We start from the raw sequence: 57671 nt of genomic DNA, 5'->3' as shown, positions 1-57671 counted from the left end.
CTGCTTATGTAGTTAACCAGGCGATGCTCGACCATCTAAAGCAACAGGGAGCAGTCTATGAGCAGCTAGATCCGGCTCATCCCGTTCAACTGGGCATTGATCTCGTCGTGAGCGTGCCCGATTCCTATCCAGGACCAGATAACACCTATAGTCATCACGTCGACGACGACACATTACGTACATACGTCGATTTCTGTCAGCGCAACAACCTGCTCTTATTTCTCGATCTAAACATCGGCCAGGCTCCCGTCATGAAGGAGGTCTCGTCCTTCCTGCCCTACCTGGAGCAATATCCCTTTGTGCATATGGCAATTGACCCGGAATGGATGTTTCCTCGCCACGATGGTATTCCGGGCACAAATCTGAGCAATGTGCGGTCCAGCGACCTGAATCCAATTATCGACGCCGTCGCCGCGCTTCCCCAGAAGTATCACATCCCGCGGAAGATCCTCATCATCCACCAGTATCGCGGGGATGGCGAGAGCGCGAGTAATCCCTATGACGCCGGAGAGGCGGAGATCGCCGATAAGCGCAACCTGCACTCCAGCCCACTGGTTGACATGGTAATTCATGTCGATAGCGTTGGTGGCTTTCCCGGAGACAAAGAGGAGAAGAAGCAGCAGTATAACGAGTGGGTCGGCAACGATATGCAGCACTACCATAACTTTCGCTACGGCGGCTTTAAGATCTTCTATAAAATTGAGGCCAAGACGGGCATCATGCCTACCAAAGATGTCCTGGCGCTCAACCCACCACCCATGGTCATCACCTATGGAAACTAATCAACCTCAACAATGTGGTGTGGAGCGCACTGGCAGCCGCAGGCTGCCAGTGCGCTCCACACCACATTGTTGAGGTTGATTTATTGCAATGAGAAATCGTCTGCGTAGACGTTGCCCTGGGCATACCATCCATGTATATAGATGGTCGCGCTCGTCTGGGAGGCGCCAGTCGTAAAGGTTACGCTCAGTTGCGTGTAACTGCTACTACTGGTCCAGTTCGAGCTTCCACCCTGAACGCCGATGTAGGCATAGGAACCATTCACATAGGCCGACAGAGTGTACGTATGATTGGGTTGGACCGTAATCGTCTGGTCGCACTCACCCGTCGTTGAGCTGGTTGGCGTCACCTGCAAGGCATGAGTACCACCATGCACAGGCGAGGAGACCACCATGTCGTTACTATCGCAGCTCCAGCCAGAGAGGGTGCCACTCTCGAAACCGGGATTGGTTACCAGATTACCTGGAACTGGCGTCGGGGTTGGGGTTGGCGTGTTTGTAGGTGTTGGGGTCGGTGTATTAGTTGGCGTGGGCGTTGGCGTGTTAGTTGGGCTTGGAGTTGGCGTCTTCGTCGGTGTATTGGTCGGCGTTGGCGTTGGCGTGCTACCACCGCCAGAGTTCCCCAGGCCACTATAGACGGCATTCACAAAGCTCCCTGAGGTATCATCGCCATCCAGCGACCAGGAGAAGGCACCGCCCAGACCCTTGCTATTGATATAATTCGTCTTGGTCGCGACGGTAGTGAGATCGTCATAGCTCCAGAAGGTTGTGCCGTTGTACACCCAGTTAACCTGGGTCACCGGATTGCGGTAGCTGGTATACCCCGTCAGGTTCTTGAGCACCTTGTAGTCCTCGATACCCGCCTCATAGGTACCTGGAGCCGCCTGCATCGAGGAGCTGCTCTGGTAGAGGCCGTTGTTGACATTAGGAACATTCGTCCAGCCACGCCCATAGATAGGCATGCCCATGACAATTTTGCTGGCGGGAATACCGGCCGCAAGATAGTCCGTTACGGCATGATCAATACTGTACGAGTTCGCAGGAGGAGCCGATGGATCGGCGGGATCGGCATACAGGGGCGCGTTGAAATCGGTTGGGCCAGTCGCGTTCCATGCTCCATGCATATCATAGGTCATGAGGTCGACCCAATCCAGATACTGACCAATCTGGTTGAGCTGAATATTCTGATACTTATCCTGACCAGCAGGAGCGGCAACTGTCAGCAGGTAATGCTTTCCCGACTGAGCGCCAGCCTGGTCCAGCTGGGTGCGAAACTCCTTGAGCAGATTGGTATAGTTCTGCGTATCCTGGGGACCATGAGGATTCCCATTCCCTGGATCATTGGGATACTCCCAGTCAATGTCGATACCGTCAAAGATACCCGCCATCGTTCCCGCGCCAGCCTGGTTGCCCAGGATATACTGATCAATGCAGGAGTGTACAAACGCAGAGACGTTTTGTGGCGAGGCAGCGGCAGAGAAATTGGTGGACCAGGTCCAACCACCAATAGAGATAAAGATTTTGATGTTGGGGTAGAGCGCCTTGAGCTCCTTGAGTTGGTTAAAGTTGCCTGCCAGAGGCTGATTCCAGGTATCGGCGACCCCATTCACCGCCTGGTCAGCGGTAAATGTCTTCTGATAATCGGCGTAGGTATCGCCTGAATAACATTGATAGCTACTGTTGATGTTCGCAAAGGCATACATCAAGGCATTCAACTTTGAGGCAGTACCATTCGTCACAATATTTTTGACGTTGTAGTTACGCTGGTAGATGCCCCACTGGGTAAAATAGGCGGCATTGATCTTGTTGCTCGAGGCCAGGGTGGCGGCTTGAGCCTTCGTAGGGGAGAACTGGGCCTGAGTAGCGTGTGTGACGACAAAGGACATAACCAGGGTAAACACGATACAGACCACTGCGAGGAATCGGGTTGGTGCATGACGCTTCATTGGGTTTCCCTCCCGCATAAAAACGCTTTGCCAATATAAAAAGCACTAGCAAAAACTCACCAGGACACATTCGTACGCGCGGCGCCTGCTTATAAATCTTACGTCCGATGGTCTAGAAGACCGTATATTATGCTGCATACATCCCTGAAGCATAACGTATGGTGGACGGATTCTTACAGGATATGCGCGTACTCCCAAATGAGAAAGCCTAATAGTAACTGTATCCGCTTTTCGTTTCATTGTCAAGTCATCTAGACCACTAGACGGCCTTGCTAATTCTCCTCCCATCTTCCATAAGACAAAGTCTTATATAAGACTACTCATAGAGAAGAGCGCCAGGCTGGAAGAGCGTTGATCTTCCAGCCTGGCGCGTCTACTGCGGCTTAACTCAAGGGGATAGTGATGTCTCCATCTTTGCCACAGGTCTTGATCACCAGCGCCTGGGACGTCCGATCAATACTGCCGCAGCTATAGTTGCCAGTTGTTTTGACTGGCTGAGGCACTATTGAGTGCTGTACTACCTCTGTCACATGACAGGGCGTGCCCTGGGAGAGCGTAAGGATACGCCTTGTAATCGTATCTACTCCCGTAAAGTTCACCGTCAGGGTCGCAGCCTGGCACTGTTGATAGGCATGCCAGAAACACTCTTTCGCATCGCGAGTTTTTGCATCTACCGCAATCGGCGTCGCGGATATTCTGATCGTTCCGCAATTCAAGATCGCCTTTGTGCCGGGCGTGGTCGAGGTTGCAAGTGCGGTTGGAGCCTTCGAGGCACTAGTAGCAGAGGCAGAAGGTACTACCGTTTGCGTGACCGCATTGGTGCTAGAAGGGTTATCACTGGTAGAGCCTCCGCTGGCACTCCCACAGCCACTCATAGCCAGGATAAAGAGACCAAGCAATGAGGCGATAATGCTAACGCGCACTCCATGCCTAACTGGCAGTGTTTTCATTCTCATCTAAGAACTCTCCTGAGCATTTCACACAAGCAAGCACTCTGCATATGGGTGCTAGCGATGCTTTGTCACATGTCGATACGCCATTGTTCCATTCAAGGTGACGGATTGTGCGCGCCAAAAGTTCCCTTTCGCGCCTGCGGTGCTCAGGGGAAGGGGGTTGTGATGGCTGGCAGAGCCAGCCATCACAACCCCCTTCCCCTGAGGCGAGCTTGCGAGCCGAAGCAGATGTCAGAGGGAAAGGGAAGGCCCTGTTTGCCGCTTCTACAGGCCTTGACTTTGGGGCCTTTCTTGAGGTAAACTAGAAAAGCTCAAATGTATTGATTGCTTTACTATAACCGCAGAGGGAGCGTGTTCATGGCTTCTAGGGTATGGCTGCCAGACCTGGTAACAACTCGTAATACCGGCAGTTTTAACTTGCCCAAGGCCTCACTCTGCCCTTTTTATGCTGCCTCTACACTTGACGGAAGTACTTCTCCAGGCACATAGACGCTCTACACAGACCGTGGGCACAGGATGGTCAACGCCCGCGGTTCCTTTCCACTCACATCTTCTCTGTATGCTCCGCGGGATGCTGTCCCATCCTCTAGCTTTGCTACTGTTTTTTTCTGTCCTGTCTTGCGCTCGTTTGTTCTAGCGTTTTACCACTGGACACTCGCCGGGTATATACATCCACAATAGAAGGGACCATCATGCATTTCAAAGACTATCGCCATCTGCTGGCAACCTACCTTGCTCCACAAGGGCGATTGGTGGTGTTACTGGCGCTCTTGCTTTGCGGCGATATCGCGCTCCAGCTCGTCAATCCGCAGCTTCTACGTATTTTTATCGACACGATTACAGCGACTACCATTCAGACACCTGTGCTTGGAATCGCCTTGCTCTTTATAGTAGTCGCGCTCCTACAACAGGCGGTGAAGATTGTCGCGACCTACTATAGCGAGCGCGTGGGCTGGACAGCGACCAACGCACTACGCGTTGACCTGGCTCTCCACCTGGTAACCCTGGACATGGGTTTCCATAAAAAGCATACTCCGGGTGAACTGATCGAGCGCGTGGATGGCGATGTGACAGCCCTGGCAAATTTCTTCTCTCAGTTTGTCATCAAGGTGCTGGGTAACCTGCTGCTGCTCGTTGGCGTTCTCATAGTAATGCTCTTTCAGGATTGGCGCGCCGGGCTTGCGCTCGCACTTTTCACTATCGTAGCGCTACTGTTGATTAATAGCGTGCGCAATGTCGCGGTGACGCGCTGGAAGACTTTTCGCCAGGCCAGCGCCGAACTGTATGGCTTTCTTGAAGAGCGGCTGCATGGAACAGAGGATATTCGCTCCAGTGGAGCGCAGGGTTACGTTTTGCGCCGCCTCTACAGCTATACACGCCAGCGCTTCCGTACCGCGCGTTCAGCCAGGGTTATGTCGGTCGCTGTCTGGACCATGCCTATTCTCACCTCTCTGCTGGGAACCATGGTCGCCTTCCTGGTCATCACCTGGTTCTACCAGCGTGGTGAGATGACGCTGGGTATGGCCTTTCTGATTTTCTACTACACGCAGCTCATCTTTCAACCTATTCAAGCCATAACCGATCAGCTCGATGACTTCCAGAAGGCCAGCGCTGGCTTTGTGCGCATCCGCGAGTTACTTCAAGTGCAGAGCGAGCTTGAGGATGGCCCCGGCGTGGCTTTTCCCAAAGGTGCGCTCGACATCGAGTTTGAGCATGTCGTCTTCGGCTACGGCGAGGAAGACATGGTCGTGCGCGACCTGGACTTCCATATAGAGGCTGGAGAAGTACTGGGGCTGCTGGGGCGAACGGGCAGCGGCAAAACGACTATTACCCGCCTTCTCTTCCGCCTCTACGACCCGGTCAAGGGAACAATCCGCCTGGGCGGCCAGGAGCTGCGCGCCGCCAGGAGAGCCGACCTGCGCGATATGATCGGCATGGTCACGCAGGATGTCCAGCTCTTTCATGCCAGCGTCCGCGACAACCTGACCTTCTTCGACCAGAGTATCGATGACCAGCGCATCCTCCAGGCTCTGGAGACGCTCGGACTCCGCGACTGGTATGATGAACTGGAGGACGGCTTGGACACGATTCTGGCGACGAACGGAGGTGGCCTATCCGCTGGTGAGGCTCAGCTCCTGGCCTTTGCGCGTGTCTTCCTTAAAGATCCTGCCGTCATTATCCTGGACGAGGCCTCTTCGCGCCTGGACCCAGCTACTGAGCGGCTTCTGGAGCGCGCCATTGATACCCTGCTCCAGGGGCGAACGGCGATTATTATCGCGCATCGCCTGAGTACGGTTCAGCGAGCCGATAGCATCATGGTGCTCGACGATGGAGGCATCCGCGAGTATGGCTCCCGTCTTCAGCTCGCCTCCGATTCGGACTCCTACTTCTCACATCTGCTACACGCCGCCCATGAGGAGGTTCTACAATGAAAGCCTGGCGCTTTTTCTGGCACCTGATTCGCTTCCAGCCCTGGTATTACCTGCTCAACTGTCTCTTTATCGTGCTGGTCTTTGTCTTCGAGATGATTCCAGGTCTGATCTCACAGCGTTTCTTTGATAGCTTAACAGTCCATAGCTTGAATGAGCAACTCCTCTGGTCCATAGCCGCGCTCTTCCTGGTCTCAGGCCTGGGGCGTCTGACCTTTCTCGCAGGCTGCCAGCTAACGAACTCGCCCTTCATGTATACCAGCGCGGCCCTGCTCCAGAAAAACATTTTCGCCTGGGTTCTGCAACTGCCAGGTGCTCGGGCGCTGCCTGCGTCCTCGGGCGAGGCTATCAGTCGCCTACGCGATGATGTGGACGAGATTAGTTCCTTTTTGATGGGCTTTAACGACCTGATTGCCCTGATTCTCTTTGTGGGCATAGCCTTTGTTATCATGCTCAAGATCAGCCCTTTTATTACCTTGTTCGTTTACCTACCCCTGATCATTATCGTGGCCTGCGTGAATATCGCGGGCCAGCAGATCAAGAAGCGGCGCGGCGATAACCGTAGGGCCACTGGCGATGTGACAGGCTTCCTGGGCGAGCTCTTTGGCGCGGTACAGGCGGTACAGATCGCAAATGCCGAGCAGAAGAGCATTACACACTTTCAGCGGCTCAACCAGGTCCGCCTGACGATGACGGTACGCGACAAGCTGCTTGACCAGGTGCTTCAATCGACCTTCTCCAATACTGTGAGCATAGGTACAGGCGTGATCCTGTTGCTGGCTGGGCAGGTGATGCATAATGGGTCTTTTACCGTGGGCGACTTCGCGCTTTTTGTCTACTACCTGGGCTGGATTACAGAGTTTACAGCGCACTTTGGCCGCATGCTGACAGCATACAAACAGGCAGATATCTCTGTCGAACGTCTGCTTACGCTGATGCAAGGAGCACCTGCATCCAAACTGGTTGAGGTGAGTCCGCTGTATATGCGCGGACCACTTCCAGCCTTGCCCGCGCCGCCTCCTATCAGGGAGGATAGGCTCCAGGAATTGAAAGTTGAAGGACTTGGCTACCGCTATCCCGACGCTGAGCATGGTATTCGTGACATCAGCTTCTCGCTAACACGGGGATCGTTCACGGTCGTTACTGGCGAGATTGGCTCGGGCAAGACGACCCTCTTGCAGGTATTGTTGGGGCTATTGCCGAAAGAGGCAGGCGATATATATTGGAACGCGACACGCGTGGAGCGGCCAGGGTCCTTCTTCGTGCCTCCACACAGCGCCTATACCTCGCAGGTGCCGCACATGTTTAGCGATAGCCTGCGCGAAAACATCCTGCTTGGTATGGAGGATAGTGAGGCGAACCTGAAGCAAGCGCTTGAGCTGGCGGTATTGGAGCCTGATATCGCGGAGATGGCCGAGGGACTGGATACCGTGATCGGTCCCAGGGGCGTGCGTCTCTCTGGGGGCCAGATCCAGCGCTCCGCCGCAGCACGTATGTTTGTGCGTCCCGCCGAACTCCTGGTGGTGGACGATCTCTCCAGCGCGCTGGACATTGAGACCGAGGCCCTACTCTGGGAGCGCATCTTCGCACAGAGAGATAAGACGGTCCTGGCGGTCTCTCACCGACGCTCCGTCCTGCGCCGCGCCGACCATATTCTCGTCCTCAAGGATGGTCAACTCGAGGCAGAAGGCACACTTGAGCACCTCCTGGCGACCAGCACGGAGATGCAGCGCCTCTGGCAGGGCGAGTACAGCCCTCTGGAAACCACCTTCTAGAGCAGAGGAAAATATAGAGGAGTAAGGTTGTCAGTGAAGGCGCTCACGCCTTCACTGACAACCTTACTCCTCTATTAAAAAAAAGGAACGTCGATCATGTAATTATGACACATGATCGACGTTTCTTTTGTATCGCTCTTAGCGATGCGAGAGTTGCTCGGGAGCGACAACGACCTGCTTGACGCTGCCCTCAACCTTGACGCGGATGACCACACCATCTGCCTCCTGGCGAATAACCACGGCGGGGGCTGGAACATTTTTCTGACCCTGGCGATAGTGCCACATAACCAGGTCGTGCTCACAGAACTTCTCAAGCGTAGGCATATACGATTTCTCCTTTATTTTCACAAGTTTTCTACTTGTTGACTATCTCTGTTGCTTTGCTCTATGATCTTATTCCGAAACCCAACGCCACTGGCGTGTCTAGCGCTTTGCGCTCAGGGTGTTCGGAGAAGAAGTATGCAGACATGTGCCACTCTCTGAAGGATGAGATGAAAGGGATAATAGGCCTGCACCATGTCTCATATATAAGAACACTAAACTGACTGCTTCAATGCCTAAAGGGGGGTAGCATTTCCTATGTGGTCTTCGCGAAATAACTCTTGCGATCCTCACTAATTTATACTATCGACCACAAATTATATCTCTAAAATCACCCTTCTTTGGAACGACTTGCCCTTTCGTCAAGATCCTGTAAACAGGCGTATTATACTCCTCCCCCAGCACATGACAAGAGAGAAAGTACCTTTGTACCAGGTGACTTCAACGTCTCCCTAAGCGGCCTCCCATTCGTGGTCCGTTACACAACCTTGAGAAAGAAGGAGGCTACACCAAATGCACATTCTATGCTTGACCTCTCGCGCCTGCGGCACTCGCGTTAGTTGATGATGTGATGGATGCTCCCTGGCAGCCATCACATCATCAACTAGAAGTAATTTACATTTGGGGCTAGTTAAAGGGCCTGCTGGCCTTTATCTTTGACTTATTTCAATAAGTTAGTTCTAACACATTTTAAGCAAAAAGTGATATAGTGTAATTCACCGTTCCCCAATTTATATATGGCGGCACACGCACATACTATTCGTTAAGGATGAGTTTACAGTAAAGGAGTACTCTACCTTGAGCAGCGTCGCTACCTCCTTGAACAGGAATCAACGTAACATCTTTATCGCAAGCTTTCTCGGTTGGACCCTTGATGCCTTTGATTTCTTCCTCGTCTCATTGACTGCGACCGAGATTGCCAAAGAGTTTCACCTTGGGGTTACCGCCATCCTGCTGACCGTGACCCTAACTCTGGCGATGCGCCCGCTGGGCGCCCTCATCTTTGGTTTACTAGCTGAACGTTTTGGACGCCGCACTCCGCTTATGATCGATATTCTGCTCTATTCAGCCCTGGAGCTCCTCACGGCCTTCTCTCCCAACTATATTACGTTTCTTGTCTTGCGCATTCTCTTTGGCATTGGTATGGGCGGTGAATGGGGTCTCGGCTCCTCGCTGGCTATGGAGTCGCTGCCAACGAGCTCACGCGGCCTCTACTCTGGTATTCTCCAGCAAGGCTATGCCTTTGGCTATCTGCTGGCGGCCCTTGCCTATGGGGTGCTCTTTCCCATTATTGGCTGGCGCGGCCTCTTTATTGTAGGCGCGTTGCCCGCCCTCCTGGTAGTCTATATTCGCCTGAGCGTCACCGAATCCGAGGTCTGGACACAACGCCAGGAGTCGCTACGCTCGCGTGGCATCGGGATGTGGCAAAGTATCTGGAAGGCCATTAAGAGCCACTGGCTCGTCTTCTTCTATGTCATTTTCCTGATGACGGCCTTTAATAGTCTCTCTCATGGCACTCAGGATAACTTGCCAACTTTCTTGAAGGCTCAACTGCATTTCAGTCCTGGACAGGCCTCCACCATTACGATTATCTCTAATATTGGGGCGATTATTGGAGGCACGCTGTTTGGGGCCTTCTCTCAGTCCTGGGGTCGCAGGCGCGCCATTATCATTGCCAGCATCCTGGGTATCATTATGATCCCGCTCTGGACAGGGCCTAATTCAGATACCGCTAGTGGGAACGGCCGTTTCACTGTCAATTGGCGCCTTCTTGTTACAGTTTATGGTCCAGGGTGCCTGGGGTATTATCCCTGCTCACCTGAATGAGCTCTCGCCCACAGATGTACGTGGCACCTTCCCGGGCTTCGCCTACCAGCTCGGCAATCTCTTCGCCTCCTGGATCGTCTTCATCGAGGGCATTACAGCCAATGCCTTGGGAACGGAGAAGCTCCCCAACTATCAACTGGCGCTGGCTTACTTCTCAGTAGGCGCCTTCCTGGCGGTCATTATCTTTACTGCCGTAGGTCGCGAGGCCCGCGAGGCAGATTTCTTGCGTCACGACGACGAGACGGAGCACATCGAACTCGCGGAAACAGGCGAAACCTCTCCCGCCTGACATCCGGTACATAATTCATTCCAAATACAAACGGGCAGGTGGTCGATATTGACCACCTGCCTGCTTTCACTTTCGTACATTGTATTGCAATGTATCACAAAGGTGTAACAAGGGTTAAAATCATGCTCTTCTTATTATCTAGGTCGCTTTTATACGTTTTTACGCTATTGACACCTTTCCACACATCTATGTTATAGTAGTATGCGTAAGCTCATGTATTCAAATATGTTGGTAGACAATTTAAAATGTAGCTAGATGAAATGGTGTGTGAATATGCTTCAGAATAACCAGCGTACCTTCTCCCCCCAAAAGCCTGAGTTTATGTTACCACCAATAGATTCTTTCACGCCGAAAAGTCTCTATAACAACTTTGGCAGAGCAGATTCGGGTGTAGTGAGAGACATGCCTGCTTCGTCAAACTCTTCTGCCGCCACCACAGATACCGCCTTGCCATTCTCGCCTTCTCTCTTCCAGATCATCGAAACGCTGATCGATGATCTGGCGGTCTTCAATGAGGAGGGCTTTCTCCTCTGGGCCAATATGGCTTTTCATGACCTGCTCCGATAAATGTAGGAAAACGTATGCGAGCATAGCTCTCTCACATCGTTCGTTGTTGCTGCTTCATCCGTAGGTGCCTCAACGTGACCGGCACGTTTTTGGTCTTACCCCGCGTCCACAGCCAAGTTTCCGTCTTCGTCCGAGCCAGTACCGGAGACGGCTTGATCAATGAGCCCGATCAAGCGGAGGGCTTCCGCCAGGATATTCAGAGAGGCATTATAATCTCTATCCTGCTCGAATTGAGCATACGCGCAGTGAGGGTTCTGACAGAGAAACATCCGATCTGAGAGCTGCATGTCTTCCCACTTCCAGCCGCAACCGTGACAGGTTTTACTGGAAGCAAAGAAACGGTTGACCTTGATGACGTGCCCACCTCGTTGCTCCACCTTCGCCTTCAGCACGTTCAAGAGTTTGCCTAATGACGCATCCGAGAACGAACGAGCGAGCTTACGATTCTTGAGCAATCCCTTGAGGTTGAGGTCTTCAATGCCAATGATCCCGTAGCAGTTCGCGAGCCGGGTCGTCAGCTTGTGGAGCACATCATCTCTCATGCAGGTGATTCGGTAGTGCAGGCGTGCAACCTGCCTGCGTGCTTTCTCCCGGTTTTTCGAGCCCAGTTTGCGGCGATGGAGCCGCTTGTTGGCCTGACGTAGCTTTTTGAGCGCGGTTTTGAGGAAGGCTTGGTTCTCGACTTCCTCTCCCGTACTCAAGGTTGCCAGTCGGTTCAGTCCGACGTCGATGCCACACGCAGCCAGTTTCTTCGCCGGGATCGCATCTGGAAGTTCGACCTGAATCGAGACAAACCACCAGTCTGCCGTTTTGGTGATGCGCGCACCTGTCACGTTGCCCACAAAGCGCAAGTTCTCTGCCATATTCACCCAGCCGAGCTTGGGGATCCAGATCCGATGGTCCCCAAGCTCGAATTGATCATTGGCGAGATAAAAGCTCAGTTTGCTTTTCTTCTTGCTCTTGAAGGTGGGCCGACCTGTCTTTTTTCCCTTTTTCAAACCGTCAAAATAAGCGGCCCAGGCTTTTGCCAGATCGAGGAACGGCTGATCGGAGGCATTCTTCGTGACCTCCCAGGTCCAAGGGTACTCTTGCCGTCGGATCTGGTTGAATTGCTTCTTCAATTTCAAGGCGGTTGGGTTCTCGCCCGCTTGATACTGTCGGTTCCATTCTGCCAGTGCCCAGTTCCATGTAAATCGAGAAACACCTGCAGCTCTGACAAAATAGCGTTTCTGCTCTTCAGTTGGATGGAGGCGTATCTTATGCGCGCGAATCATTGCCCACCGCTCCTGATAGACGTCAAAACCCCTTCTTTCTTCTAGTATAGAACATTTTTTCGCATATGCCTATGAGAAGGTACTTTATGGGCATATTGCCACGCTTTGCCTACATTCTCTTCTCTTTTTGAGAACCGTTGAAATCTCTTTTTGATTGAACATCATCCGCGTTTCCTCGCTCTCTCGCACGAAGAACGTTTCGCGCTGCTGCAAGTTCGCTCTGTGGAAGGGCAGCACCTGCTGATAGAACAGACGCCACTGGCGCGTATCTTCGCGGGCGAGTCCCTGACAGGGGAGAACACGCTCGACATCTTCATTCATTCGCTGGATGGTCAGGACCGCCTCCTTAATGTGAGTGGCACTCACATTTACGACGAACAGAGGCGTATTCGCTGGGCCGTCCTCGTCTATCGCGATGTGACTCGGCAGCGCGCGCTTGAGCGCCAGACCTATGATCGTCTCAATATGTTTCTGGAGCTTGCGCATGTCATTGCGCTAGAAGCAACCGAGAGGCCTGATACCAATCAGCTTAGACAACAACGTGAGAGCTTGAAGCAAATCACAGCTCTACAATGTCAACTCTTCCACACCACACTTGCAAGCATTCTCCTTCTAGATGCCAACGTGACCGGTCATGGATCTACTCTGTCTGGGGTTGGATGAGCCAGAGGAGCAACGCCTGGTGCATCAGTTCATGGGGAAATCGCTGGAAGACATGCCACTGCTGATACATCTCCAGCAAGAGGAAACATCTCTCTTCCAGACATCACAGCTTCCCGCTCTGCTGCAAAACCTGGCTCCAGGTATGAAGCAAACCCTTCTCTTACCGCTCCTGATGGGATCACACCTCTTTGGCATTATTGCACTCCACAGCCCCACGCTCGAAGACTTTCAGGTGCAGGAAGATGTAGAGGTCGCCCTGGCGGTCAGCCATGTGATGACCTTGATTGTCGAACGGATGCAGCGAGGCAACTAATTCTCGCGCCTGCGGCACTCGCTATGTTATATGATGTGGTCCACCCGGGAGGACATCTCGGGGCAATCGCAAGTATACTAACGGATAGGTGGTGTGGTAGGTGGGAGGCGATATGCATCTTCTGCATATCGCCTTATTTCGCTACTAATTAGGGAAAGGCAAAGAAAGCATATGAGAGAGTATCCAGAGTGGCTCTCGGCCACACTAGCATCTGACGCAAGTGAAGGCAAGGGTGTCCTTCCCAACTATATTCTCCCGCTGTTACCGGGTTCACGCGTCGTTGGCCCGGCCTATGTCGCGCTGATGAGCCAGGATGATAACCTGGCCATTCGCAAAGTGCTGGAAGCGCCACCTGAGCCGGGAACAGTGCTTGTCGTCGCGGGTGGGCATGCCTCGCGGACAGCGACTGTGGGCGACCTGCTCGCGCTCGAAATGCAGAACGCAGGACTCGCAGGCCTGATTACGGATGGCCTGGTCCGTGATTCCAGGGAGATTAGAGCACTTGAAGTATTTCGCGTATGGTGCCGTGGGGTGACCCCTACTGCCTCACGTAAGGACGGTCCAGCGGTCGTGGGCGGCCGCATCACCTTTGAAGAAACTGTCGTTCGCGATGGCGACCTGGTCATCGCGGACGACGATGGAGTCGTCATCTGGCCTCAAGAGCAGATCGAAATACTGCTTACCCGCGCTGAAGCCAGGCTCCAGCAGGATAACGAACGTCTCGCCAGACTACGAGCGCAACAGCGTTAAGTATAGTTCACTATGCCCAGGGATGTGATGTGGCGGATGGCCTTCGGCCATCCGCCACATCACATCCCTGGGCATAATAGAATATCAACCGAATTCGGGAGTTTCGTTGGAAGCCTTGACCTCTGCCTGGAAGACTGAGGGGAGCACAGGATCTGTTTCCTTTAAGGCCCCCTGACGCGTGGACTGGATCAGGCTCCAGACCCGCTCAGGTTTAATGGGCATATCGATGTTCTGAATACCTAGCGGCTCCAGGGCGTCCAGAACGGCGTTGACGACCGCCGGGGGCGCGCCAATGGTGCCGCCTTCTCCAACACCCTTCACGCCCAGAGGATTGCGGGGCGAGGGTGTCTCGACAAAGGCGGCTTGTATCTCGGGTACGCCCCGCGCGAAGGGCATGGCGTAGTCCATGAAGGTACTGGTGAGGAACTGTCCCTCCTGGTCATAGAGCGTTTCCTCATAGAGGGCTTGGCCAATTCCCTGGGCAACACCGCCATGGACCTGGGCCTCTGCCAGGAATTCGTTGAGCACGCGCCCACAGTCGTCGACCGCGACATATGCCTCCAGCTTTACCTCGCCCGTCTCAGTATCGATCTCGACGACCGCCAGGTGCGCGCCCGAGGAGAAGGTCGACTCAGGCGAGACAAAATCACGCCAGGCAGCCAGGCCCTCGATAGGAGCGCCGTTCACGGGATTAGGAGCCTCATGCTCGATCAGCTCAGGCTGTGCCTCAACCATCCTTGCCAGTTCACCCAAACTCAACACGCGTGCCGGGACGCCCTGTACCATCACCTGTCCATCTTCCAGCACCAGGTCCTGTGAAGAAGCCTCCAGCATCCGTGCCGCCACCTGCAAGGCCTTCTCACGTACAGCCTGAGCAGCGAGCAGCACCGCCGAGCCGGAGGTCTGAGTGGTACGACTGCCAAAGGTACCAATGCCAAAGGCGGGCAGAGAGGCATCGTTCATCTGGACTTCAACGTGCGACATAGGCATATTCAGCTCTTTCGCCACAACCTGGGCGAAGGCCGTGAAGTGTCCCTGGCCGTTGGAGGCCACGCCACTCTGCACCAGGATCGTACCATCAGACCGAATGCGTACCGTGGCGGCCTCCTGGGGAATACCAGGCCTGATCGGTCCCATGCTCCCGCCAGAGTTTTCGATGAAGGTCGCCAGCCCGATGCCTAATAGGTGCTTGCTCTCACCCTGGGAGCGCTGCTCGCGCTGCTTCGTACGCCAACCAGTGTAGTCTGCGAAGGTCAGCAAGCGCTCCAGGCCAGACTGGTAGTTGCCGCTCTCATAGCTCATGCCCATGACTGTCCGATGAGGAAAGTCGTTCGCGGCGATGAAGTTCCGCTGGCGCACCTCGGCGGGATCGAGCTTTAAGATATGTGCGATGCGATCCAGTGTGCGTTCCAGGATGTATGCCGCCTCGGGTCGGCCCGCACCTCGATAAGGAGCGGTAGCGACCTTGTTGGTGTAGACGCCAACCATCTGTACATCAATAGCCTGTACCTGGTAGGGTCCACTCAGCAAATAGGCCGTGCCATGCGGAACCATGGCGGTAATCGCGGAGAGAAAAGCCCCCAGGTCCGCCACCGTACGCACGCGCAATCCAAGCAAGCGACCATCGCTTTGGAAGGCGGCTTCGATGTAATTGATCTGCCCTCTCCCCTGCGTCTGCGCCTGCAAATTCTCGCTGCGGCTCTCAATCCATTTCACTGATCGTCCATACCTGACGGCGAGCGCGGCAGCAACCAGTTCCTCGCCCACAAAACCCGCCTTGGAGCCAAAGCCTCCCCCCACCTCGGCATTATACACATGAATCTTCTCGCGTGCGATGTGCAGGAAATGCGCCAGGGTATCTCTGGCACGGTAGATGGACTGTGAAGATAACCAGGCCGTTAGCTCGCCCGTTGCAGGATCAAAGTCAAATAAGCATCCACGTGGCTCAAGCGAGCTGGGGGCAATACGCTGGTTCACAACGCGAAAGCGTGTGGTATGCTCAGCCTGGGCAAAGGCAGCCTCGATATCCCCCCCGCTGGCGTGCGTCTGCACGACGATGTTTGAGCCAAATTCTTCATAGAGCAGGGGAGCATCCGGGGCGAGTGCCTCCTCGGGATCACTTACGACTGGCAGGGGTTCATAGCTGATATCGACCAGGTCGCGCGCATCGGCTGCAAGGGCTGGACTCTCTGCGAGCACGACCGCCACGGGATCACCTGCATAGCGCACTCGTTGCAGAGCCATGGGGCGCCGCTGCGGCTTCTTCAGGCCTGGCATAGGCACGGGTTCGAGGATGGGCATATCGCGCACCAGCTCCTCCCCTGTAAATGCTCCCACGACTCCCTGTAGCGCTCTCGCCGCCTCCACGTCTATCTGCCCAAGCTTGGCATGGGCATAGATGCTGCGTACAACCGCCATATGCAGGGGCGCCGGTCGCCCCTCCGGCAGGCGTATATCATCGACGTAATGGGCACGCCCAGTAATAAGCGCGAGGTCTTCTCTACGCCGTCCATCTGCTGCAAGAATATCCTGTTTTCCCATAAGAAAGGTAACCTTCCATTCGGCTCACTAACAGGTACATTCGTTCATCCAACATACCGGATGATCTTTCACTCTCCCATTATGTACGATGAGCATTCCAACGACAACCAGGTAACCACGGTGCGCTGTAGGACCTCTAAAGAATATGCCCAAAAACGCATTAATCCGATAAGCATGCCCAACTTTCAAGGTGGGTTCTGCTACCCTGGCAACTTGATTTTTTCCTCCTCTTGGAAAGCTTCGAGGATTTCATCAATCCTACGACATCGCTCTTGAAATGTCCCATTGAGGAGTTCATATGGAAGAGATGTCTCCTGAAAGAAATGGATAAAAGCGTCATGGAATTGCTGTCTTGTATCGAGATCTTCCTGCCGAATACCATCCGTCACATAGTCTATACCGACTGGATCGAGTAGAAGCAATTTGGAGTAGGTAGAGGCCCACGTTTGTACTCTCTCAAAGAGCTTGTTTGCGCCCAGTTTATCGCCGCAGGCTCTTACATATACGACTGCGTCAAGGACAGACCTGTCGCAGAAGAGAAGATGTGCTCCAGTTGCATACGCCTCCTGCTCGTTTCTGAGGGCGAGAAGCTGAATTTTTCCTTGCGTCACAACGGAGAATCGATCGGAGACCGTATGATTTGCAAAAAACATTCTTGCCGCTTCCGCAACGCATACCACCACCCCTGGATCATTTTTGAATGTCTCTCTGTACCGTTCTAGTAACGTTGTTTTGCCCACACAGCTTGCGCCAATAAAGGCGATTTTCATCTGGCGCTTTCTTCCTGGCATCTCTTACTGCAGCCTCCATTAGCGACGAAAATAAGAAGATACTTTACAGAAAAAAGCGCTCTCGCGTCTCCTCATTTGCCTCCACCACGAAATCGGCCTCCCGCATCTGTGAGAGTCCCCAGCGCTGCTCGCCCAGCGAGACAAAATGGTAGCGCTTCTCAAACTCCTCAGGTAGTTTCCCACGCTCAACTACGTCACGCACACGGGAGCGCGCACGCCGGACCTCTGTCTCGGCCTGAATATACAGCGTCACAAACGAATCCGTCAACTCACGAAATAAGGACTCAAAACGGATCGCGTACAACCCCTCGACAATCAGAGGCTGCTCCATGCCCAGGCTCATCTCCTGCTCGCCCACCTTGCGGTTCTCCACAAAACTGTAGTGAGGAATCTTTGCATGGCCTGTGCAGAGCAGTTCGCGTATATCCTGCTGCATACGCTCTACGATATAAGCCTCTGGACTCTCCCACTGCGGCACCAGCCCATATTTCTCATCGTACTCTCTCACCACCTGCTCCTCATCCACATAATAGTGATCCATCGAGAGCAGGGCCGCGCCCAGATAGCGCGCCAGGGCCAGGGAGAAGGTAGTCTTGCCCGAGGCAGCGGGACCAGCAACCAAATACAAACGTTTCGTAGGTAGTTCCGTCACACGCGACAGCAGAGTTGGCATAGACAACATATACAGCTCCTTTGCTTACACAGAGGCATAGGCATGATCTTTTATTTAGACAAACTCATAGCCAGGGTCGAGATAGCATCTGGAAAATTTCTGCTCCAAACAAATATAACATTTTAGGGCATACATTCGCATTTGTCTATACGAATGTATGCCCTTATGCCCTAAAATGTTAGGCGCCATCACGTCCTATTTGCCGCCTGCGGCGGCAGGAAAGAAGAATAAAGAGATTTTTCGGGGACACCCCGAACTCCGGCAAAGGGCTAGCCGCCCTTTGCAATCCCGCTCTCTCCATCAGGGTGTCCGTCATCTTTTTGCAAAAGGGCTAGACAAAGACCCTCTCTTCTGCGAAGATGAGTTCAATCTCAAGAGGGGAAGGAAAAACATGAGCGAAGAGAGCGATCAAGGCTGGCAACAGCTGAGTGAACAGATTCTCACCGATATCAAAGAGTGGCGGCGGGCCCATCCCAAGGCCACCTTCCGTGAGATTGAGCACGAAGTGCATCGGCGCCTGAGTCGACTGGAAGCCCAAGTGATTCAAGATGCAGTACAAGAGAGTGAACAACGTGACTGGAGTGGTGCCCCTGCCCAAGAGCGCCCCAGCTGTCCCGTGTGTGGAACCCCCCTGCAAGCCCGTGGGAAACGGACACGCTGTCTGCAAGGAGCGGGAGGGCAAGAGATCACGCTCACGAGAACGTACGGGACCTGCCCCACCTGTGGGACAGGGCTTTTTCCCCTCGATGAGGAGTTAGCGCTCCCAAGAGGGAGTACCTTGACCTCTCTGCAACACGAGCATCTGGTGCATCTCTCCAGCTGGATGCCTTTTGCACAAGCCGCCAAGATGATGGAACGCTTGTTAGGGGTTCAGGTCAGTGAAGCGAGCACGCGCCGACAGAGTGAACGGGCAGGTGCCTTGGCCCTGGCGGTGCAAACGGCTCAGGCCCAGATGCCTGTGCCAGAGCATCTGCCTGCCAGCAAGCCCCCCAAGCGCCTGGCCATCAGCGCCGATGGAGCCTATGTGCCTTTGCTCAAGGGACAATGGGCAGAAGTCCGGACGGTGGCTCTGGGCCAGGTCGAGCACCAAACGACCTCGACAGGAGCGCAAGAAGTCCATGTCCACCAGCTCTCCTATTTTTCCCGCATGTGTGATGCTCAGACCTTTGCCAGCCTGGCCGAGGTGGAGATGCGACGGCGAGGGGTGAGTCAGGCTCAAGAGATCGGGGCGGTGACCGATGGAGCTGATTGGTTGCAAGGCTTCCTCGATCTGCATTGTCCCCAGGCGCTACGCGTTTTGGATTTTCCTCACGCTGCAGAGCATCTCAATCTGCTCATCCAAGCCTTGCACCAAGCTGGTCTGGCTCTGCCTGCCGATCTGCTTGAGCGAGCGTGTCATCGACTCAAACATCGGGGCCCCCATCTGCTCATCTGGCTGCTTTCCCGCCTTCCAGCCGATCTGGCCCAGCAGGAAGGAGTGCGTGAACAGGTGGGCTATTTTCTCAAACGGGAAGCGTTGATGCAGTATCCCCACTACCGCAAGCTCGGTTGGCCCATTGGCTCTGGGATGGTGGAAAGTGCCAATAAAGTGGTGGTTGAAGCTCGCCTCAAAGGCGCGGGCATGCATTGGGAGCCCAGCCATGTCAATCCCCATGCTCACCTTACGCAATGCCGTCTGCAATGAGCGGTGGGAAGCGTGTTGGCAAGAGATCTGCACAGAGCAATATCGCCAGCTGCTGCTGCGCCGAAAACAGCGGGTGCTTCCTCATGTGGAACAGATGGTTTCCTCCTTGATGCTTTGGCTCCTGCAGTTTCGGCCCCCCACTCCCAAACCGGTTGCGCCGCTGCCTCGTCCGGTGGCACCTGCTGCCACCTTGCCTGGTTCTTCTCGTCCTTCCTCCTATCATCCCTGGAAACGAACGCTTGCTTGTCGCTCCAAGCCTATTGCAAAAAAATGACGGACACCCTCTCCATCAAAAGCAGCAGACATTTCCCGCTAGCTATGCTATACTCAAGCAGAATAGGGTAAAAGGATCGGCCATTAAAGACATGCCTGTGATGCTACTTCTTAGCACAAACACATATGTTCAACAGCAGCAGAGCCAGCGCCTGTACAGGTCTGGTTCTCTGGGCATGTCTTCTTCTCCCACAGTTCCATAGAGCACATAGCCGCTAACGGCTAAAGCCAACGCCAGACCTGAGATATGAGGTCTGGCGTTTTTTTGTTCCCTTTTTAGCCTTTTGTAAGGAGTATTCAGATGGATATCGCGACCTTCTTCCGCACGCTCTTTATTGGTATCTCTATTGCCGCGGCGGTCGGCCCTATGAGCTTGCTCTGCATTCAGCGCACGTTGACGCGTGGCTATCTCTATGGCCTGGTATCGGGCCTGGGCATCGCCAGCACCGATGGGCTTTACGCCAGCATCTCCGCCTTTGGCCTGACCGCGCTCTCCGACCTGCTCATCAGCCAGAACTGGTGGGTTCACCTACTAGGAGGGATCTTCTTGATCTACCTGGGCTGCCGCACAGCACTCACTCTTCCAGCTCGCAAGGCCGCGCACAGTGTCTCAGCCGTCAACCTGCCCAGAGCTTACGTGACGACGCTCCTACTCACCCTGACCAACCCTATGACCATTCTCTCTTTCGCTCTCATCTTCGCGGGCATCGGCTTGGGCACGACGAGTGGCCCGCTCTCCGCGCTCGTCGTCACGCTGACGATCTTTCTCGGCTCCCTGCTCTGGTGGCTCATCCTCGTGAGCGGCGTCAGCCTGCTGCGCGAGCGCTTAACCGCAACCTGGCTTTTATGGATCAACCGCCTCTCTGGCTGTGGCATCGCCCTCTTCGGCCTGCTCATCCTGCTCAACATCAAGCTCTAGCTATCTCTCATAAGATGTCTCTCTTCAGGCAACATCTCAAGGGAGGCATCTTACCAAGCCACAAACGCTTTTACTCGACATCCGCCTTCGGCACAACGCTCTCACCTAGCTCCGACATATCTATCATCCGTATATGTGAACCATACTTCTGCATGTACTCTTGCCAGCTTGCTCGTGCTTGTCTTTGACGCAAATATCCACGCGCATTAACATACAGCCATTGTCGCTGTATATTACTCTCTGAAAGCTTTGCGAGTCGATATAAAAGCCTATTCAACAATGAACGCTTTATCACAGCCTTTAGTTGAAGTTTACCTTCGCGCAAAGAGTTTGTGAATGTAGCTGGCTCCTCTAGAATGATGAGTAATTTATCTTCTGCGCCCTGGATCATAGTGATACTCTTCCAGGGCAAAAAGAAAGTTTGACTTTGCTCCCAGAGCGTTATACCCTCACGAGATAAAGTGAGATGAGCGCCAAATATTGAATAGCAATAAACATTTAAAATCAGTACCATCACTACCATAGGCACGACTCGCCCAAAAAATTCATACCAGGACCAGGATGTGAATAATAAAATTACAAGCCATGACACATCGCATATAAGAATCACATCCAATGCGAGCAAGGACAATAAAACTATTTTCCCCGGCCGGTGGTTAAGGCGAAATAGCTTGACGGTATCTTTTACAGCTTTCATGGCAGGGCCTCACTTTGCTCCCAAAGCATATCTATAAGTTCTTCCTGATCTTGATAATTGCGTAGTTTAAGGCATTTGCCATCACGCGAAAGGATAGTATATTCTCCTCTATCAAATTTAGATGATATTATCCTCACAATATCTGTCAAAAATACAATCTCGGAGCGGCTACGCCTGAACGGTCTCGTGACTCGCAGTGCTGCATGCTCACAAAAGATAAGATGCTCGTTCTTTGACCGCTGGAACATGATGCAATACAATATACCTCCTATCAAGAGACCACTCACCCCATTTACTAAAGATCTAAATGTGTAGCTTGGCAAAGCATACAGGTTGAAGCCAATACTGGAGTGTTGTGGATACCAGCTAAGGAGATCACTAACAACAAACGCAAAAGATAAAACACTCAACCCAATGATAATACAAATGCACCACTGCCAGAAACGAATGTACCTAGCTTTTAAGCGATACACCTTTAAAGGCTCACCAAGTTGGTTTTCCTCAATCAAACGCACGTCTTCCTCGGAAAGTTGAAGGTTTTGCTCCAACATAGACATATATATCCTTTGTTGCAAGTCATGAAATAGTTCTGCTTATTAATACATACGTTTCTCTGGCCAAAAATCAAGCAAGCAGACCCATCTGGTGCGAAACCAAACAGGCCTGCTTGCTTAAGCGTGAATAGGATGATAGGTTAGGGGATGACAGTTATAAGTTGGACCGAGGCGCTGTGGCTCCCCATCTTGTCGACGAGATCGACGCCGTACTGGCCGTGCCAGAGCTCTTTGGCATCTTTCAGGTCATAGGCGATGAGCTGGCGATTTGCGCCCTGGGTGTAGAGCACACCCTCGTTAATACTTGAGGGATCGGCCACCACATCTTTTTTCCAGCTCGTCTTCCCGGTCGCGGCATCCAGTACATACAATGTGTATGAGAGGACCTTACCATTGGTATGATCATATGTTCCCCGGCTGAAGCTGACATAGCCACCCCCGGCAATGGGCGCATAGAGATCAGTATCATAGTCATTGTGCCAGACTTCATGCCCCTGAGCGTCTAGCGCATGGAGCGTCGAGTGCGAGGCAAAGGGGTTGCGCTCAAAGAAGTAGATATGCCCATCGGCAACAACAGGTGCGACGTTCACCCAGTTCTGGGTGGAAAACTTCCAGCGTTGCTGTCCATCCTTGGCATTGAAGGCATAGACATAGCTTTGCAGCGACATTCCTCCATGATGCTGGCTTACGGCCGCAGAAGAGGCATAGACCGAGTCATCAGTGACCTGCACGCCATTAAGCACCTGCTCTTGCGCGCCGATAGTAGAGGACCAGATCTGCTTGCCAGTTTTGGCGTCGACCGCGAAGTAGGTCCTCTCCAGCGCTCCATAGAGTACCCCATTGCTCACAACAGGCGCGCCACTCGGATAAATGGTTCCATCAACAAGTGCTGTAGCTCCACTTTTATATGTCCACAGTTGTTTGCCCGTATTAGCATCGAACGCGAAGACCGTTCCGGCACGATTAAACACATATACCTGGCCATCAACAATCACAGGAGTTGTGAGATAGCCCATGTTAGCCGGACTGCTCGGAGCATTGGATGATAGGACTGATTTGAGAACAGCTTCCCAGCGTATCTTACCAGTCATAGCATCCAGTGCCATAAGTTGCGGTTGATTGGTTGTATCGTTCATAGCACTGGCATATACGGTGTTGCCATACACAGCGGGATTCACTGTAGTGCCAGGGCTCTTATAGCTCCACAAGGGTGTATGAGTATGAGAATCCAGTTTACTGATGACGGTTGTAGACCAATCAGCCAGGTAGGTAATATAGATGCCGGAAGAATTTACTACTGGCGTCGCAGTCGCCTTTACCTGGCCAGCAGTATTACTGGATGTATGCGCGGCATTCTTTTTGCCAGCCATGCTAAAGACGAATGCCGCACTACCTACAATGATGGCGACAACCAGGACGGCGACGAGCAGGCTCATGGTTCGCTTGATGCTGCTCCGTGGCGAGATCTCTGTTTCTTGCTTCAGATCTTTCTTCATATTTCGCTTCCTTTGCTGTATCTCTTGAATAGAGAGAGGCTGAGAAGCGGCTCTAACATGATCTTGTAAGGCGCGCTCGCGTTTGATACTCTCCAGACGCTCCCAGGCACGCTGCAAGGATTGGGCGTTGGCGTGGGCATCGGCCTGGTACTCCTGGCGTAACTCCTGTACCAGACGCTGATCAATGGGCGCAAGGGATGCAGCCGGATGCTCGATCTGTTGATCCAGGTGCTCGGGAATAAAGGATGTGTCTTCGTGACTCACAGGGTGCCTCCTTTCTCGTTACGGGTATAGAGCGTGCGTAGAAGCTTGAGCGTGCGGTGCAGCGTCATGCGCACCGCCGCCTCGCTCTTATCAATCACGGTCGCGATTTGACCACAGGTGAGGTCATGTCCGAACCGCAAATGGACGATTTCACGTTGGAGCTCCGGTAATTCTTGCAAGATAGTGTGTAACGTCTGCCGTTCCTCGTGCTTGAGGGCCATATGCTCGGGCGCCTGCTCCTCGCTCTCATAGAGCACGTCTTCGACCTTCGCGAGCTCAATGCTCACACGATACTTGCTACGACGGCGATAATCGACAACCTTGTTGCGCGCAACCGTCCAGATCCAGGCGGCGACACGCTGCTCATCCATACTTGCCAATGAGCTTTTCTCCAGGACTGCCATAAATATATCGACCAGCAGGTCCTCCGCGTCCTCACGCGAATTGACTTGCCGCAGAAGATAGGCGAAAATGACAGAAGCATAGCGTTGATATAGCGCGGCGTCCGTTGCCTGCGCAGGCGTGATCGATAATTGCTTCATAGGGACATCCTTATGCTATTTGAGATCTCGCCTATAATAATCGCATGGGACGAGAAAACATAACAGATTCTGTTACTCAGGTTATAGAGGTAGTCTGAGCTTGACTTTAGCATGCACATTTTTCCCAGCATGAAACAGGAAAAATGGCTATTGCGTGTAGAGCAAAGAGTTATAAAGAGATATAATATCTTTGCAACCTGCATACAAACGCGTAAATCCGTGCAGTTGAAAGGAGATCTCGATGGAGATCGGAATGATTGGAATTGGGCGCATGGGAGCCAATATGGCTAAGCGCCTCTTGAGGGCTGGACACAAGTGTGTCGGCTATGCAAGACGCCAGGAAACAGTCCAGGCTCGTATTCAGGATGGTTCAATCAGCGATGGTGCAACTTCGCTGCAAGACCTGGTGAGCAAGCTTCAACCCAGGCGCATCATCTGGGTTATGGTACCCGCAGCCTCAGTCGATGCTACACTGGAGACACTCGTCCCCTTGCTAGATAAAGGTGATATCATCGTCGATGGCGGCAACTCCTACTATCGCGATGATATTCGCAGAGCTGATATGCTTGAGAAGCATGGCATCCATTATGTGGATAGCGGTACCAGCGGCGGTGTCTGGGGACTCGAGCGCGGCTACTGCCAGATGATTGGCGGCGAGGATGAAACGGTTGCCTACCTTGATCCCATATTTAAGGCTTTGGCACCTGGAAAAGAGACCGCACCAGCCACACCGGAACGCGGGCAGAAAGGTGGCACCGCTGAGGAGGGCTATCTCCACTGCGGACCCCATGGCGCCGGTCACTTTGTCAAGATGGTCCATAATGGCATCGAATATGGCATCATGGCCGCATACGCCGAGGGATTTGGCATTCTGCAGAAGGCCAATATCGGCAAAAACACACACGAGATCGATGCTGAGACAGCTCCCCTGCAAGATCCTCGTTTCTACCAGTATGACATCGACATTCCCGAAGTTGCCGAGCTCTGGCGACGTGGTAGCGTAGTTGGCTCCTGGCTGCTGGACCTGACAGCGCACGCCCTGCTCAAGGATCCCAACCTCTCACAATTCCAGGGGCGCGTCTCCGACTCGGGCGAGGGTCGCTGGACGATACAGGCCGCTATCGATGAGGGCATGCCTGCACACGTTCTCAGCGCCGCGCTCTTCTCGCGCTTCAGTTCGCGCGGTGAGGGCGAATATGGCAACAAGATCCTCTCAGCCATGCGCTTCGAGTTCGGTGGTCACCACGAGAAGGAATCTAAATAGAGCTTGTTTTGTAGAAAAGGGGTGTGGTGCGGCTGACCAGCCGCACCACACCCCTTTTCTGCAAAACAAGCTCTATTTAATCGCGACAAAAAGCTGATGCGCATTCTCTACATAGATATGGTAGCATGTAGAGAAGACAACAGAGGCGGAGCCAGGCATACGCAGCCCTTATCTCAATCTCATACATTCTCCCTGGCTCGCGTGAAAAGGAGAAAGCACATGGAAGGCGTCAAAAATTATCTATCAGATATGGATGGAGTGCTCGTACGTGGCTCGACGATCATTCCCGGCGCGGCGGAGTTTGTGAAACGCCTGCGCGACCAGGAAATCCCCTTTCTGATCCTAACCAATAACTCACAATATACTCCTCGCGACCTCCAGGTACGCCTGGCTTATATCGGCTTGGATGTGCCCAAAGAGTCTATCTTCACATCCGCGCTCGCCACGGCGCAGTTCCTGCACTCTCAGCGCCCCAGCGGACGCGCCTACGTCATCGGCGAATCCGGCCTGACGACGGCCCTACACGACGTTGACTATATCATCACCGACCAGGACCCTGAGTATGTCGTGCTCGGCGAGACCACGACCTATAGCTTCCAGCGCATCACCCAGGCCATCCGCTTCATCTTGAATGGCGCGCGCTTTATCGCAACCAATCCAGATCCCATGGGACCAGGTGAGGGCGGAACCGTCCCCGCTACCGGCGCCGTGGCGGCCCTCATCAGCGCCGCTACCGGCATCAAGCCCTACTACATCGGTAAACCCAACCCGCTGATGATGCGCACCGCTCTGCGCAAGCTCAACGCCCATTCCGAAGAGACCGTCATGATTGGCGATCGCATGGATACAGATATGATCTCAGGAATTGAGAGTGGTCTGCGCACCATTTTGGTCCTCACCGGCGTCACTTCCCGCGAACAGGTCGAGCGCTTCCCCTACCGCCCCACCTGGATTCGCGACTCCGTCGCAGACATCGAAATTTAATAATGGAAGGGTTTGTGGCACTTCTAGCGCCACAAACCCTTCCATTATTACGGGCGAGATCTATGATTGAGGAATAACTAGCTCATTTGCGGCCTGGAGGTAGGCGCGAATGAGAGGATGGACAACCTGCTTAAAAGCTGAGCGCTCCGGCTGGAAGAGAGTACCGATATAAAAGGGATGCCGCTCAAGCTCAATGATGCGGGCCTCGCCCTGCTGGTCTCTACCGCTGATATGCATACCGCCCCGCTCAAGCTCCGGCCAGAATTGCGCATTTGGTCCGTAGTTACAGGTACCATACTGTTCAGTGGCCTCGCTTACCCCATAGATGCTCGCCACATGCGAGCCAGGAGAGAGATGGCAGATAGTAATAACTCCTGTGTTAGAGCAGGCTAGCGGCGTAATCAGGAGCACAGTGGCATCGGGATGCTCCTCTGCATGGTCCGCCTCACGGATGCCCAGCATATTGCGCGCATACTCGATAAGCATATGCTGACAACCACCGCAGGTCCCCAGCGTAGGAATCAGCCGCTCGCGTGCATATTGTAGAGCCTTCAAAGCTCCACCCATACTAGCATAGGGAGTATTGGGAATAAACCATAAAGCCTGGTAGCCTGCCAGCTTCTCTTCAGCGTCCTGCTCAAATAGAGGTGTCTCCAGCCACTCCGCCTCATATTGACAACCAAGTTCATTAGCTGCCAGGGCCAACGCCTGGGGAATGGCGATATGTGCCTGCACCTCAGGCTTATACTCACCAATCAATCCAATACGAATCATCTTTTTCGCGTCCTTTCTTTTTCACTGGCGCAGATCATACACCGCTCAAAAAAAGAATACACCGCCCAGAAGGACGATGTATTCGTATGCTATTCCTGGTATACTAAAAGACCCGGCCCGCTACTCGCGTACGCGGCTACTTGGCTCAGGCGAGGCGCTGGCGAGTGCGGCAGAGCAGGAGAAAGATACCAAGCGAGGCCACACCACAGAAGGCGATAACCAGGGACATAGGCAGAGCAGTCTTGCCGCCGCCCAGGCCGACCAGCGGCGCGACCAGGGCCCCAATCGCGTATTGCAGCATTCCGAGTAGAGCCGAGGCGCTACCCGCGATACGTGGATGATCGGCCAGGCCCAGCGCAGCCGAGTTGGGCATAACCAGGCCCTGGCTGGCTACGATGATAAAGAACGCTGGGAGGATGCCAACCAGCCCTACACCACTCACGGCCACGAGCAACAGAGCGAGTCCGCCAAAGGCCACCGAACTCAAACCGCATGTGAGCAACCCTCGCGCCGAGATGCGACCTACGAGCCTGCCATTTACCTGCCCAGCTACGACGATGCCCAGGGCATTGATACCAAAAAGCACCCCAAAGAGTTGGGGCGAGACCCCATAGATATCCTGCAAGACAAAGGATGAGCCAGAGATATAAGCAAACATGGCGGCGAAGGAGAGGCCACCCGCCAGGGCATAGCCGATAAAGAGACGATCAGAGCACAAAACGCGGAAGGCGGAGAGCGTTGCCGCAAGCCCACCCGTCTGGCGTCGCTCCACGGAATGCGTCTCCTTGAGACCAAAGGCGGAGAGCAAGAAGAGGATCACGCCAATAATCGCCAGGGTCACAAACACGCCCCGCCAGGAGGTAAAGCGCAACAACTGACTCCCAATGATCGGGGCAAGAATGGGCGCCAGGCCATTCACCAGCATGAGCAGCGAGAAGAAACGCGCCGCCGCCACCCCTGAATACAGGTCACGCACCACAGCACGCGAAATAACAATGCCAGCCGCGCCCGCAAGCCCCTGCACAAAGCGCAGCACTGCCAGCGTAAATACCGAGGGGGCGACAACGCACAGGAGAGAAGCGACCGCGTAGAGCGCAACACCAATAAGGAGCGGGCGTCGACGTCCAGCTGCGTCACTAAGAGGGCCAGCGATAAGCTGACCAGAAGCCAGGCCTAGCAGGCAGGTACTCAGGGTAATCTGTACCTGGGAGGTACTGGCACTAAAGTCATGTGCCAGGGCAGGCAGCGAGGGCAAATACATATCCATCGAGAGCGGGCCAAACGCGCTCAAGGCCCCTAAAATAATGACGACCAGCGCCCCACTGGGCACATATGGTAGCTCTTTATCCTCCTGCAATGCTTTAGGCATCGCCTGCTTTCCATCCTCCTCTCCACACGCAGAGGAAAACCGTGCATCCATATCGGACATCCTACCTCCAACCTGGGGATTATCAATGATAAACGCATATATTTGAGAGGGCAGCTCGACGCTGCTAAAGCACGCGTCTACATATCATGCCCCATATGTAGACGCGTGCTTTAGCAGCGTCGGCCAACCCATTGAAGCTGATAAATAAAGTCTATCATCCCCTTTCCCCACTCGCAAGCTCTAAAAAGGCCCATCCAGCCCTAGCAGAAAGCAGCCAGAGATTGTAGACTATTACACATACAGGAGTAAATAAGGAGGAACCTATTTTGAGCAGCAAACTAGCCTGGGGTATTTTGGGTACTGGCAGGATCGCTGGCGTCTTCGCCAAAGGCCTGGCCAATTCAGAGACGGGAACACTGGTTGCCGTTGGCAGTCGTAGTCAGGAAGCAGCCGATGCCTTCGGCGCGCAATGGAGCGTAGAACGCTGCTACGGCAGCTATGAGGAGCTGCTGGCTGACGAGCAGGTCCAGGCGGTCTACATCGCCACGCCGCATCCTCAGCATGCGCAGTGGGCCATTCGTGCCGCGGAAGCCGGGAAACATATCTTATGTGAGAAGCCCATCGCGCTTAACCATGCCGAGGCGATGGCTATTGTGGAGGCGGCCCAGCGCCACCAGGTCTTCCTGATGGAGGCCTTTATGTATCGCTGCCACCCACAGACGCAGATGCTGCGCGAACTGCTACAGGCGGGAACGATCGGCGATATTCGCGTGATACAGGCCACCTTTAGCTTTAATGCGGGCTTTAATCCCGAGAGTCGCCTCTACAACAATGCACTGGGAGGCGGCGGCATCCTCGACGTTGGTTGCTACAGCGTCTCGATGGCACGCATGATCGCGGGCATCGCCAACGGCAAAGACTTCGTCGAACCTACACAGGTAAGCGCCGTGGGTCAGGTTGGATCCACAGGCGTTGATGAATATACCGTGGCCTCACTCAGCTTCCCAGGTGGCGTTCTGGCACAGCTCTTCACCGGCATCCAGGTAAATGGAGACAACAACGTACGCATCTTTGGCAGCAAGGGATCCATCACCATCCAGTCGCCATGGCTTCCCGAGCGCGGCCAGGCATATCTGCTCGTAGAGAAAAATGGGCAGAGCGAGAAAATCGACGTTGAGAGCGAGGTAGACCTGTATGGCAACGAAGCCGATACCGTTGCCACCTACCTGGAGCAGTTGCAAGCGCCTGCCATGAGCTGGGAGGACACACTTGGTAATATGCAGACGCTTGACCGCTGGCGCAAGGCCATCGGTGTCGTCTATGAGGCGGAGAAACCTGAGGGTAAGACCCTGACGGTAAGCCAGCGTCCCCTGCGTGTCCGCTCGGATGCTAGCATGAAGTATGGCAATCTGCCCGGAGTGGAGAAGCCCGTCTCCCGCCTGGTCATGGGTGTGGATAACCAGACCGAGTGGCCGCATGCCTCAGTTATGCTGGACGACTACTTCGAGCGCGGCGGCAACTGCTTCGACACCGCCTTCATCTATGGCGGCGGCGCCTGCGAGAAGCTACTGGGGCAGTGGATCGCCAATCGCGGCATTCGCGAGCAGGTGGTCATCCTCGGCAAAGGCGCACACACGCCATACTGCACGCCTGAATGGATCGTTAAGCAGCTCGATATCAGCCTGGGGCGCCTGCGCACAGACTACGTCGACATCTATATGATGCATCGCGACAATCCCGAGATTCCTGTAGGCGAATTTATCACTGTTCTCAACGAGCAGAAGAAGGCCGGACGTATACGTGTCTTTGGCGCATCCAACTGGTCCATTGAGCGCCTGCAAGAGGCCAACCAGTGGGCCGCAGAACACGGGCTGACCGGCTTTTCCGCCCTCAGTAATAACTTTAGCCTGGCACGCATGATCGATCCCGTGTGGGCAGGCTGCATCTCGGCCTCGGATGCAAGTTCTCGCGCGTGGCTCACAGAGCACAATATGGCCTTGATGCCCTGGTCCAGCCAGGCTCGCGGCTTCTTCACCGGGCGCGCAAAACCGGAGGATCACTCCGATCCTGAGCTCGTGCGCTGCTGGTATAGCGAGGATAACTTCCAACGCCTGGAGCGCGTCAACCAGATGGCCCGTGAGCGCGGCATTCTGCCAATCACTCTGGCCCTGGCCTACGTGCTGAACCAGCCCTTCCCAACCTTCCCCCTGATTGGGCCACGCGCCCTCTCGGAGACGCGTACCTCGTTTGAGGCCGTGAACATCACTCTCACCCCTGAAGAGGTTCGCTGGCTCAACCTGGAAGCATAGAAGCATAATAGAGTCTAGAGCATGAAGCGGGCATTGTGGCAGATTGCCACAATGCCCGCTTCATGCTCTAGACTCTATTACTCAGTAACATCAGTTAAAGGTCAGTGTTTCGACCAGGTAGGTGGCGTTTGTAGCGACTGGCTCACAGGAAGATGACATCTTGAGCAGGTAGGATGTGCCAGGCTTTGGCGCCAGGGAAACCGTTGTATCACGCTCCTGCGTCTGACCAGCATCGAGTGAGAAGCCATGCTGCGTCAATGTTCCTGGAGGGCCTCCCAGCAGCTTATGACCCGCTCCGTCCTGGATAATCACGCTCGCATACATACTGCTACAGGCGGTGGCCCCATTATTGGCCACGGTAAAATACCAGGTAGTATTCTGTTGAGCCGGGTCCACAACGACCTTTATTAGCGTCAGAGCCAGTTGGGCCTGGCAAGAGGTGAGGCAGGTCAGCGAGCGGTTAAAGCTGTAGGTTTTGGGTATATCATCACTCCCCACCGTTGACGATGTAGTAGGCGTCACTGTGACCATGGCAGTTTCGGCGAACTTATTTTCCTGGATCACGGTTACTACAGGCGAAGGAGTGTGTCCTGGCAAGCCTGGAAGCGTGATAGCTGCCTGGTTGTTCACCGTTACTTGAGGATGCAGAAATAAGGCATAGACAGCGACTCCACTCATCACAAAGGCGACTGTCAACATAACCGTAAGCACACAATGCATGATCAGGCTTTTACGCTGCTGCAGGCCCTTATTCCTGCTATTGTTTACCAGAAACTGCGTGACGCCAGCGGCAGCCGAGACAATAGATATGACCCCTGCCAGGGTCGCGATAAGATCAGTAATTCTCATGAAATATTCCCTTCCAACATTTCCCCACAACCAGAATCGGTATGTATATTTCAACACTTGTAGAAACGAAAGAGAAACAAAAAATAACACAATCCATAAATTTCATTAAAAATGCACAGGCGACCGGTGTCTGCCGGTCGCCTGTGCATTTTTAATGAAATTTATTCTTCACGCAAGTACAGCTCAATCACGGGGATGAGCACATCGGGGCGCTGGCTGGGAAGCTCCAGCGTCAACACATCAGTCGTCACACCAGAAGGGGTGGTATGACTACCAGCGAGTGTGCCATCGTGAAAACGGATGCGCGATCCATCGTGCAGGAAGCGGACGAAGCGGACTTTGCCTGCCAGACCTTCTAAAAAGAGGTGGGTCATGGGCCAGGAGAAGAGATGCACATACAGGCGATCGCCGCGTTGGGTCAGGCGACAATCGAGAGGTGCGGCAAACGAGCTGGCGCTCGCGCCATAGATCGCTGGTCCATGGCACTTCATCCATGCTCCCAGTTCTCCCAGAATCACCTGTGAGCGTGGATCAATCTCGCCACGAGCCGTGGGGCCGGTGTTCAAGAGCATATTGCCACCTTTTGAAACGGCGTCGATAAGCAGGCGTACAAGCAAGTCGGGCGACTTCCAGTCCAGATTGTCGCGGTCATAGCCCCAGCTACTGGTGATCGTCTGGCAGGCCTCCCAGGTGACACGGTGCCCATCGACCTCAATCCAGCCTCGTGGCTGCACCTGTTCAGGGGTGACAAAATCAGCCGCTGCGGGCAGGTCGAGGCGATTGTTCAGCAGGATATCAGGCCTTAGCTGGCGCACCAGTTCCAGCAGTTGCTCAGATTGCCAGTCATCGCGCCCCTTGCCTTTAGCCCAACCCCAATCACTCTCGGGATAGGAGAAGTCAAACCACATAACATCAATCGGGCCATAGTTCGTCAACAGCTCGCGCACCTGGCCCCTGAGATACTCTAAATAGATGCTTATATCTCTTGCTTCTGCCCGCACGACCCGATCTTCGCGCCTGGGGTGAAAGCCGTCCAGGGGAAAGTGAGGATGATGCCAGTCGATAAGCGAATAATAGAAGCCCACGCGCAGGCCCTCAGCACGAAAAGCCTCTACCCATTCGCGAATTAAATCACGACCGGCTGGTGTGTTGGTAGCCTTATAATCCGTCAGTTGCGTATCCCACAGGCAGAAGCCATCGTGATGCTTGGTCGTAATGACCGCGTACTTCATGCCCGCCGCCTTCGCGCTCTTCGCCCACGCGACAGGATTGTAGAGATCAGGATCGAAGGTCTCGAAATAGGTCTGATATTCCTCTTCGCTGATCTGGTCCATGCTCTTAGACCACTCAGCCAGCCCTCCACGCCCATAGCGCGCGATTGCCGAGTAGATTCCCCAGTGAATAAAGAGGCCAAAGCGGTCATGAGTAAACCAGCGTGCACGCTCCGGTACGACTGTCTGATTGGTACTCGCATCTATCGTAGTCATCGATCCCCTCCACTTCATTGTTGAAGTTCTATATGTACACGTTACTCTCAGGCCGTTACCTGGCCCAGGCAGGACCAGATGGATAACGGTACTCTTGTAATGACTCTGGGCGCATCTCAATGCTATAGCCCGGCTCAGTGGGGACGAGATAGTGTCCACCTTGCAGGCGAACCGGGTACAAAAAGTGCTCATGCAGGTGCGCAGCATATTCCAGCATTCGCTGCTCTATAGTGCCACTAATAGCGATATAATCCAGCATGGCGAGGTGCTGCACATATTCACATAGGCCTACGCCGCCCGCGTGTGGACAGACCGCGACCCCACATTTGGCTGCCATCAGGAGCACAGCTAGCACTTCATTGACCCCACCGAGCCGACAGGCATCAATCTGGCAAACGCCAATCGCGCCAGCCTGCAACAGTTGCTTGAAAACGATGCGGTTCTGTACATGCTCGCCTGTCGCGACATGGATGGGTGCGAGCGCCTGAGCGATCCTGGCATGCCCTAGAATATCGTCCGGGCTGGTTGGCTCCTCGATCCACCAGGGTTGGAATTGTGCCAGGTCTCGCATATGCTCTATAGCCTCGTCGACCTCCCAGACCTGGTTCGCATCCATCATCATAAGGTTCTGCGGGCCAATCTCTTCGCGCATGATGCGCGCCCGCCGAGCGTCGTCCTCGGGACTCACGCCAACCTTGAGCTTAAAGCGTGTCCAGCCCTCCGCCAGAGCAGTGCGGCACAGATTGCGCATATGCTCATCACTATATCCCGACCAGCCTGCCGAGGTTGTGTAGGCGGGATAACCCTTACTCAGCAACTCGGCCTCACGTTCGGCCTTCCCTGGAGCCTGGCGCTGCAACAATTCAAGCGCCTCTTCAGGCGTTAAAAGATCGGTAATATAGCGAAAATCAATGCAGCGTACCAGCTCCTCAGGCGTCATATCCGTGACCAGCTTCCAGAGAGGTTTTCCCTCGACCTTGGCCCATAGATCCCAGACCGCATTGACCAGCGCGGCGGTCGCCAGATGAATAACCCCCTTCTCTGGTCCGATCCAACGCAACTGGCTGTCACCCGTAATATAGCGCCAGAAGGCCCCCATATCGGCAGTGAACTCTTCCAGTGCATGCCCTTCTACCAGGTAAGCAAGGGCCTGGATCGCGGCCACCACGACCTCGGTACCCCGGCCAATGGTGAAGGTCATCCCATGGCCCTCCAGACCGGTGGGTTCGTCGGTGCGCAACACGACATAAGCAGCCGAGTAGTCGGGATCTTTGTTCATCGCATCTGAGCCGTCCAGGCTCCGCGAAGTGGGAAAACGCACATCGTGGACCTGAATAGCTGTGATCTTTATTGCCAAAGCGCACACTCCTTCATAAACGCGATATCTAACAGATAGCATGTTACAGACAAGAAGCCAAAAATAAGTATGATATATTTCTACTGGCCCCTACACACAAAGCGTACTTGCTTACTAGCGCCAGGCCAGGATAAAGCCCTGATTTTTGTATCTCACGGCCTTTCGCTCCTTTTTTAGGACACATAAAAGGGTATACCATGCTCATACTGGACTGTCAAGTGAGCAAAGTGGCACAGAGGGTATTCATTATCCACTTAGCAAATCTCGCCACTTATGTTATACTTATTTCAATATATCTGTCATTATCAATAATATAAGTCATACTTATGGTCCATGCAAGCATGGACTTTCTCGGGTGAGCAGAGTCCTAACTACGTGAATTCACCACTAATATGGATGTTTGCTATAGCGGGTGAGGAGCAGCGACGTGCTAGCGGAAGAGAATGCTGGAGGGCCAGGGTTGGAGACGGCCTATCGCCCCCAATATCAACAGGTTGCGGAACATATCATTAATTTTATTGTGGCCTCCAGACTCAAATCTGGCGAGCGCCTTCCTACGGAGCAGGCCCTGGGCGAGCGTTTCGGTGTGAGTCGTAGCGTGGTCCGTGAGGCAGTCAAATATCTCACAGCCACAGGCCTGGTCGGGGTACGCAAGGGCTTCGGTGTGTATGTCGCGGGCCAGACCCCTGGCACCCTGCATCTCTCACTCGCTGTCGAACCAGACCAGGTACAGGCGCTTTTCGAGTTTCGCGGCCAACAAGAGATGCTTACCACACGCCTGGCTGCTACACATATCACCCTGGCTGAACTCCGCGAACTGGAGCGCCTGATCGCTGAGAACTGGCGGGCCGCTGAAGGAGAGCAGCGCGATACGTTTATTCTCAGCGACAATCAGTTCCACCAGGCCATTGCCCAGGCCACACATAATCCCTTTTTCATCGAGACGATCAAGAATGTTATTAGCTTGCAGCGCTGGGCCGTCAAACTGGCGGTAGGCGGCTATCCTGGCTCTTTACGCGAGTCTGCACAGCAACATATAGCGATCTTTGAGGCCTTACGTAACGGCCAGGGAGAAGAGGCAGCTCTCGCCATGCAGCAACACATTGATTCCGTCTACCAGGCTTACCGTCAGGAGGTCAAGCGCCGCCTGCTGGATGATCAACCAACACATTAAGAGGAGGCAAGGATGTTTTCGTTACACAATAAAGTCGCCTTTATTACAGGGGCAGGTTCTGGCATTGGCGAGGCCATTGCGCGCTTGTTCGCCAAACAGGGCGCGCAGGTCATCATCGCTGATCTCCGCCTGGATGCTGCTGAGCGGGTCGCGGCGGATATCAAGGCCGAGGGTGGGCAAGCTCAGCCACAGGAGCTAGATGTGGCCAACACTTCCCAGGTACAGGAGGCCTTCGCGGCTATCGCCAGGCAGTATGGTCGTATCGATATCTCCGTGAACAATGCGGGCATCAGTCATGTGGGTACGATTCTGGAGACTAGCGACGAGGATTGGGAGCGCGTGATGAACGTCAATGCCGGGGGCGTCTTCCGCTGCGCGCGTGAGGCGGTGCGCCAGATGCTCAAGCAGGAGCCAAAGGGCGGCACGATCATTAATATCTCCTCGGTCGCGGCCCAGATCGGCGTTGAACAGCGCCTTCCCTACTCGGCGAGCAAGGGCGCGGTGCTCTCGCTGACTCGCAGCATCGCTGTTGATTTCGTGCAACAGGGCATTCGCTGCAACGCTATTTGTCCCGGCACCGTCCATTCTCCCTTCGTAGAAGGCTATCTCCAGCGCAACTTCCCCGGACGCGAGGATGAGGTACGCCAGTCGCTCCACGCGCGCCAACCAATTGGACGCATGGGACGCCCAGACGAAATCGCCTCCGCCGCGCTCTACCTGGCCTCAGAGGAGGCGGCCTTCGTCACCGGAAGCGCCCTGGTCATTGATGGCGGCTGGACTGCCAAGTAGGAACTGCCAGGTAGTTATTATATATTTATATTTATGCAATCAAATGGCTAAAATTGTTTTGCACGCTGCGTTCATAGGAGACACCATGGGAAACGCGCTTACACTACGCCCACTGGGAAAAACAGGTTTACAGGTGCCCGCGCTCTGCATTGGCTGCGCCGAACTGGGTAATATGCCCGAAACATTTGATTACGCAGTGAGCGAGGAACAGGCCCTCACCACTATTCGCGCCATCTTCGCCGGCCCCATTTCCTTTGTGGATACCGCCGCCGCCTATGGTGATGGCGAGAGCGAGCGCCGCATTGGCCTCGTCCTACGCGAGCTTGGCGGCTTGCCTCCTGGCTTTGTGCTCGCCAGTAAGTCTGATCGTGACCTGACCACAGGTGATTTCAGCGGAGCACAGATACGCCGTAGCGTGGAGCGCAGCCTGTGCCTGCTCGGTGTAGAACGCCTACAACTCTGCTATCTGCATGATCCAGAACATATCGGCTTTGAGGCGTCCATGGCCCCTGGCGGACCCGTCGAGGTTATGCGTCAGCTTCAGGCCGAGGGAGTAATAGAACATATTGGTATCGCGGGCGGCCCCATCGATATGATGACCCGATTTGTAGAGACCGACCTCTTCAGCGTCGCGATCTCGCACAATCGCTACACTCTGCTGGAGCGAGAGGCCTCACCCTTCTGGGATACCTGCCAGGCGCATGGAGTCGCCGCCGTCAATGCCGCCCCCTATGGCTCGGGCATCCTGGCCAAGGGACCTTCAGCCTACCCACGCTATATGTATGGGCAGGCGTCAGAGGCCATGCTCAAGCAGGCATTCGCCCTGGAAAAGCTCTGCCAGGGATATGATGTACCGCTGGCGGCGCTGGCACTTCAGTTCTCCCTGCGCGATCCACGGGTTACCTCTACTATCGTCGGTATCTCCAAACCCGAACGCCTGGAGCAGACGCTGGCCCTGGCCCAGTATTCCATTCCAGAAGAACTCTGGCTGAAGGTAAAGGATGTCACCCATGCCTGATTTCGCTCTCATAGACACCCATGTCCACCTCTGGCAACGTGACCATCTTGAACGTTCCTGGCTGGCAGGGGATGCCACGCTTGACCAGAACTATGGCCTCGCTGAATTTACCCAGGCTACCAGCATACAAGCGGTAGAGGCCTTTGTCTTCGTCGAGACAGGGGTTGAGCCAGCTCAGGCACTCGCCGAGGCCTCCTGGGTAGTAGAGTTGGCACAACAGGATAAGTGGCTGCAAGGAATTGTAGCCGCTGCTCCCCTCGAACTTGGAGCAGGAGCCACGCAACACTTACAGGTCCTTACCACGCTTGGCCCCTTGATCAAGGGTGTGCGGCGTAACGTTCAGGGTGAGGCCCTTGGCTTCTGCCTCTTGCCGAACTTTCTCGAAGGGGTTCAGCTCCTGGCAGACTATGGTCTCTCATTCGATCTCTGCATTCGTCATGAGCAGCTTCCAGAGGTCACCCAGCTGGTAGAGCGCTGTCCTCAGATACGCTTTATACTCGACCACCTGGGGAAGCCCGCCATTGCCAGGGGAGAACGCGAACCATGGCGTAAGCAACTAAACGAGCTTGCGCGGCACCCCAACGTGGCCTGCAAGATCAGCGGTGTGGTGACTGAGGCCAACCACAGCACCTGGAAACCCAATGATATCAAACCCTACATACACGATGCCCTCAACGCATTTGGTGAAGAGCGCGTCTTATTTGGCAGCGACTGGCCAGTCATGCTCCTGGCCAGCTCCTATACGCGCTGGGTCGAGACCCTCGACGCCCTGACAAGCGAGCTCTCGACCACAGCTCGCGAGAAGCTCTGGCGCGCCAACGCCCGCCACTGGTATCGCCTGGAGGTCTGAGTCCACTGCTGAAGACTCCCCGTGCGAAAGCAGCGGGGGTTCTGAGCGTTCCGTCCACGCTTCCAGCCTCCCTGCTTGGGCAAGGAACGCTGGCTCTTGTGTGGGTCCACTCAGACTTTTCGGCAGACGCGCTCTGGCTCTGGAGATGCCAAAGCTTCGGGGCAAGATCTGCCCCTCTTTCGCGCGTTGTGTGAGACGCTCGTGTGCTGCCCGCAGGCGCGCCTCCGCACCCTCCCAATACCCCTGGTATCGGGCACACGAGGGAATGGGGTCTGCTGGATCAAGGTAGGCGGCAAGAAACGCCGAATACAGGTCTCGTTGGACGGGACCCACGCCACATGTGCACTGGTGCCAGCGCTGGGAGAGGGGCTTCTTGACCCGTCTGCCACAGCCATGGCACCATTGGCTCAGCGCCGTCTTGCGTGTGGAGACCTCGATCAGGGTGCCGCCCGTGCTTGCAACGGTGCGTCTCAACAGTTCCACAAACATCCCTGGTGCTCGCAGTCCCACGCTCTTGCCAAACTGCTTCTGCCACGCCTTGTAGGAAATCTTTTCGAGAATGACGGTATTACCCATCGCCACGACTTCATGCACCTTGCGCCCATGCAGGCTCTTGCGGTGGGCAGCCAGCCTGCGCTCTTTGCTCGCCTTGCGCCGTCTGGTGGCCTGGTAGCCCTTGCTCTGCTTCCACCGCAGTTTCTGCTTGCCCTGCTTTTTGATGCGCCCCTTCTCGTCATAGTGCTCAGGATTGGCCGCTCGCCTCTGCCGATCCATCTGCCGCTGCAGGCGACGGATGGCACAGGCCTCAGGAGCCAGTTCGGCACAGAACACCTCCAGGCGTGCCTCCCCTTCCTGGGGAACAACAGCCAGGCTCGAGGGTCCCAGATCTCCTCCTACGATGCTCTTGCCAATCGTGTGCTTGGGTTTGTGGTGGGGCTTGCCTTCCAGTGCCAGTTGGACAACGTAGCGATCGCCCTGCGCATCGGCACCAGCCGCTCTGGAGCTGCTGGCGGGGCGTTAGATGAGGCGGGCATACTTGATCCGGTGCCCCAGACCATGGGTCACCACCTCATCCTTCCAGTCGATGAGGGCAGGCAGCTGGTCTCCGTTCCAGAGCAGATACCCTGCGTTTCCGGCTTCTGGCGGCAGCAGGACAAAGCGGAGACTCGTATCGTTGCGTTTGTTCTCGATGCTGGAGAAGCCACGTCCTCGGCTCTTGAAGCGGACCCGTTTGGCCTTGCCCAGGCATACCCGGTTGAGGGCGCGGTAGGCGCGTGTGGCCAGCGTTTGCGCCAGCACGGCCTCGATGTGTTCGGCAATCCAGCCCACGCGCAGTCCTTTGACCGCTTCATGCAAGGCCGCTTCGGTGAAACCATACGTCTTACGCAAGGCAGAGAAGGCCGCTGCTCGCTCCGCCTTGTGGGTGCGAGGAAGGGCGCGGGCCTCTTGCCAGGCGGGATCAGCCCGCATGCGCCTCAAACGCGTTTGGCCTTCAGAGAGGATGGCATTGTAGAGCTGACGAGCGGCTTCCAGGTGGGCGCGCAGGCGGACGGCTTGTCCTGGATCGACGACCAGAGGCAACTCGAGCAGAAAGGTGGGGGTCGCAGGCCGTTTCTCCTGCTGCTCTTTCTGCTTTCTCGGTCCCTGGCATTTCTTGGGCACTTCCGCTCCTCCTTTGGACGCACACGTGCGATCAATCATCGTGCGTCTATTGTACCAGAGAGACCGGAAGAACACAAGTTCTTTTGGCATGTTTTCTCCTGTTCTCTTCTCGCACGCTGAGGGTGGCGATTCATCCCCGGCATCAAATGACCGGGGATGAATCGCCACGTTCTCTGTAAAGAGAGTACAATGAGAGCAATTGGCGCGATAGCCACAGAATGGCTTCGCCTATCCCTCTGTCTTTGTTTCTATAGGTTGGTTGATCTCCCAGAGGTTGCCTTCTGGATCGGCAAAGTGTGCCGTGCGCAGCCCCCAGGACTGGTCAGTTGGGGGTCTGAGGAATGTGACACCCTCTACTTTGAGCGCCTCATATGCGGCGTCGACATCCTCAACACTGGCAGCCAGAACGACGCGAGGAGCTCCATCGATCTTGAACGTATTGAGATCCGCGCCCAGCAGGTCTGCGGCACCTGAGATCGAGAGCAGGATCAGGTGCCGTTCTTGCAGAAGGAAAGTGGAAGAATTGGCGTCGCTCCCCATATACGGAAGTTTGAACGTATCTCGATAAAACGTCGTACAGCTGGCCAGGTCTCGGACGAACACTACCGTCGCGATTATTCCGTTAATCATATTTTCTACCTCTTTTACTTTCTTCTCTGTCGAGTCAGAACGGAAGTCCATGAGCGTGCGTGAGTCATGCCCCTCTCCACTCAGGAGAGGAGCTGGCACGTCTGTGCTCGGCAAGGAACATTCTAGCAGAGAAGGAGGCGCAAAACTTCTCCAACCTTGCTCTTTTTTATTTCCACCTCTTGCAGGTACTTTGTTGTTTTGGGATTTTGCTCCGTTTGGATAAAGTGGCCCTCGTGGCGCATACCAAGGCGTTCCATCAGAGCATAAGAGGCGTGATTCTCGCAGTCGGCAATGGCGATAACGCGATAGAGGTGGAAGGCCTGGAAGGCGTAGTTGAGCCAGCAGGTAACCGCCTCAGTGGGGTAGCCTTTTCCGTGGTATGCTCGCGCAAGAGTATATCCAATCTCAGCCTGTCGCTTATCGTGAGCATTTATCTTGACTAGAAGGACGCACATGAATCGTGTAGGGTCCATGCCGGCATAGACCCTACAATGCGCTGATTTTCAACTCTTTTTATAGATAATGCTATCTCGCCTGGATAAAAAGCGCACTATGAATTTATCGCTTGTACCACTGTTTTTCTTCGATTTTCTTCTCTATACTGTTCTATAGAGACAGGTCTATCTGGAACGTCCAATGTGTATGGCTCTGTCTCTACACTCTTGCTCGCACTATGACCACGCGCCCGGTTCTCAGGCTCATCCCTTCACGTGCTCAAGTAAAGAGCTTTTATCCCAGGTAGGTACAGTGCCGTCCTATCTATTATCGTCCAAGGAGATGCAAGATGAGAAAGTTTTTTATCCCCGTTTCTATTGCCACGCTTTTAGCTCTTGTTATTGCCGCTGTTAGCTTGACATCACTACACACGGATGTCCAGGCAGCACCAGTTGAACATGGCAGAGTTGTACACGTCGTTGAACACGCCATCACGGATACTGTTGTGGATGTCGGTCCCAAGGGCGACTCGGTGGGCGACCTACTCCCTTTCGCCAATCCCGTCTTTGATGCCGCCGATACACACAAGGTCGGCAACGATAACGGAAATTGTATACGCACAGTGGTAGGGACAGCTTACGAATGCAACTGGACCACATTGCTCGCTGGAGGACAAATTACGGTTGAGGGCCCTTATTACGATAGCGGCGCCGACTCCATACTCGCTATCACCGGTGGGACTGGCATCTACAAAAACGTGCATGGAGAGATGCGATTGCACGCACGCGGGAATCCCATAGGTTCAGAGTATGACTTTATTTTCAACCTCGATTAATACATTAAGGGCAATACAGAAAGGATTCTATGTATGGCTCGAACTCCCCTCATACGCGCGCTACAACGGCTTGCCAGTGAACATGCGGAGGCCTCAGACAGAGGAGTCTCTGTCGATGAGGTACGTCGGCAGCGACGAGCAGACCTGAACCGCCGCCAATTTCTCAAAGGCTCAGGCGCTGTCGTCGCGGGCCTGGCGCTCGCTGATATTGCCATTCCCAGGGCGCACGCGACCAGTACTCCGGGTTCTCATATCGTAGGCTCGCCACGCATCGCCATCATTGGTGGTGGTGTCGCAGGCCTGAATGCCGCCCTGACGCTCCAGGATGCTGGCTATGTCTCTACTGTATTTGAAGCCTCTTCCCGCGTCGGTGGACGCATGCACTCCAACACCACAACCTGGGCGAATGGACAGACCAGCGAGTGGTGCGCTGAGCTGATCGATAGCTCACACAAGACCATCCTGCAACTCACTCAGCGTTTTAACCTGCAAACGGCCGACCTGTTGTCCGCCCAGCCTAACGGCTCAGAAGATACCTATTATTTCTTTGGCAAGTATTATTCCCAATCACAGGCGGATAGTGACTTCCAGCAGGTTCATAATGTCTTGCAGGGACAGGTCCAGCAGGCTCCCTTTCCCACGCTCTACAATAGCTACACCGCCTTTGGGCAACAGCTCGACAATACCAGTGTCTACGATTGGATTGAGCAATATGTGACTGGTGGCCACGCCTCCAATATGGGGCAGCTACTGGATGTGGCCTACAACATCGAGTATGGGCGCGAGACCAGAGATCAAAGCTCTCTCAACCTGGTGTATCTACTTGGCTACCAGGCCACACCGGGTAATTTCAGCATCTTTGGCAAATCCAATGAGCGCTACCACATCGTAGGAGGGAACGAGCAGCTTCCAGCGGCTATCGCCAACGCGCTCCCCACCGGTTCAGTGAAGCTCAATACGCGTATGACGGTGATCACGACCAACGCCGATGGCAGCATTACGTTGACGCTCTCATCACCCACAGGTACTCAAACGGCCACCTACGACCGTGTGATCCTGACCCTGCCGTTCAGCGTCCTACGTACGCTAAACTACAGCCAGGCTGGTTTTGACAGCCTCAAGAAAACGGCCATTACCCAGCTTGGCTATGGCACGAACTCCAAGCTCCAGCTGCAGTTTGATACGCGCTACTGGAACAGTACCGGGGCCTGGCCGGGGGTCAGCAATGGCAATATCTATACGGACGTAGGCATCCAGAATACCTGGGATGTGACGCGCGCCCAGCCTGGAGCGACGGGCATCATTGTTGATTACACGGGCGGTAATGTCGGCGCCGCGTATAACCCGGCCTCGCCCTACTCTACCAGCAGCGACCCCAAGATTCAGGATTACGCTCAAACCTTTCTGGCGCAACTGGAGAAAGTATGGCCCGGCATCAGTCCTCACTATACCGGCAAAGCGACCTTGAGCTATCCTACCGGTGATCCCAATCTACTCGGCAGCTACTCCTGCTGGCGCGTCGGCCAGTACACCCTCTTTAGCGGATACGAGAAGGCGCGCCAGGGCAAGATCCACTTCGGCGGCGAACACTGCTCCATCAATTACCAGGGCTTCATGGAAGGAGGGGCTCAGGAGGGTTCACGAGCGGCCAACGAGATCCTGAGCGATTACAAACAGGGCATATTCCCCTAAATAAGCACCTTTACTTGTAGGGTCCAAGCTAGCTTGGACCCATACGCACCAACTTAAGAAAGGATGAGGTAAAGATCGGCTCCATCTGCGATGATATCAGAAAGAAAACCCCGATATCGAGAACAGAAGGAGCCATATCATGACAAATGTAGCACAAGTCGAGCAGTCTTTGAAACACATCCTGGAGGACCGAGCCAATTTGTTAGCTCGCGAAACCGGTTGTATTGAACGGCAGAGAAAATTCAGCGGAGCCGATCTGCTTCAAACGCTGGTCTTTGGCTGGCTAAGCCATCCTGAGGCCAGTCTGGAGACGCTAGCATCAGTGGCGACGCTTCGGGAGATAGAGGTGACAGATACGGCGGTCCACAAGCGCTTCACCCAAGCATGTGCCCATTTCCTGCATGCCATTTTGGAGGAGATGACTGGTGTTGTCGTGGAGGCGGATCGGCAAGTGCCTCTGGAATTGGTGAACCGATTTGAAGCAATCATGCTCGAAGACAGCAGTACTGTCGCGCTGCCAAATGAGTTGGTTACCTGCTGGCAAGGCTGCGGTGGAGCGCCTGGAGAAGGTCACGCGGCAGTCAAACTCCATGTGCGCTGGGAATTAAAGCGAGGGGGCCTGCAAGGGCCAAAGCTCACCCCCGGCCGCACAAGTGATCGGTCCAGCCCTTTGAAAGAGGAACTACTGCCCGCTGGCAGTTTATATATCGCGGATCTGGGATACCTGGACTGGGGAAGCATTGCAGCCCGGCGAGCGGCTGGTAGTTACACGCTGACTCGCGCTCAAGCCAGAACCCTGTATTGGACGGTGGAGGGCAAACCACTGAAGTTGGACCCCCTGCTTCCGCGCCAGGTAGGACAGACGAAAGAACTTTGGGTGAGGGTTGCCGATGAGCACCGCTATCTGATGCGCTTGCTCATCATCCGGGTTCCCGAGGAAGTAGCCAAGCGGCGACGCGCCGATCTGGAAACAGAGGCGTTGCGACGAAACCGCCCGCTTCGGCAAAGGGCCTGGGAACTCGCCGATTGGACAATCTTGCTCACCGATGCTCCTGCTCACCTGCTCAGTTTGCAGGAAGCTCTGGTGCTCCTACGAGAGCGGTGGCAGATGGAGCTGCTTTACAAATTATGGAAGCAGTACGGACGAATTGATGACTGGCGAACGGAAAATCCGTGGCGAATCCTCTGTGAACTGTATGCCAAGCTCATTGGGCTGCTTCTGCAACACTGGCTCGTCATTCTGTTCGCCTGGCAAGATGAACAGCGCAGCTTGGTCAAGCTGGCCCAGGTCGTTCGCGATGCGGCTTGTTCTCTCCTCGAAGCTCTGGCAGGCAACGGCTCACTTGACTCTGCCTTCCAAAGCATCCAACATCGCATGCGTTCAGGCTGTCAAATGAACAAGCGCAAAAAGCATCCCAATTCCACCCAACTCCTCCAGCGGAGATCGACGGGCTGGGTCCTCGATCCTTAAGTTGGTGCGTATGGGTCCAAGCTAGCTTGGACCCTACAAGCCTTCTGAAGAGAACAAGGACAGGTGGCGTCAAAGAAATCTTTCCCTATGTGGTTTTTTTTGCATATCCCCCCGAAACGATGTACTCGTTTCGGGGGGATATGCAAAAAAAACCACATAGGGAAGAGGCTACCCCCAGGGCCAAGGGTGGACACCGAGAGCGGGAATACTGCTCAGATAAATGCCGCCAGCGTGCCCATCGAAAGCGGAAGAAGCAGGAAGCCGAGATAGCCCGCCTCATTGCAGGCGAGTATTTCCTGCCAGCCTCGGACCCGCATGCGAGCCGCGACCGTTGGCTATCTGAGCGGGCGACCCTCCTGCAACAGTGCAAACTGTTAGAGGTGCAGCGTAACGCCGCTGAGGCAGAAGCAACTTATCTCAAAGGCAGGAATGCCATGTTAGAGGAGCACCTAGCCGACCAGGAGGCCGAGATTGCGCGGCTGAACACGCTTTTAGAGAGCCAGAGCAAGCGCCGCAAGCGCGAGCGGTAAGGTCTTGAGAGATGTGTTTGTAGCGCCTGCTATACCAAAAGTGAGCCATGCTGTTGACCCTGGGCAGGCAGAGGTATACCTTGCCTGGAAGTACCTCCTACCACTACGGTAGGTTGATCCCAAGGGAGCGGCTCAAGGAGCATTCGCGAGCGCGGCGAGTGTCACCAATAAGAACGCTCCGCACAGAGCCATGCAGCGGAGCGGGGGGCAGGTTATACTGCCCCTTTCTTGTTGCCCATCGTAGCGCTCAATTCGGCCCCGATCCTTCTTTTTCCCTCTTTTTGAGCCGTACAAAAAACGACCGTTTTGCACACAGCCAAATTGCCTGAAAAATGAGAACAAAGATTCTCGCTGATCGAATTTTGCATGTATCCTGGAGGTGCCTCTTTCCCTCTCTACTTTGCTTGAGCTTATCTTGTTGCACAACTCGTTGGCCCCGCGTAGCGACACCCCTTGCGAGTGTCGCTCGCGGTTACCTAAAAAGTGTTGAGAGATGACACTACCCCTTCCTCCGTCTATGTGAATCTCCTCGCCCGTAATATAGGATGCATCGGATGATGCCAAGAAGGCCACCACGCTTGCCACTTCTTCCGGCTTCCCAAGCCGCGAAAGCGGCACCGTCGTGCTTATCTGCTTCAGGCGGTCCTCCGTCTTCTCCTTCGACAATCCAGCTTGTTGGTAAATGGGGGTCAGGGTTGGGCCTGGGCTGACCAGGTTGACACGAATGCCCTGCGGAGCCAACTCGACCGCTGCTGTCTGGGCCACGGCTCGTAACGCCGCCTTGGCCTCACTGTAGGCGCTCGTCCTCGGCCTCCGCCAGGGTGGGTTGATGGGAGCCAAAGCGATCAGGATGATTGAAGCCCCGTCGTTCAGATAGGGAATCGCCTTCGCGAGTGTGAAGTACGCCCCTTTCGTGTTGATCGCGAACAACTCGTCATACAAACTCTCCGACGTGTCTATCAGCGTAGCAAACTTGCCCACGCCAGCATTGACGAACAGCACGTCAATGCGGCCAAGTTCCTGCGTGACCGTTTGATAGAGCCGATCAATTTCCGAGAGCTTCGCCACATCGGCCTGCACCGCAAGCACCCCATCGCCAATGGTCCTGGTGGCTTCCTCAAGCGTCTGTGCGTTGCGTCCCACAATGGCAACTCTGGCTCCTTCTTCGTGAAGCCGTTTCGCTGTGGCGAGCCCTATGCCACTATTGCCTCCCGTCACCACCGCCACTTTGTTTTCAAATCGCTTCATCACAAGCCTCCTGAAGAAAAGAGAGAGAGGTGCTCCAGTCACGAGTCGGGTGCTCTATTCTCCTCTCGACATTGCGTACAAGCATTACATCCCTGTTCCATTCAGAAGGAGCGCAGCGGGCACGATCATCACGAGCATGCCAGAGAGGATCAGGGCCAGGCCCACTCCCTGAGCAATGCGCTCCCCTCGAGGAACCATTTTTTCGGCGAATATCACAACGGTAAGCCCTGCCATCGCTGCGATATTCATGATGCCCAGGGGGAAGAGGAGGACAAAGAGCAGCCAGTTCGATCCCAGGCAATAGATGCCGTGCTCAAGGCCCATCCGAAAGGCGCCCGTGGAACCGTCATGCCACCTGTCATGGATGAAATTCAGAGGCGTGCAGCATGTTGCCAGGCAGACCCGTTTGAGGGGGGTCAGCTGGTAGAGCCCGGCCAGCACCAGGATACCGCCACTAATCCGGGCCGCGTTCAGCATGATCCAGGGGATCTCCCCCGCCAACCCCGAGGCGGCGAGCGCGCCGAGATACGCGAACACGCCGAAGAGCGTCCAGACCAGCAGGTATGCGCCCACGAAGATCCAGAGAGACACAGAGAGTCGCCTGGAACTCGGCCTCTCACGCTGGACTCGTGCGAACGCCAGGTTCATCGTGGCTGTCGCGGGAAACATCATCGCGACCATCATCACGACCCAGATCGCTAGGAACAACGTGGCTCCCATACCCATGGTCAAACCCATGCCCATACTCTTCATCATGCTCGACTGCCAGATGAGAACTGCCCACGACGCGGCGGCCAGGATCACGAGCCCCGCCAGGATGAAAGTACGTTCTCGTTGCAAACTCATGTGTGCTTCCTTTTCCTCTTGTCTTAGGTCACGAGATTATCCGGGGCTCGCATCCCCACAGATGACGGGAGCGCGGGACCGATGGGTGCCCGGTCCCGCGCTGGCGTTCATACGCGTGTCCATGATAGGACTAGCTTTTGTACTCGTCGTGGCGGCGGTACCAGACACTGGCGCGCAGGTCGCCGGTACCTACGAACAGGTTCTCGTTGCGCCCGAGTGGCGCCCGATCGAGCCACTGGTACATGCCCCAGAGGCTGTCCAGCCCGCGCGCGAACGCCGAGTAGATGTGGTAGACGACACCATCCTCAAGCGCGAATGCGCTCATACCCGGTACTTCCCGCGTATACGTCGCCAAATCCGTACCAACACCCGCTGCGATCTCGGCTATCGGGTTCGGCTGGCCATCCTGGGGTGATGGCCGCACGTCCATCGTGCGGAAGTTGTACTCGACGGCTCCTGACTGTTGCTGCTCCTCGGTGTACGCCGCCTGGAAGTCGTAGTTGAAGTCGCTGCCGAACGACGACGCCCAGGGGAAGCTCCAACCCATGCGCTGCTTGTACGCCTGCAGTTTCGAAAGCTGTGCCCGCGACACCGCGCAGAGCGTCACGTCATGATTGGCGAGGTGGACGACGGAGCCGTTGAAGCCGTCCGCGATCGCCGAGCAGGACGGACATCCTGCCGTATAATCGGGCCCGAACATAAAGTGATAGATGAGCAGTTGCGAGCGTCCTCTGAAGAGATCGACGAGGGACGCCGCACCCTCGTCTGTCTCGAAGCGGTACGGCTTGTCGATGCGAACCCAGGGCAGCGCCCGCCGCCGCCGCGCCAGTTCGTCGCCGCGCCGCGTCAGCGCCTTCTCTTCCTCCAGCAACTCCAGCCGGGCCGCAAGCCACTCCTCACGGGTTCCGGTCTTATGATTGGTCATGGTTTCTCTCCTTTACTCCATCCATTTCTGGCTCACTCTTTCCATGAAGACACAACACAGTTCTCTCTTTTTCTGGTCGTCCGGTTATTCGATCCGATCTTGTGAGGGCTGTCCGATGAATGCTCTCGTTGTCTCGTCCGACGACCTTGCAATGTGCTCATGCCTTACCCTCCGATTCCGCTACGAGGGTCGCATTCTGGCGCTCAAGCTCCTTGATCGCACCGCTGCGCCAGCCCTCTGCCAGGGCCTCAGACATGGGGTCGGGAAAGATTTCTTCCTCTCCCGTCTCCACTCCGTCGAAGAGAGCTCGTGCGACGGACGCTGGAGAGGCTTTCGGTATGTCCAGGTATCGGGACATCTCGGTATCGATGGGTCCGGGGAGGACGGCATGAACGCTGACACCCTGTCCAGCCAGCAGCGCGCGGAGTGATTGGGTCAGGCTGAACGCGGCTGCCTTGGCGATTGAGTAGGGCGGAACGACCGGCAAGGCCGCCAGGGCCGCCAGGGAGAGGACATTGACGATGGCGCCCCGAGCACGAGTGAGGAGCGGCAGGAAGGCCTGGGTCAGGTCGTATGTGCCGAAGAAGATGACGGCGAGATGCTCTTGGATCGCGCTCCGATCGCTCACGTCGAAAGATCGCACGATACTGGCATTGTTGATGAGGATATCAAGCGATTCAACCTTCTCGACCGCTTCCTGAATCTGGGCCGCGTTTGTGATGTCCAGGGTCAAAGGCGTGACGCGCTGATCGGAATGTGCCATTGGGACACGCGCACCGGCATACACCCGCTTCGCGCCTCTCCTCAAGGCTTCCTCAACCAGTGCCTTTCCAAGGCCGCGATTGGTGCCTGTGATCAAAATGGTTTTGCCTGTGATATTCATACGATTGTTACTCCTTCTTTCCGATCCCTCTTGTAAATCCCACCAAGAAACGGCTCACGCGAGCACCATTATTCTGGTAAAGGTAATTCTTATACACTGGCCTATGAGGCCACTTCAGGGGTAGAGCGGACTACCAGAATAGTTCTACCAGAACAGCAGTTTCATGGTGGGATTTACCATTCAAGACCGGTAATCTATTTAGGTTGACAGATCAGCCTTAATCTAACCCTTTCCCCTGTGCGAGGTACCCTTTGCCGGTGGTAATGAGGTCGTATAAGCTCTCGGTGATTAAAGATCCCCAGGCACCTGAACAGTTTTTGTAACACGCGAAGGTAGGAACCAGGCCGACATGCGTAAAGAGAAGTTCGGTTTTGTCATCCTTCCTGGTAATCTCAAAGACAATATGCGTGTCTGTCCACTCGTCTTGCTCTTCGACGAAGGTAAGCTGGCTATCCAGGACGTGCCAAACAATCTTTTTCTCCGGCACCAATTCAATGATCTTCTGCGTGCTGTAGTGAATATCCTTGTAGCGGTAGGTAAACTCCGCGCCGAGTTTATCGGTACTCCCGTTTATTTCTCCTGCCCACCAGCCGCGAACATTGTTCACCGCTGCAAAGACTTCTGCGGGAGATTGATCGACAAGAAAAGAATCAGTGTAATTTGGATTATTCATGGCTCAATCCTTTCATAAAGAGACACACTTCTTTTGTCCCTTTTCTGGTTATCTAGTTGACCAGATCTGCTTTTGTTCATATAACAAATGTTTGAGCAAAACGACGGACAATATCCAGATGAGTTGCATCAGAGAAATCAGCGTGTTCTCATACAACGTTCGCGCAGTCTCGTGATCTTCTCGAGGGGCTTCGCCCCTCGAAATGAAAGGGTGGATCTCTGTACCAAGGAGCTTACTCCTCCCTGGCGCTCTGATCTGTCACCTGCGCGGATGGTGTGCCCGGTTCCTCAAGCAGATAGCTCCGCAGGGCAGCCAGACGCCGATCCCATTGGGCTTCAATTTCTCCAATCCAGGTCGTGACGGTCGAGAGCGCCTCTGGCCGTGGCACATACCGCCGCTCCCGACCCATCTCGCGGGCTGTCACGAGACCTGCCTGCTCTAAGGTCACCAGGTGCTTGATGATGGCTTGACGCGTGATGGGCAAACGGGTGGCGAAGCCTGCTGCTGTCCCTGAGCCTTCTTCGCACAAGTGTTGCAGCAACAGACGACGCGTGGGATCAGCGAGCGCCAGAAAGACGCGCTGCGCCTGTTCATCAGTCATCACCTGTTTCTCCTCTCCGTCTTCGCGAGATGCTCGTATCGATCACCTCCAACACGCCATACAAACTTCCTCGGACCGGATCCGTCACTCCACGACTTCCTGGCTCTGCAGGTACGCACGCAACCCGTTCAGGCACTCCTGCCAGCCATCCTGGTTGCCGCGATAGAGTTCCTCTGCCGGAACAGACTGAGGCTGGGAAGCAAACCCCGACTCAACCAGCGTGAGAAGCGTCCCTTCGGCCTGCTCTTCTAAGGTAATTTCCACCCGTGTGCTGGGTACGATGTCAAATGTGATCTCGGGGTGAGCAATCGCGTAGGAAGGCCAGCGAAAGGCAAAACGCTGGGTTGGCTCGATCACCTCGATCGTGCCAGAATAAGGACAAGGTTTATTTTCCCAGCGAAGTTGGATGGCACCGCCGACGCGAAAATCCATGTCACTCACCACTCCAAACCAGTGGGCAAGCTGTTCAGGTTTCGTGATGGCCTCCCAGACACGCTGGCGCTGGGCAGGCAAGACCATGGTTCGTTCGATACGATCAGCAAAAGGCATTGGGTTTCCTCTCTCTCTCGTGAAACAAGATGCTCTTGTGTGTTACTCAATAGGCAACTCTCAGATTGCCTATTGAGAGTATACCAGAAAAAACCACAATAAGCAACCCCAAAGTTGCTTGTTTAGGAGATGTCAGAAACAAGAGCAAGATTCGCGCGTGTGGTGAGCGTGGGTCTTTGGAAGCGGTTCTCTTCTGTCATGATTTCGTCTCTGAGAGGATTTGAGAGGGGGACAAACGGAGAAACCCTCCTCTGCGGCTTCTGTTCTCATGAAAGAAGAGCACGTATGAACGAAGGACATGCCTAAAATGAAGCCGAGTGCACCATTTCGGGGGGATATGCAAAAACCCCCAATAACCGTGACGTGTTGGGATAGCGGGAGGCTCTCTCCGGTAAGCGACCACCAATGAAGTGGTTGAAGGAAGCGAACAGAGCACCTAACCACACTGAACGTTTGACACGCATAAATGCGGGATCGCCTACAAGGGGAGACCCTCATGGCGACGGAGCCGCCATAGTAGTGCGCCTTTGTGTCACAAATGTCTCTCTTACCCGTCGGGGTAAGCTCACTAGAGCAAGGTGAGTAACACAGCGACTTACTCGCTCTCTTACGAGAGCGGGGACACCTTCACCCGAAAGGCGTGAGGGGAAAATAGCATGTCGTGCAAAATGCTGGTGAAGCTCCAGTCCCAGGAGCCAGAGGGAAGTCAAGTGAAGCTGTATATGGTGAAGTCTTGATTGGCTGAATCCAAGTCACGGCGGAAATGCGGCAGCCCACAGGAACGGGATAATCGCCTGTGTCCAACGTGCAGGGGAACGGTACTATTTTCTCTGCAAGCTCTCGTTGGAGCCAGCCCTCACGGAGAGGGAAATGACGAAATGGGCACCTACGTACAGACTGAGACATTTGATGGAACTGAGGGATTGCCTAAACTCCGTAAGGAGCAGGGTAACGGAGCGGCCATAGGAGTTTCCCCATGTGGGAGACAAAGGGTCGCAGGAGGCCAGACTCAAAAGTGGCGGTTGACATGGATGTGTCATAAGACCGCTATGGGAGCGGTGTTGAAAAGACACGGGCCTCTGGAGAGCTTAATGCATCGAAAGGGTGCACGTTAAGTTCGGAGGGGAGGGGTTGATGCTCCCGAGTAATCGGGACTTGGCCTCTTACCCTACGCCAAAGACCTGGGGTAATGCCCAGGACATGACGAAGGGCGGCAGAGAGTACTGTAAGGACTTGAAATGGGTACGCGAAATGCGAAAAAGCTCTTCAAGAAGCTACAGGAAATTGGAGAGCCGTGTGCGCGAAAACGTGCAAGCACGGTTCGGAGGGGGGAGGTCGGAAAAGGGCTGTCCGGCGATACCACCTGTAACGATACAGGCAGGTCTAAGGAAGATAGCAGTGCCTCGCCGGCCCCCTACCCTACCATTAAACTGGTCGTTTTTCCAACAATTATCCTGGTAGGCAAGCGGTACCAAGCACCCTATCCACCAGGATAATTGTTGGATTTTCACTGTGGTAATGGTAGGATTTACAAACGCGATGCCCACCATAAGGGTAAAAATTTGCTCCGTCTGAAATTGCTGTGTTATCATTTCACAACAGGAAGATGACCTTGAAAATCACTTGTCAGGAGCAAGCTTATGTCCACCCCTCACCTCATTATTGTCTCTGGCCCTTCAGGCGTGGGCAAAACCACGCTCGCCCAACGCTTAGCTGGCGACCTGCATCTCCCCGTCCTCCACCGCGATGGCATGATGGAAACGCTCTACGACGCACTGGAGATGCAACCGGAGACCAGGCACCCGCAGTTGAATCCAGCGAGCTTTCAGCTCACCTACTATATGGCAGGTATCCTCCTCGATGCTGGTCTCTCGCTGATCGTTGAGGCCACTCTGTCACGACCGGAACGCTCGACACCAGAGTTCCTGGCTCTCAAGGCCCAACACAACTTTGTGCCGTTGCAGATCGTGTGTGGTGGCGACGGCGAGGTCATCATGCAACGCTTCCTGGCCCGTACAGGGACTCCTGATCGGCATCCCTGCCATCGTGACCACAGATTGACCATAACCAAGCCAGAGGCCATCCTGCGTGGCTATCATCCCTCTATGGACATCGGCGGCGAGGTGATTACGCTGGATATGACCGACCCGACGTCATTAGATTATGGGGCGTTGCTGGAGCAGGTGCGAGTACGCCTGGATCTTTTTGCTTGACCTTAGTGGGCATATGGGAACTGCTATGCTACGCCGAGTTGCCCTGTGGTTGTAAATCCCAACAGTATCCTGGTGGACAGAGTGCTTGGTATCGCTTGCTAACCAGGATAATTGTTGGAAAAACGACCAGTTTAATGGCTCTTGTCCACTTCGGGGGCTTACTGTTCGCTTGTCTGGATCGCCATTGGGAAACAGTGATATAGTCCTTTCCAGAAGCGTCTTTCATCACCAAGAATGAGGTCATGATGGAAGGGACATCCTTGTTTTCCCTGCCGGAAGGAATGCTCGTTGAGCACATGGTAGTAAGTGCTAAGAGTGGTCAGATTTTCGGGTGAAGCGTGATCAATCGGTGCGAAGAGTGATCAGTTCAACTATTGACGAGGGGAAACCCGCTTGAGAGGCGGGGCGTCTTAGACCGTTTCTGTAAATTCGCGTGCGAATTTGCCTGTTATAGTCAGTCTTCAGTAGCAGGCTGGCGTGGCAAGACTCGCTCCTTTCAGCCCAAAACTGGGCCGAAGGGTAAGCGCTTCTGCTCACAATTCAAGCAAAATTTGCTCATGAATTTACACCGACGAAAGTGGTAAACGAGCTTTCAGAGCCATATTTCCAGACAGAAGAGTTGAATTGTTCACTCTTCGCGCTGATTGATCACGCTTCGCCCGAAAATCTGTCAACTCATCGCGCTTACTACCATCAGGGGCCTGTTACACATGTGAGAGAAAGTCTCAAAAATAGTTAACAAGCAGGAACATCGCACGGTTGATTGTGATGTTCCTGCTTGTATACCGTTTCCACCAAGATGAGCCATGTGAGAAGCAATAGACTCAGTTAGACGGGGAGAGTACCGAACTGACAATATTGATCTGGATAGCTAGGACTGTTTCAATGATCGAGAAAACAAACAGCTTGAGTTGATGTTTTACCTTTCCCATTGATTTTCCCTCCTCATCTTCCATGACAACCATACGAACAACACTTTGTAGGAGTATCACCAGACCCAGACCAAGTAACATTATCCAAGGGATCGAACCTTGCTCGCCCGCATAGCTGAACCTACTCCTTCTTCAACCATGTGGATCATCTCTTAGTAAAGACGAATAAATGTCTCTCAAGTAAAATGGAGAGAGCATTCATTTTCTTTGTGTGAGCTTGCAACAAGCGTGGGTACTCATACGATTACCCATTGGGGGAAGATCACCAAAACGTCCTTGCTCCTCCCGGCGCAGCTGTGCATGCTTCTGCTTTACAAAGGTTCGATAAATAGCCACGCGCGATGCGGCGCCATTCGTCCTCATGAATCAGGTGCCAGTTGTAAAAAGAGCTCTTGTAGTCGTTTGGCGACCACCCTCGCTCTAGTGCTTCCATGATCTGTTCCATTCCATCTTATGCTCCCTCGTGTGCTATCCTTTTATATCTTTGAGCTTCTTCTTGACTTGGTCGCGACTGACCTGGACATAACGAATAGTGGTCTGGATGGCAGGCGTCCCGGCTTTTGTAATATGGCCCAGGTAGTAGGCCACTTCCTCCAGGCTCCACCCAGCAGCCCGCGCGCGATGGGCAAAGTCATGGCGCAAATCATGAAAGGTGATATCGGCGATCAGTTCGTGCTCGGCCGCGCGTGCCAGCGTTTTTACCTGCTGCCACCACTGGTGGATACCGTCCTCGCTCCAGCGCCAGCCGTCAACCTCTCCAGCACTCAAGCGTTTCTTGGCACGCTGGCTGGTAAAGACATAGGCACTCTCCTTGCGTGTTCCCTGCTCCAGGTATTCATGGAGCGGGCGCCGAGCGCCGTTGGTCAGATCAATGGTGCGTGTCTTGCCGCCTTTATGCCCGACGGTCATCCACCCGGCTTTCCCATTCACATGCACCTGGTCACGCAGGAGCCAGGAGACGTCACTGACCCGGCAGCCTGCCCAGTACCCAAGAGCGAAGACGGCCTTGCCGCGCAGATCGGCTTCGCGCTCAATGAGATTCGCGAGCACGTAGCGCTGATCTTCGGAGAGTTCGCGTGGTGCAAGTAATGCCTGCGCAGGGACGGAGACCCCGTGTGTAGGATTACGGTCAAGCAACTGCTTCTCTTCTTGCAACCAGGTGCAAAAACCAGAGAGGGCTGCCTTGGCCTGCTTTTTTGCGCTGGAGCTGGAGAGGGTGGCCAGGAAAAACTCGATGGAGGTGCGAGTGATCTCCTGGGGATGGAATTGCTGATAGTTGCCTGGTCGTTGGGCGAGCCAGGTCACATACTTACGTAGGACGCGGGTATAGGCCTCGATGGTCGAGGGGTCTCGACTGGCGAGCACTTCGTCGCGATAAGCTGTAATCCAGACGTTGGCATCCTGGCCAGGGAAGGGCTGAATGATGGCTGAGGAAGTTGATTCCATGCCGTTGAAATCCTTTCAAAAAGTTATGCCGTGAGTTTTTGACGCTGATTCTGGCGAGGGGTGACCATGATTGTGATGAGGTTGTGCTCACACCTGCTCCCCGCTCTGACCCAGCTCACGGCATAATCTATATTATGCCGTGAGTTACCTTGAGAAGAGTATAGCGGATTTTCTCTCATTCGTCTATACTGAATGCCTATCTGAATGTTTTATTCGGAATGGTCAAATAGGTGTGGCTCCAGCAATATAGTAATGCATGGTAAATAGTAGATCTTTATAATGAGATCTCTTTACTGCTAAAAATCATTGGTTAAGAGGAGTTAAGCGTGTATGTCGGCAGTTGAGTCGTATCTTAATCAGGGCGTTGGGCAAAATCAAGTCTGCCGATCTAGACTAAGACAACAACTTCTGCTATGCTCAAGAGCAGGAAGTGAGCCTTTTTGATGATCGAGGAGAGTGGTGTGCTTCTTTCTCAAGAGCATTGACACTCAATTCCCGAAAGGAGAAACTGATGGCAGGACCAGTCGCGACCGTGGTCTTCCGCGAAAAGCTGACAGACAGTCAGATGCAGACAATTGATCATTGGTTGCTCTCAATCAGTGTGGTAGCTGAGGGGAGCATTGGGGATCGTCGTGTGTGGATACCGGGTACTGCATTTGGCTATCCCGAGAGTGAGGGACACCCCTTTTTGGTCACGTTGCCGGATCTGGAGCCGCATCCCGATCAGGAGCTCCTTTATTATGAAGATGAACAGGAAGAGGTACGATCTGTTCTTGGCTATCTTCCCACACATGGCGTGAGGTTGATCGCTATGGTGAGTGGACGAATCAGCCATTGCTTGTTAGGGCACCTCTCATGGCATTTGGCCAAGGAGTACGGTGGCTTGATCGATATGGAGGGAACCATTACTGGACCGTTTTTGCCAAAACTGATATCATGCGACAATGCCCCCGATCTGGAAGAGATCAGAGCTTTGCTGAGCAGCTTTCCAGGCCAGGTGTGGGAAATCTTCTCCGAGATCGAGCCGGAGAAGTTGGCCCCACTGCCCCACCATATTGTCGATCCGACCTTTTTGGAGGCTTGGTTGAAAGACCCACATTTCCATATGATCAAGTGATGAAGGAAATCATTATGGAGCAAGCGCAGCGACGAGCAGCCAAAGAGCAGATGCTTGAGTTGATGCAAGCTGGTGTATCCTGGCGGGAGGCTGCAGCCACTGCCGGAGTCCAAACGAGTCGGGCTACCGCTTATCGTTGGAAGCAAGAAGCTCGTATCCGAGGAGAAGCAGCCTTGCAAGATGGCAGACATGGGCACCCTGCCAAAGTGCTTCCTCCCGTGCTCAACTGGCTAGAGCTGCGGTGTCAGGCAACCTCGTTAGTAGCAAGTAGCCAATTGCAAAAAGAACTGCAAGAGCAGAGAGGAGTGCAGATCAGTATCAGTCACCTCAACGCCGTTCGAGCCACGCATGGATGGAGCAACGTCACCAAACAAGCGAAAAAAAATCCGGCAGGAGAAGAAGCGAAGGTTCAGGAAGGAGCCGGAGGACTGTTACTGCT

Annotated in this window: 50 protein-coding genes and 2 pseudogenes (2 of these 52 running past the window's edge); 25 read left to right on the top strand and 27 right to left on the bottom strand. The window is 54.5% G+C overall.

Features of this window, described 5'->3' with window-relative positions; genetic code table 11:
- Positions 1-782, top strand: the 3' portion of a protein-coding gene (locus tag KRAC_RS49225; protein WP_007920181.1) for a hypothetical protein. 358 nt of this gene lie to the left of the window's left edge; the window shows 782 of its 1140 coding nt (coding positions 359-1140); its start codon lies beyond the left edge, outside the window; its stop codon occupies positions 780-782.
- 80 nt (positions 783-862) lie between these two features.
- Here the strand turns inward: KRAC_RS49225 and KRAC_RS49220 are convergent, their stop codons facing one another.
- On the bottom strand, positions 863-2725 hold the full coding sequence (locus KRAC_RS49220; protein WP_007920180.1) for a glycosyl hydrolase family 18 protein: 1863 nt from the start codon (positions 2723-2725) through the stop codon (positions 863-865).
- Between the two features lie 383 nt (positions 2726-3108).
- A complete protein-coding gene (locus KRAC_RS49215) occupies positions 3109-3681 on the bottom strand; it encodes a hypothetical protein (RefSeq protein ID WP_007920178.1) in 573 nt (190 codons plus the stop codon).
- Between the two features lie 689 nt (positions 3682-4370).
- Here KRAC_RS49215 and KRAC_RS49210 point away from each other — a divergent pair.
- The gene (locus KRAC_RS49210; protein ID WP_007920167.1) at positions 4371-6110 is read left to right on the top strand and encodes an ABC transporter ATP-binding protein; all 1740 of its coding nucleotides are present in this window, start codon (positions 4371-4373) and stop codon (positions 6108-6110) included.
- Positions 6107-7882 (top strand): ABC transporter ATP-binding protein, encoded by a 1776-nt coding sequence (locus KRAC_RS49205; RefSeq protein WP_007920162.1) that lies wholly within the window; start codon positions 6107-6109, stop codon positions 7880-7882. Before KRAC_RS49210 ends, KRAC_RS49205 begins: the two co-directional genes overlap by 4 nt.
- Positions 7883-8020: 138 nt before the next feature.
- Here the strand turns inward: KRAC_RS49205 and KRAC_RS49200 are convergent, their stop codons facing one another.
- Positions 8021-8206, bottom strand: coding sequence for a hypothetical protein (locus KRAC_RS49200; protein ID WP_007920161.1), 186 nt, complete (start codon positions 8204-8206; stop codon positions 8021-8023).
- Between the two features lie 795 nt (positions 8207-9001).
- Between KRAC_RS49200 and KRAC_RS49195 the strand changes: the two are divergent.
- Positions 9002-10319: pseudogene (locus KRAC_RS49195) on the top strand (MFS transporter).
- A 402-nt stretch (positions 10320-10721) separates the two neighbouring features.
- Complete coding sequence (locus KRAC_RS74155; protein WP_169461047.1) at positions 10722-10886, top strand: hypothetical protein; 165 nt, start codon at positions 10722-10724, stop codon at positions 10884-10886.
- Between the two features lie 95 nt (positions 10887-10981).
- Here KRAC_RS74155 and KRAC_RS49185 read toward each other — a convergent pair whose 3' ends face one another.
- On the bottom strand, positions 10982-12160 hold the full coding sequence (locus KRAC_RS49185) for an RNA-guided endonuclease InsQ/TnpB family protein (protein ID WP_007920159.1): 1179 nt from the start codon (positions 12158-12160) through the stop codon (positions 10982-10984).
- Positions 12161-12310: 150 nt separating this feature from the next.
- Between KRAC_RS49185 and KRAC_RS49180 the strand changes: the two genes are divergently transcribed.
- From KRAC_RS49180 to KRAC_RS49170, 3 genes are all read left to right on the top strand, one after another.
- On the top strand, positions 12311-12823 hold the full coding sequence (locus KRAC_RS49180; protein WP_007920158.1) for a hypothetical protein: 513 nt from the start codon (positions 12311-12313) through the stop codon (positions 12821-12823).
- Complete coding sequence (locus tag KRAC_RS49175; protein ID WP_007920157.1) at positions 12795-13136, top strand: hypothetical protein; 342 nt, start codon at positions 12795-12797, stop codon at positions 13134-13136. Before KRAC_RS49180 ends, KRAC_RS49175 begins: the two co-directional genes overlap by 29 nt.
- A gap of 171 nt (positions 13137-13307) precedes the next feature.
- The gene (locus tag KRAC_RS49170; RefSeq protein WP_007920156.1) at positions 13308-13886 is read left to right on the top strand and encodes an RraA family protein; all 579 of its coding nucleotides are present in this window, start codon (positions 13308-13310) and stop codon (positions 13884-13886) included.
- A gap of 84 nt (positions 13887-13970) precedes the next feature.
- Here the strand turns inward: KRAC_RS49170 and KRAC_RS49165 are convergent, their stop codons facing one another.
- From KRAC_RS49165 to KRAC_RS49155, 3 genes are all read right to left on the bottom strand, one after another.
- Positions 13971-16427 (bottom strand): xanthine dehydrogenase family protein molybdopterin-binding subunit, encoded by a 2457-nt coding sequence (locus KRAC_RS49165; RefSeq protein ID WP_007920155.1) that lies wholly within the window; start codon positions 16425-16427, stop codon positions 13971-13973.
- Between the two features lie 200 nt (positions 16428-16627).
- Positions 16628-17218 (bottom strand): ATP/GTP-binding protein, encoded by a 591-nt coding sequence (locus tag KRAC_RS49160; RefSeq protein ID WP_007920154.1) that lies wholly within the window; start codon positions 17216-17218, stop codon positions 16628-16630.
- A gap of 43 nt (positions 17219-17261) precedes the next feature.
- Positions 17262-17891 carry a uridine kinase family protein gene (locus KRAC_RS49155; RefSeq protein ID WP_169461046.1) on the bottom strand — a complete coding sequence of 210 codons (630 nt, stop codon included), beginning with the start codon at positions 17889-17891 and terminating at the stop codon, positions 17262-17264.
- A 391-nt stretch (positions 17892-18282) separates the two neighbouring features.
- On the opposite strand from KRAC_RS49155, the gene KRAC_RS49150 reads away from it, so the two are divergent.
- From KRAC_RS49150 to KRAC_RS49140, 3 genes are all read left to right on the top strand, one after another.
- On the top strand, positions 18283-19575 hold the full coding sequence (locus KRAC_RS49150; protein WP_007920152.1) for an ISKra4 family transposase: 1293 nt from the start codon (positions 18283-18285) through the stop codon (positions 19573-19575).
- Positions 19532-19849 carry a hypothetical protein gene (locus tag KRAC_RS77415; protein WP_244422541.1) on the top strand — a complete coding sequence of 106 codons (318 nt, stop codon included), beginning with the start codon at positions 19532-19534 and terminating at the stop codon, positions 19847-19849. Before KRAC_RS49150 ends, KRAC_RS77415 begins: the two co-directional genes overlap by 44 nt.
- Positions 19850-20149: 300 nt before the next feature.
- Positions 20150-20767 (top strand): LysE family translocator, encoded by a 618-nt coding sequence (locus KRAC_RS49140; RefSeq protein WP_007920150.1) that lies wholly within the window; start codon positions 20150-20152, stop codon positions 20765-20767.
- Positions 20768-20837: 70 nt separating this feature from the next.
- Here the strand turns inward: KRAC_RS49140 and KRAC_RS49135 are convergent, their stop codons facing one another.
- The 4 genes from KRAC_RS49135 to KRAC_RS49120 form a co-directional block, all read right to left on the bottom strand.
- Positions 20838-21464, bottom strand: coding sequence for a hypothetical protein (locus tag KRAC_RS49135; RefSeq protein ID WP_007920149.1), 627 nt, complete (start codon positions 21462-21464; stop codon positions 20838-20840).
- Positions 21461-22015, bottom strand: coding sequence for a hypothetical protein (locus KRAC_RS49130; RefSeq protein WP_040447395.1), 555 nt, complete (start codon positions 22013-22015; stop codon positions 21461-21463). The genes KRAC_RS49135 and KRAC_RS49130 overlap by 4 nt, the downstream gene beginning before the upstream one ends.
- A gap of 143 nt (positions 22016-22158) precedes the next feature.
- Complete coding sequence (locus KRAC_RS49125; protein WP_007920147.1) at positions 22159-23778, bottom strand: PQQ-like beta-propeller repeat protein; 1620 nt, start codon at positions 23776-23778, stop codon at positions 22159-22161.
- Positions 23775-24320 carry an RNA polymerase sigma factor gene (locus KRAC_RS49120; protein ID WP_007920146.1) on the bottom strand — a complete coding sequence of 182 codons (546 nt, stop codon included), beginning with the start codon at positions 24318-24320 and terminating at the stop codon, positions 23775-23777. Before KRAC_RS49120 ends, KRAC_RS49125 begins: the two co-directional genes overlap by 4 nt.
- Before the next feature lie 241 nt (positions 24321-24561).
- On the opposite strand from KRAC_RS49120, the gene gnd reads away from it, so the two are divergent.
- Together gnd and KRAC_RS49110 are read left to right on the top strand one after the other, a co-directional pair.
- Entirely contained in the window at positions 24562-25584 is a 1023-nt protein-coding gene (gene gnd, locus KRAC_RS49115) for a phosphogluconate dehydrogenase (NAD(+)-dependent, decarboxylating) (protein ID WP_007920144.1), read from the top strand.
- A gap of 219 nt (positions 25585-25803) precedes the next feature.
- Positions 25804-26568: an HAD-IIA family hydrolase gene (locus KRAC_RS49110; protein WP_007920143.1), complete on the top strand. Its 765-nt coding sequence runs from the start codon at positions 25804-25806 to the stop codon at positions 26566-26568.
- Positions 26569-26628: 60 nt separating this feature from the next.
- On the opposite strand, the gene KRAC_RS49105 is transcribed toward KRAC_RS49110, so the two are convergent.
- Both KRAC_RS49105 and KRAC_RS49100 read right to left on the bottom strand, forming a co-directional pair.
- Positions 26629-27342, bottom strand: a complete 714-nt coding sequence (locus KRAC_RS49105) for a CTP synthase C-terminal region-related (seleno)protein (protein ID WP_007920141.1) — start codon at positions 27340-27342, stop codon at positions 26629-26631.
- Between the two features lie 145 nt (positions 27343-27487).
- Positions 27488-28711 (bottom strand): Bcr/CflA family multidrug efflux MFS transporter, encoded by a 1224-nt coding sequence (locus tag KRAC_RS49100; RefSeq protein WP_052569355.1) that lies wholly within the window; start codon positions 28709-28711, stop codon positions 27488-27490.
- Positions 28712-29037: 326 nt separating this feature from the next.
- Here KRAC_RS49100 and KRAC_RS49095 point away from each other — a divergent pair, with 326 nt between their 5' ends.
- On the top strand, positions 29038-31020 hold the full coding sequence (locus tag KRAC_RS49095; RefSeq protein ID WP_007920139.1) for an aldo/keto reductase: 1983 nt from the start codon (positions 29038-29040) through the stop codon (positions 31018-31020).
- Positions 31021-31110: 90 nt separating this feature from the next.
- Here KRAC_RS49095 and KRAC_RS49090 read toward each other — a convergent pair whose 3' ends face one another.
- The 3 genes from KRAC_RS49090 to KRAC_RS49080 all read right to left on the bottom strand — a co-directional run bounded on the left by KRAC_RS49090 (position 31111) and on the right by KRAC_RS49080 (position 34713).
- Positions 31111-31869, bottom strand: coding sequence for a hypothetical protein (locus tag KRAC_RS49090; protein WP_007920138.1), 759 nt, complete (start codon positions 31867-31869; stop codon positions 31111-31113).
- A 161-nt stretch (positions 31870-32030) separates the two neighbouring features.
- A complete protein-coding gene (locus KRAC_RS49085) occupies positions 32031-33356 on the bottom strand; it encodes an alpha-L-fucosidase (RefSeq protein WP_007920137.1) in 1326 nt (441 codons plus the stop codon).
- Positions 33357-33411: 55 nt separating this feature from the next.
- Complete coding sequence (locus KRAC_RS49080) at positions 33412-34713, bottom strand: L-fuconate dehydratase (protein WP_007920136.1); 1302 nt, start codon at positions 34711-34713, stop codon at positions 33412-33414.
- A 427-nt stretch (positions 34714-35140) separates the two neighbouring features.
- Between KRAC_RS49080 and KRAC_RS78840 the strand changes: the two genes are divergently transcribed.
- The 4 genes from KRAC_RS78840 to KRAC_RS49060 all read left to right on the top strand — a co-directional run bounded on the left by KRAC_RS78840 (position 35141) and on the right by KRAC_RS49060 (position 38544).
- Positions 35141-35887, top strand: a complete 747-nt coding sequence (locus KRAC_RS78840) for a FadR/GntR family transcriptional regulator (RefSeq protein ID WP_007920135.1) — start codon at positions 35141-35143, stop codon at positions 35885-35887.
- 12 nt (positions 35888-35899) lie between these two features.
- A complete protein-coding gene (locus KRAC_RS49070) occupies positions 35900-36676 on the top strand; it encodes an SDR family NAD(P)-dependent oxidoreductase (protein ID WP_007920133.1) in 777 nt (258 codons plus the stop codon).
- Between the two features lie 85 nt (positions 36677-36761).
- Positions 36762-37694, top strand: a complete 933-nt coding sequence (locus KRAC_RS49065; RefSeq protein ID WP_007920131.1) for an aldo/keto reductase — start codon at positions 36762-36764, stop codon at positions 37692-37694.
- Positions 37687-38544, top strand: a complete 858-nt coding sequence (locus KRAC_RS49060; RefSeq protein ID WP_007920129.1) for an amidohydrolase family protein — start codon at positions 37687-37689, stop codon at positions 38542-38544. The genes KRAC_RS49065 and KRAC_RS49060 overlap by 8 nt, the downstream gene beginning before the upstream one ends.
- A 27-nt stretch (positions 38545-38571) precedes the next feature.
- On the opposite strand, the pseudogene KRAC_RS67985 reads toward KRAC_RS49060, so the two are convergent.
- The 3 genes and pseudogenes from KRAC_RS67985 to KRAC_RS77400 all read right to left on the bottom strand — a co-directional run.
- Positions 38572-40206, bottom strand: a pseudogene (locus KRAC_RS67985) (nuclease/transposase family protein); the annotation flags it as partial.
- Positions 40207-40434: 228 nt separating this feature from the next.
- A complete protein-coding gene (locus KRAC_RS49050; protein ID WP_040447391.1) occupies positions 40435-40836 on the bottom strand; it encodes a VOC family protein in 402 nt (133 codons plus the stop codon).
- A gap of 122 nt (positions 40837-40958) precedes the next feature.
- Positions 40959-41309, bottom strand: coding sequence for a GNAT family N-acetyltransferase (locus KRAC_RS77400; protein ID WP_244422540.1), 351 nt, complete (start codon positions 41307-41309; stop codon positions 40959-40961).
- Positions 41310-41620: 311 nt separating this feature from the next.
- Here KRAC_RS77400 and KRAC_RS49040 point away from each other — a divergent pair, with 311 nt between their 5' ends.
- The 4 genes from KRAC_RS49040 to KRAC_RS49025 all read left to right on the top strand — a co-directional run bounded on the left by KRAC_RS49040 (position 41621) and on the right by KRAC_RS49025 (position 45799).
- The gene (locus KRAC_RS49040) at positions 41621-42106 is read left to right on the top strand and encodes an allene oxide cyclase family protein (protein WP_007920126.1); all 486 of its coding nucleotides are present in this window, start codon (positions 41621-41623) and stop codon (positions 42104-42106) included.
- Positions 42107-42139: 33 nt separating this feature from the next.
- Positions 42140-43798 carry an FAD-dependent oxidoreductase gene (locus KRAC_RS49035; RefSeq protein ID WP_007920124.1) on the top strand — a complete coding sequence of 553 codons (1659 nt, stop codon included), beginning with the start codon at positions 42140-42142 and terminating at the stop codon, positions 43796-43798.
- A gap of 139 nt (positions 43799-43937) precedes the next feature.
- On the top strand, positions 43938-45269 hold the full coding sequence (locus KRAC_RS49030) for an IS4 family transposase (RefSeq protein ID WP_007920122.1): 1332 nt from the start codon (positions 43938-43940) through the stop codon (positions 45267-45269).
- A 140-nt stretch (positions 45270-45409) separates the two neighbouring features.
- Entirely contained in the window at positions 45410-45799 is a 390-nt protein-coding gene (locus tag KRAC_RS49025; RefSeq protein WP_157508014.1) for a hypothetical protein, read from the top strand.
- Positions 45800-45931: 132 nt separating this feature from the next.
- Here the strand turns inward: KRAC_RS49025 and KRAC_RS49020 are convergent, their stop codons facing one another.
- The 7 genes from KRAC_RS49020 to KRAC_RS48990 form a co-directional block, all read right to left on the bottom strand.
- Complete coding sequence (locus KRAC_RS49020) at positions 45932-47047, bottom strand: SDR family oxidoreductase (RefSeq protein WP_007920117.1); 1116 nt, start codon at positions 47045-47047, stop codon at positions 45932-45934.
- Between the two features lie 84 nt (positions 47048-47131).
- The gene (locus KRAC_RS49015; RefSeq protein WP_007920115.1) at positions 47132-47893 is read right to left on the bottom strand and encodes a DUF2182 domain-containing protein; all 762 of its coding nucleotides are present in this window, start codon (positions 47891-47893) and stop codon (positions 47132-47134) included.
- 130 nt (positions 47894-48023) lie between these two features.
- Positions 48024-48818: a DUF899 domain-containing protein gene (locus tag KRAC_RS49010; RefSeq protein ID WP_007920113.1), complete on the bottom strand. Its 795-nt coding sequence runs from the start codon at positions 48816-48818 to the stop codon at positions 48024-48026.
- Between the two features lie 157 nt (positions 48819-48975).
- The gene (locus KRAC_RS49005) at positions 48976-49701 is read right to left on the bottom strand and encodes an SDR family NAD(P)-dependent oxidoreductase (protein WP_007920111.1); all 726 of its coding nucleotides are present in this window, start codon (positions 49699-49701) and stop codon (positions 48976-48978) included.
- A 217-nt stretch (positions 49702-49918) separates the two neighbouring features.
- Entirely contained in the window at positions 49919-50374 is a 456-nt protein-coding gene (locus tag KRAC_RS49000; protein WP_007920109.1) for an SRPBCC family protein, read from the bottom strand.
- Between the two features lie 232 nt (positions 50375-50606).
- Positions 50607-50975: an ArsR/SmtB family transcription factor gene (locus KRAC_RS48995; RefSeq protein ID WP_007920108.1), complete on the bottom strand. Its 369-nt coding sequence runs from the start codon at positions 50973-50975 to the stop codon at positions 50607-50609.
- An 84-nt stretch (positions 50976-51059) separates the two neighbouring features.
- Complete coding sequence (locus KRAC_RS48990) at positions 51060-51524, bottom strand: SRPBCC domain-containing protein (protein ID WP_007920106.1); 465 nt, start codon at positions 51522-51524, stop codon at positions 51060-51062.
- A gap of 1640 nt (positions 51525-53164) precedes the next feature.
- Between KRAC_RS48990 and KRAC_RS48980 the strand changes: the two genes are divergently transcribed.
- Complete coding sequence (locus tag KRAC_RS48980; RefSeq protein WP_007920104.1) at positions 53165-53737, top strand: P-loop nucleotide/nucleoside kinase family protein; 573 nt, start codon at positions 53165-53167, stop codon at positions 53735-53737.
- 1400 nt (positions 53738-55137) lie between these two features.
- Here KRAC_RS48980 and KRAC_RS48970 read toward each other — a convergent pair.
- Positions 55138-56115, bottom strand: coding sequence for a tyrosine-type recombinase/integrase (locus KRAC_RS48970; RefSeq protein ID WP_007920098.1), 978 nt, complete (start codon positions 56113-56115; stop codon positions 55138-55140).
- A gap of 511 nt (positions 56116-56626) precedes the next feature.
- On the opposite strand from KRAC_RS48970, the gene KRAC_RS72940 reads away from it, so the two are divergent.
- Positions 56627-57232, top strand: coding sequence for a DUF6368 family protein (locus tag KRAC_RS72940; RefSeq protein WP_007920096.1), 606 nt, complete (start codon positions 56627-56629; stop codon positions 57230-57232).
- 14 nt (positions 57233-57246) lie between these two features.
- On the top strand, positions 57247-57671 hold the 5' portion of the coding sequence (locus KRAC_RS48960; RefSeq protein WP_007920095.1) for a helix-turn-helix domain-containing protein. 91 nt of this gene lie beyond the right edge of the window; the window shows 425 of its 516 coding nt (coding positions 1-425); its start codon is at positions 57247-57249; its stop codon lies beyond the right edge, outside the window.

It is taken from the genome of Ktedonobacter racemifer DSM 44963 (assembly GCF_000178855.1).
Classification (GTDB): domain Bacteria; phylum Chloroflexota; class Ktedonobacteria; order Ktedonobacterales; family Ktedonobacteraceae; genus Ktedonobacter; species Ktedonobacter racemifer.
This window is presented reverse-complemented; position numbering and strand designations above follow the sequence as displayed.

Bases quoted from the DNA above. Each gene is read 5' to 3' on its own strand.
- KRAC_RS49220 (WP_007920180.1), bottom strand. From the start codon at position 2,725: ATGAAGCGTCATGCACCAACCCGATTCCTCGCAGTGGTCTGTATCGTG.
- KRAC_RS49215 (WP_007920178.1), bottom strand. From the start codon at position 3,681: ATGAGAATGAAAACACTGCCAGTTAGGCATGGAGTGCGCGTTAGCATT.
- KRAC_RS49210 (WP_007920167.1), top strand. From the start codon at position 4,371: ATGCATTTCAAAGACTATCGCCATCTGCTGGCAACCTACCTTGCTCCA.
- KRAC_RS49205 (WP_007920162.1), top strand. From the start codon at position 6,107: ATGAAAGCCTGGCGCTTTTTCTGGCACCTGATTCGCTTCCAGCCCTGG.
- KRAC_RS49200 (WP_007920161.1), bottom strand. From the start codon at position 8,206: ATGCCTACGCTTGAGAAGTTCTGTGAGCACGACCTGGTTATGTGGCAC.
- KRAC_RS74155 (WP_169461047.1), top strand. From the start codon at position 10,722: ATGCCTGCTTCGTCAAACTCTTCTGCCGCCACCACAGATACCGCCTTG.
- KRAC_RS49185 (WP_007920159.1), bottom strand. From the start codon at position 12,160: ATGATTCGCGCGCATAAGATACGCCTCCATCCAACTGAAGAGCAGAAA.
- KRAC_RS49175 (WP_007920157.1), top strand. From the start codon at position 12,795: ATGGATCTACTCTGTCTGGGGTTGGATGAGCCAGAGGAGCAACGCCTG.
- KRAC_RS49170 (WP_007920156.1), top strand. From the start codon at position 13,308: ATGAGAGAGTATCCAGAGTGGCTCTCGGCCACACTAGCATCTGACGCA.
- KRAC_RS49165 (WP_007920155.1), bottom strand. From the start codon at position 16,427: ATGGGAAAACAGGATATTCTTGCAGCAGATGGACGGCGTAGAGAAGAC.
- KRAC_RS49160 (WP_007920154.1), bottom strand. From the start codon at position 17,218: ATGCCAGGAAGAAAGCGCCAGATGAAAATCGCCTTTATTGGCGCAAGC.
- KRAC_RS49155 (WP_169461046.1), bottom strand. From the start codon at position 17,891: ATGCCAACTCTGCTGTCGCGTGTGACGGAACTACCTACGAAACGTTTG.
- KRAC_RS49150 (WP_007920152.1), top strand. From the start codon at position 18,283: ATGAGCGAAGAGAGCGATCAAGGCTGGCAACAGCTGAGTGAACAGATT.
- KRAC_RS77415 (WP_244422541.1), top strand. From the start codon at position 19,532: ATGTCAATCCCCATGCTCACCTTACGCAATGCCGTCTGCAATGAGCGG.
- KRAC_RS49140 (WP_007920150.1), top strand. From the start codon at position 20,150: ATGGATATCGCGACCTTCTTCCGCACGCTCTTTATTGGTATCTCTATT.
- KRAC_RS49135 (WP_007920149.1), bottom strand. From the start codon at position 21,464: ATGAAAGCTGTAAAAGATACCGTCAAGCTATTTCGCCTTAACCACCGG.
- KRAC_RS49130 (WP_040447395.1), bottom strand. From the start codon at position 22,015: ATGTTGGAGCAAAACCTTCAACTTTCCGAGGAAGACGTGCGTTTGATT.
- KRAC_RS49120 (WP_007920146.1), bottom strand. From the start codon at position 24,320: ATGAAGCAATTATCGATCACGCCTGCGCAGGCAACGGACGCCGCGCTA.
- gnd (WP_007920144.1), top strand. From the start codon at position 24,562: ATGGAGATCGGAATGATTGGAATTGGGCGCATGGGAGCCAATATGGCT.
- KRAC_RS49110 (WP_007920143.1), top strand. From the start codon at position 25,804: ATGGAAGGCGTCAAAAATTATCTATCAGATATGGATGGAGTGCTCGTA.
- KRAC_RS49105 (WP_007920141.1), bottom strand. From the start codon at position 27,342: ATGATTCGTATTGGATTGATTGGTGAGTATAAGCCTGAGGTGCAGGCA.
- KRAC_RS49100 (WP_052569355.1), bottom strand. From the start codon at position 28,711: ATGCCTAAAGCATTGCAGGAGGATAAAGAGCTACCATATGTGCCCAGT.
- KRAC_RS49090 (WP_007920138.1), bottom strand. From the start codon at position 31,869: ATGAGAATTACTGATCTTATCGCGACCCTGGCAGGGGTCATATCTATT.
- KRAC_RS49085 (WP_007920137.1), bottom strand. From the start codon at position 33,356: ATGACTACGATAGATGCGAGTACCAATCAGACAGTCGTACCGGAGCGT.
- KRAC_RS49070 (WP_007920133.1), top strand. From the start codon at position 35,900: ATGTTTTCGTTACACAATAAAGTCGCCTTTATTACAGGGGCAGGTTCT.
- KRAC_RS49065 (WP_007920131.1), top strand. From the start codon at position 36,762: ATGGGAAACGCGCTTACACTACGCCCACTGGGAAAAACAGGTTTACAG.
- KRAC_RS49060 (WP_007920129.1), top strand. From the start codon at position 37,687: ATGCCTGATTTCGCTCTCATAGACACCCATGTCCACCTCTGGCAACGT.
- KRAC_RS49050 (WP_040447391.1), bottom strand. From the start codon at position 40,836: ATGATTAACGGAATAATCGCGACGGTAGTGTTCGTCCGAGACCTGGCC.
- KRAC_RS77400 (WP_244422540.1), bottom strand. From the start codon at position 41,309: ATGGACCCTACACGATTCATGTGCGTCCTTCTAGTCAAGATAAATGCT.
- KRAC_RS49040 (WP_007920126.1), top strand. From the start codon at position 41,621: ATGAGAAAGTTTTTTATCCCCGTTTCTATTGCCACGCTTTTAGCTCTT.
- KRAC_RS49035 (WP_007920124.1), top strand. From the start codon at position 42,140: ATGGCTCGAACTCCCCTCATACGCGCGCTACAACGGCTTGCCAGTGAA.
- KRAC_RS49030 (WP_007920122.1), top strand. From the start codon at position 43,938: ATGACAAATGTAGCACAAGTCGAGCAGTCTTTGAAACACATCCTGGAG.
- KRAC_RS49025 (WP_157508014.1), top strand. From the start codon at position 45,410: ATGCAAAAAAAACCACATAGGGAAGAGGCTACCCCCAGGGCCAAGGGT.
- KRAC_RS49020 (WP_007920117.1), bottom strand. From the start codon at position 47,047: ATGAAGCGATTTGAAAACAAAGTGGCGGTGGTGACGGGAGGCAATAGT.
- KRAC_RS49015 (WP_007920115.1), bottom strand. From the start codon at position 47,893: ATGAGTTTGCAACGAGAACGTACTTTCATCCTGGCGGGGCTCGTGATC.
- KRAC_RS49010 (WP_007920113.1), bottom strand. From the start codon at position 48,818: ATGACCAATCATAAGACCGGAACCCGTGAGGAGTGGCTTGCGGCCCGG.
- KRAC_RS49005 (WP_007920111.1), bottom strand. From the start codon at position 49,701: ATGAATATCACAGGCAAAACCATTTTGATCACAGGCACCAATCGCGGC.
- KRAC_RS49000 (WP_007920109.1), bottom strand. From the start codon at position 50,374: ATGAATAATCCAAATTACACTGATTCTTTTCTTGTCGATCAATCTCCC.
- KRAC_RS48995 (WP_007920108.1), bottom strand. From the start codon at position 50,975: ATGACTGATGAACAGGCGCAGCGCGTCTTTCTGGCGCTCGCTGATCCC.
- KRAC_RS48990 (WP_007920106.1), bottom strand. From the start codon at position 51,524: ATGCCTTTTGCTGATCGTATCGAACGAACCATGGTCTTGCCTGCCCAG.
- KRAC_RS48980 (WP_007920104.1), top strand. From the start codon at position 53,165: ATGTCCACCCCTCACCTCATTATTGTCTCTGGCCCTTCAGGCGTGGGC.
- KRAC_RS48970 (WP_007920098.1), bottom strand. From the start codon at position 56,115: ATGGAATCAACTTCCTCAGCCATCATTCAGCCCTTCCCTGGCCAGGAT.
- KRAC_RS72940 (WP_007920096.1), top strand. From the start codon at position 56,627: ATGGCAGGACCAGTCGCGACCGTGGTCTTCCGCGAAAAGCTGACAGAC.